Annotated in this window: 47 protein-coding genes and 1 tRNA gene; 27 read left to right on the top strand and 21 right to left on the bottom strand. The window is 67.0% G+C overall.

The features are described 5' to 3' along the window. On the top strand, positions 1-374 hold a 374-nt coding region (locus ACRDTL_RS21800; RefSeq protein ID WP_431508772.1), incomplete at its 5' end, for a 2OG-Fe(II) oxygenase. On the opposite strand, the gene ACRDTL_RS21795 is transcribed toward ACRDTL_RS21800, so the two are convergent. Genes ACRDTL_RS21795 through cobC form a run of 5 tightly spaced genes read right to left on the bottom strand, consistent with a single transcriptional unit; the run spans position 359 to position 5022 of the window. After that, entirely contained in the window at positions 359-1003 is a 645-nt protein-coding gene (locus ACRDTL_RS21795; protein WP_431508771.1) for a class I SAM-dependent methyltransferase, read from the bottom strand. The two genes, ACRDTL_RS21800 and ACRDTL_RS21795, sit on opposite strands and share 16 nt — an antisense overlap. 10 nt (positions 1004-1013) lie before the next feature. Beyond that, positions 1014-2096, bottom strand: coding sequence for a bifunctional RNase H/acid phosphatase (locus ACRDTL_RS21790; RefSeq protein ID WP_431508770.1), 1083 nt, complete (start codon positions 2094-2096; stop codon positions 1014-1016). Continuing rightward, entirely contained in the window at positions 2093-2827 is a 735-nt protein-coding gene (locus ACRDTL_RS21785; protein WP_431508769.1) for a zinc ribbon domain-containing protein, read from the bottom strand. Before ACRDTL_RS21785 ends, ACRDTL_RS21790 begins: the two co-directional genes overlap by 4 nt. After that, a complete protein-coding gene (locus ACRDTL_RS21780) occupies positions 2817-3947 on the bottom strand; it encodes a Nif3-like dinuclear metal center hexameric protein (protein ID WP_431508776.1) in 1131 nt (376 codons plus the stop codon). Before ACRDTL_RS21780 ends, ACRDTL_RS21785 begins: the two co-directional genes overlap by 11 nt. A gap of 46 nt (positions 3948-3993) precedes the next feature. Continuing rightward, on the bottom strand, positions 3994-5022 hold the full coding sequence (gene cobC / locus ACRDTL_RS21775) for an Rv2231c family pyridoxal phosphate-dependent protein CobC (RefSeq protein ID WP_431508768.1): 1029 nt from the start codon (positions 5020-5022) through the stop codon (positions 3994-3996). A gap of 139 nt (positions 5023-5161) precedes the next feature. Here cobC and ACRDTL_RS21770 point away from each other — a divergent pair, with 139 nt between their 5' ends. The 4 genes from ACRDTL_RS21770 (at position 5162) to ACRDTL_RS21755 (ending at position 7814) form a co-directional block, all read left to right on the top strand. Then, the gene (locus ACRDTL_RS21770; protein WP_431508775.1) at positions 5162-5662 is read left to right on the top strand and encodes a nitroreductase family deazaflavin-dependent oxidoreductase; all 501 of its coding nucleotides are present in this window, start codon (positions 5162-5164) and stop codon (positions 5660-5662) included. A 139-nt stretch (positions 5663-5801) separates the two neighbouring features. Continuing rightward, positions 5802-6494 carry an HAD-IA family hydrolase gene (locus ACRDTL_RS21765; RefSeq protein ID WP_431508767.1) on the top strand — a complete coding sequence of 231 codons (693 nt, stop codon included), beginning with the start codon at positions 5802-5804 and terminating at the stop codon, positions 6492-6494. 4 nt (positions 6495-6498) lie between these two features. Further along, the gene (locus ACRDTL_RS21760) at positions 6499-6993 is read left to right on the top strand and encodes a low molecular weight protein-tyrosine-phosphatase (RefSeq protein ID WP_431508774.1); all 495 of its coding nucleotides are present in this window, start codon (positions 6499-6501) and stop codon (positions 6991-6993) included. Then, the gene (locus ACRDTL_RS21755; protein ID WP_431508766.1) at positions 6993-7814 is read left to right on the top strand and encodes an SURF1 family cytochrome oxidase biogenesis protein; all 822 of its coding nucleotides are present in this window, start codon (positions 6993-6995) and stop codon (positions 7812-7814) included. Before ACRDTL_RS21760 ends, ACRDTL_RS21755 begins: the two co-directional genes overlap by 1 nt. On the opposite strand, the gene ACRDTL_RS21750 is transcribed toward ACRDTL_RS21755, so the two are convergent. Next, on the bottom strand, positions 7786-8733 hold the full coding sequence (locus ACRDTL_RS21750) for a cobalamin biosynthesis protein (protein ID WP_431508765.1): 948 nt from the start codon (positions 8731-8733) through the stop codon (positions 7786-7788). The two genes, ACRDTL_RS21755 and ACRDTL_RS21750, sit on opposite strands and share 29 nt — an antisense overlap. A gap of 52 nt (positions 8734-8785) precedes the next feature. On the opposite strand from ACRDTL_RS21750, the gene ACRDTL_RS21745 reads away from it, so the two are divergent. Further along, positions 8786-9601, top strand: coding sequence for an oxygenase MpaB family protein (locus ACRDTL_RS21745; protein WP_431508764.1), 816 nt, complete (start codon positions 8786-8788; stop codon positions 9599-9601). Positions 9602-9608: 7 nt separating this feature from the next. Here ACRDTL_RS21745 and ACRDTL_RS21740 read toward each other — a convergent pair whose 3' ends face one another. After that, positions 9609-11558, bottom strand: coding sequence for a SpoIIE family protein phosphatase (locus ACRDTL_RS21740; protein WP_431508763.1), 1950 nt, complete (start codon positions 11556-11558; stop codon positions 9609-9611). A gap of 295 nt (positions 11559-11853) precedes the next feature. Here ACRDTL_RS21740 and ACRDTL_RS21735 point away from each other — a divergent pair, with 295 nt between their 5' ends. After that, positions 11854-12249, top strand: a complete 396-nt coding sequence (locus ACRDTL_RS21735) for a VOC family protein (RefSeq protein ID WP_431508762.1) — start codon at positions 11854-11856, stop codon at positions 12247-12249. Between the two features lie 26 nt (positions 12250-12275). Here ACRDTL_RS21735 and ACRDTL_RS21730 read toward each other — a convergent pair whose 3' ends face one another. The 5 genes from ACRDTL_RS21730 to ACRDTL_RS21710 form a co-directional block, all read right to left on the bottom strand. After that, positions 12276-12431 carry a hypothetical protein gene (locus ACRDTL_RS21730; protein ID WP_431508761.1) on the bottom strand — a complete coding sequence of 52 codons (156 nt, stop codon included), beginning with the start codon at positions 12429-12431 and terminating at the stop codon, positions 12276-12278. Positions 12432-12627: 196 nt separating this feature from the next. Beyond that, positions 12628-12702 (bottom strand) — tRNA-Val (locus ACRDTL_RS21725). Between the two features lie 56 nt (positions 12703-12758). Continuing rightward, complete coding sequence (locus ACRDTL_RS21720) at positions 12759-13220, bottom strand: peroxiredoxin (protein ID WP_431508760.1); 462 nt, start codon at positions 13218-13220, stop codon at positions 12759-12761. Then, positions 13220-13642: a DUF3052 domain-containing protein gene (locus ACRDTL_RS21715; RefSeq protein ID WP_431508759.1), complete on the bottom strand. Its 423-nt coding sequence runs from the start codon at positions 13640-13642 to the stop codon at positions 13220-13222. The genes ACRDTL_RS21720 and ACRDTL_RS21715 overlap by 1 nt, the downstream gene beginning before the upstream one ends. Before the next feature lie 98 nt (positions 13643-13740). Further along, the gene (locus ACRDTL_RS21710; RefSeq protein WP_431508758.1) at positions 13741-14319 is read right to left on the bottom strand and encodes a hypothetical protein; all 579 of its coding nucleotides are present in this window, start codon (positions 14317-14319) and stop codon (positions 13741-13743) included. Positions 14320-14490: 171 nt separating this feature from the next. On the opposite strand from ACRDTL_RS21710, the gene aceE reads away from it, so the two are divergent. The 7 genes from aceE to ACRDTL_RS21675 all read left to right on the top strand — a co-directional run bounded on the left by aceE (position 14491) and on the right by ACRDTL_RS21675 (position 24178). Beyond that, positions 14491-17304 carry a pyruvate dehydrogenase (acetyl-transferring), homodimeric type gene (aceE, locus tag ACRDTL_RS21705; RefSeq protein ID WP_431508757.1) on the top strand — a complete coding sequence of 938 codons (2814 nt, stop codon included), beginning with the start codon at positions 14491-14493 and terminating at the stop codon, positions 17302-17304. Positions 17305-17367: 63 nt separating this feature from the next. Then, a complete protein-coding gene (locus ACRDTL_RS21700; RefSeq protein WP_431508756.1) occupies positions 17368-18687 on the top strand; it encodes a PucR family transcriptional regulator in 1320 nt (439 codons plus the stop codon). Positions 18688-18816: 129 nt separating this feature from the next. Further along, on the top strand, positions 18817-19725 hold the full coding sequence (locus ACRDTL_RS21695; RefSeq protein ID WP_431508755.1) for an ACP S-malonyltransferase: 909 nt from the start codon (positions 18817-18819) through the stop codon (positions 19723-19725). Between the two features lie 106 nt (positions 19726-19831). After that, entirely contained in the window at positions 19832-20179 is a 348-nt protein-coding gene (acpM, locus tag ACRDTL_RS21690) for a meromycolate extension acyl carrier protein AcpM (RefSeq protein ID WP_431508754.1), read from the top strand. Beyond that, positions 20176-21426 carry a 3-oxoacyl-ACP synthase KasA gene (gene kasA, locus ACRDTL_RS21685; RefSeq protein WP_431508753.1) on the top strand — a complete coding sequence of 417 codons (1251 nt, stop codon included), beginning with the start codon at positions 20176-20178 and terminating at the stop codon, positions 21424-21426. The genes acpM and kasA overlap by 4 nt, the downstream gene beginning before the upstream one ends. 36 nt (positions 21427-21462) lie before the next feature. Next, the gene (gene kasB / locus ACRDTL_RS21680; RefSeq protein ID WP_431508752.1) at positions 21463-22725 is read left to right on the top strand and encodes a 3-oxoacyl-ACP synthase KasB; all 1263 of its coding nucleotides are present in this window, start codon (positions 21463-21465) and stop codon (positions 22723-22725) included. 31 nt (positions 22726-22756) lie between these two features. Beyond that, positions 22757-24178 carry an acyl-CoA carboxylase subunit beta gene (locus ACRDTL_RS21675; protein WP_431508751.1) on the top strand — a complete coding sequence of 474 codons (1422 nt, stop codon included), beginning with the start codon at positions 22757-22759 and terminating at the stop codon, positions 24176-24178. Between the two features lie 45 nt (positions 24179-24223). Here ACRDTL_RS21675 and ACRDTL_RS21670 read toward each other — a convergent pair whose 3' ends face one another. The 4 genes from ACRDTL_RS21670 to ACRDTL_RS21655 all read right to left on the bottom strand — a co-directional run bounded on the left by ACRDTL_RS21670 (position 24224) and on the right by ACRDTL_RS21655 (position 28720). After that, positions 24224-25870: an FAD-dependent monooxygenase gene (locus tag ACRDTL_RS21670; protein ID WP_431508750.1), complete on the bottom strand. Its 1647-nt coding sequence runs from the start codon at positions 25868-25870 to the stop codon at positions 24224-24226. 77 nt (positions 25871-25947) lie between these two features. Beyond that, a complete protein-coding gene (locus ACRDTL_RS21665; protein WP_431508749.1) occupies positions 25948-26580 on the bottom strand; it encodes a TetR/AcrR family transcriptional regulator in 633 nt (210 codons plus the stop codon). A 44-nt stretch (positions 26581-26624) separates the two neighbouring features. After that, entirely contained in the window at positions 26625-28160 is a 1536-nt protein-coding gene (locus tag ACRDTL_RS21660) for a glycerol-3-phosphate dehydrogenase/oxidase (RefSeq protein WP_431508748.1), read from the bottom strand. Beyond that, the gene (locus tag ACRDTL_RS21655) at positions 28157-28720 is read right to left on the bottom strand and encodes a TetR/AcrR family transcriptional regulator (protein ID WP_431508747.1); all 564 of its coding nucleotides are present in this window, start codon (positions 28718-28720) and stop codon (positions 28157-28159) included. Before ACRDTL_RS21655 ends, ACRDTL_RS21660 begins: the two co-directional genes overlap by 4 nt. Before the next feature lie 41 nt (positions 28721-28761). Here ACRDTL_RS21655 and ACRDTL_RS21650 point away from each other — a divergent pair, with 41 nt between their 5' ends. Next, on the top strand, positions 28762-30342 hold the full coding sequence (locus ACRDTL_RS21650; protein ID WP_431508773.1) for an FAD-binding oxidoreductase: 1581 nt from the start codon (positions 28762-28764) through the stop codon (positions 30340-30342). Continuing rightward, entirely contained in the window at positions 30342-31256 is a 915-nt protein-coding gene (locus ACRDTL_RS21645; RefSeq protein WP_431508746.1) for a diacylglycerol kinase, read from the top strand. Before ACRDTL_RS21650 ends, ACRDTL_RS21645 begins: the two co-directional genes overlap by 1 nt. On the opposite strand, the gene ACRDTL_RS21640 is transcribed toward ACRDTL_RS21645, so the two are convergent. After that, positions 31253-31765, bottom strand: a complete 513-nt coding sequence (locus ACRDTL_RS21640; protein WP_431508745.1) for a DUF3145 domain-containing protein — start codon at positions 31763-31765, stop codon at positions 31253-31255. The two genes, ACRDTL_RS21645 and ACRDTL_RS21640, sit on opposite strands and share 4 nt — an antisense overlap. Before the next feature lie 124 nt (positions 31766-31889). After that, positions 31890-32714, bottom strand: coding sequence for a serine hydrolase domain-containing protein (locus ACRDTL_RS21635; protein WP_431508744.1), 825 nt, complete (start codon positions 32712-32714; stop codon positions 31890-31892). 105 nt (positions 32715-32819) lie between these two features. Here ACRDTL_RS21635 and ACRDTL_RS21630 point away from each other — a divergent pair, with 105 nt between their 5' ends. From ACRDTL_RS21630 to ACRDTL_RS21620, 3 genes are read left to right on the top strand one after another with little or no spacing between them, the layout of a single operon-like run. After that, a complete protein-coding gene (locus ACRDTL_RS21630) occupies positions 32820-33905 on the top strand; it encodes an S-(hydroxymethyl)mycothiol dehydrogenase (protein WP_431508743.1) in 1086 nt (361 codons plus the stop codon). Further along, a complete protein-coding gene (locus ACRDTL_RS21625) occupies positions 33902-34525 on the top strand; it encodes an MBL fold metallo-hydrolase (protein WP_431508742.1) in 624 nt (207 codons plus the stop codon). Before ACRDTL_RS21630 ends, ACRDTL_RS21625 begins: the two co-directional genes overlap by 4 nt. A 48-nt stretch (positions 34526-34573) precedes the next feature. After that, positions 34574-35536 carry an SDR family oxidoreductase gene (locus ACRDTL_RS21620; protein WP_431508741.1) on the top strand — a complete coding sequence of 321 codons (963 nt, stop codon included), beginning with the start codon at positions 34574-34576 and terminating at the stop codon, positions 35534-35536. 6 nt (positions 35537-35542) lie between these two features. Here the strand turns inward: ACRDTL_RS21620 and ACRDTL_RS21615 are convergent, their stop codons facing one another. Next, the gene (locus ACRDTL_RS21615) at positions 35543-37264 is read right to left on the bottom strand and encodes an Hsp70 family protein (RefSeq protein WP_431508740.1); all 1722 of its coding nucleotides are present in this window, start codon (positions 37262-37264) and stop codon (positions 35543-35545) included. Between the two features lie 67 nt (positions 37265-37331). Continuing rightward, complete coding sequence (locus tag ACRDTL_RS21610; RefSeq protein WP_431508739.1) at positions 37332-38417, bottom strand: NAD(P)H-dependent amine dehydrogenase family protein; 1086 nt, start codon at positions 38415-38417, stop codon at positions 37332-37334. A 128-nt stretch (positions 38418-38545) separates the two neighbouring features. On the opposite strand from ACRDTL_RS21610, the gene ACRDTL_RS21605 reads away from it, so the two are divergent. The 5 genes from ACRDTL_RS21605 (at position 38546) to ACRDTL_RS21585 (ending at position 43677) form a co-directional block, all read left to right on the top strand. Next, positions 38546-38899 carry an MmpS family transport accessory protein gene (locus ACRDTL_RS21605; RefSeq protein WP_431508738.1) on the top strand — a complete coding sequence of 118 codons (354 nt, stop codon included), beginning with the start codon at positions 38546-38548 and terminating at the stop codon, positions 38897-38899. Between the two features lie 170 nt (positions 38900-39069). Continuing rightward, positions 39070-40353 (top strand): cytochrome P450, encoded by a 1284-nt coding sequence (locus tag ACRDTL_RS21600; protein WP_431508737.1) that lies wholly within the window; start codon positions 39070-39072, stop codon positions 40351-40353. A 109-nt stretch (positions 40354-40462) separates the two neighbouring features. Next, the gene (locus tag ACRDTL_RS21595; protein ID WP_431508736.1) at positions 40463-41203 is read left to right on the top strand and encodes a cutinase family protein; all 741 of its coding nucleotides are present in this window, start codon (positions 40463-40465) and stop codon (positions 41201-41203) included. A 41-nt stretch (positions 41204-41244) separates the two neighbouring features. Next, positions 41245-41736, top strand: a complete 492-nt coding sequence (locus ACRDTL_RS21590; protein ID WP_431508735.1) for a hypothetical protein — start codon at positions 41245-41247, stop codon at positions 41734-41736. A 114-nt stretch (positions 41737-41850) separates the two neighbouring features. Then, entirely contained in the window at positions 41851-43677 is a 1827-nt protein-coding gene (locus tag ACRDTL_RS21585) for a protein kinase domain-containing protein (protein WP_431508734.1), read from the top strand. 24 nt (positions 43678-43701) lie between these two features. On the opposite strand, the gene ACRDTL_RS21580 is transcribed toward ACRDTL_RS21585, so the two are convergent. Then, a complete protein-coding gene (locus tag ACRDTL_RS21580) occupies positions 43702-44154 on the bottom strand; it encodes a VOC family protein (protein ID WP_431508733.1) in 453 nt (150 codons plus the stop codon). A 168-nt stretch (positions 44155-44322) separates the two neighbouring features. Here ACRDTL_RS21580 and ACRDTL_RS21575 point away from each other — a divergent pair, with 168 nt between their 5' ends. The 3 genes from ACRDTL_RS21575 to ACRDTL_RS21565 are packed head-to-tail and all read left to right on the top strand — an operon-like array spanning position 44323 to position 47868. Then, on the top strand, positions 44323-44919 hold the full coding sequence (locus ACRDTL_RS21575) for a hypothetical protein (RefSeq protein WP_431508732.1): 597 nt from the start codon (positions 44323-44325) through the stop codon (positions 44917-44919). A gap of 36 nt (positions 44920-44955) precedes the next feature. Further along, positions 44956-46233 carry a cytochrome P450 gene (locus ACRDTL_RS21570; protein ID WP_431508731.1) on the top strand — a complete coding sequence of 426 codons (1278 nt, stop codon included), beginning with the start codon at positions 44956-44958 and terminating at the stop codon, positions 46231-46233. Between the two features lie 42 nt (positions 46234-46275). Next, on the top strand, positions 46276-47868 hold the full coding sequence (locus ACRDTL_RS21565; protein ID WP_431508730.1) for a Na+/H+ antiporter: 1593 nt from the start codon (positions 46276-46278) through the stop codon (positions 47866-47868). Positions 47869-47991: the final 123 nt, after the last annotated feature.

Here is a 47991-nt window from a genome sequence, read left to right as displayed (position 1 = left end):
TGGCGATGTGTCACGCCGCCGGCCAGGTCAGGTCTACTGCGCTCATGCTGAAGTACGGCACCGACGATTGGAACGCACTGCATCGAGACCTTTACGGCGAACTGGTGTTTCCGCTTCAAGTTGTGATCAACCTCAGCGACCCGGACACCGAGTACACCGGTGGTGAGTTTCTACTCGTCGAACAACGGCCGCGCGCGCAGTCCCGCGGCACCGCTACACAATTACCGCAGGGCCACGGCTATCTGTTCACCACTCGCGACCGGCCGGTGCGGTCAACCCGTGGCTGGTCGACATCGCCGGTGCGCCATGGTCTTTCCGTTGTCCGCTCCGGCGAGCGCTACGCGCTGGGGCTGATTTTTCACGACGCTGTCTGACTGTCCATCCGTCGGAGCACAATGATGTTGTCGATCAGGGTCGCAGGCCTACCGTCGGGCCCGATCGTCTCCCGTTCGGCCTTCTCCATCCGCAGGCGATGCCAGCGGTGCTCGTCCAGCTGCAACGAGGCGACCACCTCATCGGCGGAAGGAAAGTCGTGGTGGTGGTCATTACTCATCCACGGCGGAGCCGATCCATGGTCGACGATCAACAACACGCCGCCGGGCTTCACGCTTGCGGAGGCCCGGCGCAGGACCGTCTCACGTTCCAGCCGCACCGGTGAATGCAGGTACTGCGCCGACACCAGGTCGAAGTTCTCGTCCGGGAAGCTTTCGGACAGGTCGTAGCGCTGGAAACTAATGCGGTCCAGCACGTTCCGCGCACGTGCCTCGGCGGCTCCGCGCTGTAGCGCGGTCTCCGCAACATCGACAGCCACCACCTGCCAGCCATGCTCGGCCAGCCAGATGGCGTCGGCGCCCTCACCGCAGCCCAGATCGAGCGCCCGACCGGGGGTCAACTGTGCGGCAACCTCGGCCAGCCGAGCATTGACCCGACCACTCCATACCCGATCCGCGCCGGCGTAGCGCTGTTCCCAGAACTCCTGCGCCTCATTTGATTCCGATTGCATAGCACGACTTCTACAGATAGCCGGTCTGGTTCACCAGCCGCACCGAAGATGCCCCGTCGGAATAGAACTCGGCGATGCTCAGCGACGCCAGGTCCAGGTGCAACCGGTACAGCAGGCCGGGCCCGGCGTCCAGCGCCAGCCGCAGCAGCATCTTGATCGGCGTCACGTGCGACACCACCAAGACTGTCGTGCCACCGTGCTCGTCGACGATCCGGTCCCGCGCCCCCAGCACCCGCCGGTGCACCTGATCGAAGCTCTCTCCGTCCGGCGGCGCGGTGCTGGTGTCGCGCAGCCAGCGCCGGTGCAGTTCGGGATCGCGTTCGGCGGCCTCGGTGAAGGTCAGTCCCTCCCATGCGCCGAAATCGGTTTCGATCAGATCGTCGTCGACGGTGACGTCCAGGCCCAGCGCCTTGCCTGCCGTGGTCGCGGTGTCGTAGCAGCGCTGCAGCGGCGAGCTGAGCACCGCCGCTATTCCGCCCCGTTGCGCGAGATAGCGGGCCGCCGCGTCGGCCTGCTCTCGCCCCAGTTCGGTCAGCGCCGGGTTGCCGCGCCCGGAGTAGCGTCGTTGCACCGACAGCTCGGTCTGCCCGTGGCGCAACAGCAGTAGCCGGGTGGCTGCACCGCGCGCACCGGTCCAGCCGGGCGCCGCGGGCTCGGCTTCCTTTGTGCCCGTAACGGGGTCCTCGGCCTCGGCGGCGGCGTTCATCGCCTCATTGGCCAACCGGTCGGCGTAGGAGTTCTGCGCCCGCGGCACCCAGGTGTAGCCGATCCGGTCAAACCGCGACGCCAGCACGCGCGCCTCGGCATAAAGTTCAGCCAGGTCAGGGTGTCTGACCCGCCAGCGCCCCGACATCTGCTCCACCACCAGCTTGGAGTCCACCCTCACCGCGACCTCGGAGGCGCCCAGTCTCGCCGCTTCCGCCAAGCCCGCGATCAGACCGCGATATTCGGCGACGTTGTTGGTGGCCCGGCCGATCGCCTGCTTGCTTTCGGCCAGCACGGTTGCGCGGTCCGCCGTCCACACCACCGACCCGTATCCGGCGGGTCCGGGGTTGCCGCGAGATCCACCGTCGGCCTCGACAATAACCTTCACTGGCTGAAATCCTTGACTCGCAACATGATTGCGCCGCACTCGGGGCAGCGCAACACGTCGTCGTCGTCGGCCGCGGCGATTCGCGCCAGCTCGCCCTTGTCGATTTCGATGCGGCAGGCGCCGCAGCGGCGTCCCAGCAGTGGTCCGGCGCCCGGGCCGCCGCCGGCGCGTTGGCGTTCGTAGAGCGCGGCCAGTTCGGGATTCAGCGCCGCGGTCAGTTCATCGCGACGCGACGAACGCTGCCGACGAGTCTCGTCGATCTCGGCCAGTACGGCGTCTCGGGCCTGCTGCGCGCTGGTCAACCCGGCATGCAGCTCGTCGAGCGTCACCGTTGCCGTATTTTGCTGACTCTGCAGTTCCTCGCGGCGCTCCATCACCTCCAGCAGCGAATCCTCCAGGCTGGATTGGCGCCGCTGCAGAGTTTCCAGCTCGTGCTCCAGGTCGGCCAATTGCTTGGCGTCTGCCACCGAACCCAGCAGCGAGCGGTCGCGGCCTTCGCGTTGGCGGACCGCGTCGATTTCGGACTCGTATCGCGATACCTGAGTGTCCAAGTCCTCCAACGCGATTTGCATAGGCGCCAGCCGATCGGCGGCGGCAACGTGATCTGCTTGCACCCGCTCGTAGTCCTGCTGTTCGGGTAAATGACTCGCCCGATGTGCCATCCGGGCCAGCTCGGCGTCCAACTCCGCCAATTCGAGCAGCGAACGCTGTTGGGTTACATCAGCTTTCATTCCTGACTTTCTCGACGTTCCAGGGATCGGTGCGGATTGAACATATTCGCACCGGCAGGGCACTGCCGAAGGCCGACCGCAACACCTCGGCCGCCTGTTCGCACCACGGGTATTCGCTGGCCCAATGGGCGACATCGATCAGGGCCACCTCGGAAGTGCGACGGTGCTCGTCGGCCGGATGGTGGCGCAAATCGGCCGTGACGTACGCCTGAACTCCGGCGCCTGCGACCGCGTCCAGCAACGAGTCACCGGCACCGCCGCATACCGCCACCCGAGACACCGGCATCTGCGGGTCGCCCGCGGCACGCACCCCCCACGACGTCTGTGGCAGCCCGTCATGGACTCGGGATACAAAGGTCCGCAACGGCTCTGGGTTTTCCAACCCGCAGATGCGACCCAAGCCCACGTCGGCCGGCGGCGCCAGCGCCACGATGTCGAACGCCGGCTCTTCGTACGGATGCGCGGTGCGCAGTGCGGAGAGCACCTGGCGCCGCGCGTGTGCCGGTGCGACGGCCTCCACCCGATCCTCCACCACCTTCTCGACGGAGCCGACGCTGCCGATCGTGGGTGACGCCCCATCTTGTGGCAGAAACTGGCCGGTGCCGGTGACGCTCCAGCTGCACTGCGAATAGTCGCCGATCTCCCCCGCGCCGGCCGTGAAAATCGCTGCCCGCACCGCATCCGCGTGCTCGGGCGGCACGAAGATCACCCACTTTTCCAGGTCGGCCGCCGCCGGTCGCGGCTCCAGCACCGACTCGACGGTCAGTCCGAGCGCCTGTGCCAACGCGTCGGAAACCCCCGGCAACGCCGCGTCGGCGTTGGTGTGCGCGGTGAACAGCGAACGGCCGGAGCGGATCAGGCGGTGCACCAGCGCGCCCTTGGCTGTGCTGGCCGCCACCGTGTCCACCCCGTGCAGCAACAGCGGATGATGGGCCAGCAACAGGCCGTGGTCGGGAACCTCGTCGACGACCGCGGCGGTGGCGTCGACCGCGACCGTCACCGAATCGAGCACATCGTCGGGATCGCCGCAGACCAAGCCGACCGAATCCCACGACTGCGCCAGCCGGGGCGGGTAGGCCGCATCCAGCACCCCGACGACGTCGGCCAGCCGCACCGTCACAAGCGCCACTCCTCCTCATCGCTTCGCTCTGCATCGTCGTCGGCGGTCACAAAACCTCCCGCAACGCTTCGACAAGCACCGGCCACTCCGGGCGCACCGCTGCCCGCAGATAGCTCCCGTCCAGGCCGACGAACGTGTCACACCGACGCACCGCAATCCCCTTGGCATGCAACCGCTTGCGAACCAGCTCGGCATCGCCGACGGTGAACAGCACAAACGGTGCCCGGCCGTCGACAACATCGACACCCACCGATCGCAGCCCGGCCACCAACTCGGCGCGCAACACCGCCAGCCGCTCGGCACCGGCAGCGGCTTCGGCCACCGCCCCGGGTGCACAACAGGCCGCGATCGCCGCCAACTGCAGCGTGCCCACCGGCCAATGCGCCCGCCGTGTCGTAAACCGCGCCAACAGCCCCGGCGCGCCCAACCCATAGCCCACCCGCAGCCCGGCCAGCGACCAGATCTTGGTCAGGCTGCGCAGCACCAGCACATCGGGCAGCACGTCGGCGGCCAACGACTCGGGCTCCCCGGGCAGCGAATCGACGAACGCCTCGTCGACCACCACGACCCGGCCGGGCCGGCGCAGCGCGAGGATCTGTTCGCGAGCGTGCAGCACCGAGGTCGGGTTGGTCGGGTTGCCCACCACGACGAGGTCGGCTTCGTCGGACAGCTGCACACCGGCCAGACCGAACGGCGGTTCCAACACGACATGATGCACCGGGACGCCGGCCATCCTCAGCGCCACGTGCGGTTCGGTGAACGAGGGCGCGATCAGCGCCGCGAGCTTCGGGCGGAGGTTGGCCAGCAGCGCGAACCCTTCGGTCGCGCCGGCCAGCGGCGTCACCTCGTCGTCGGCCCGGCCGTGGCGGGCTGCGACAGCCCGGACCGCGGCGGACTCGTCGTCGCCACCCGGGTAGCGGGCCAGATCCGGCAGCCGTGCGGCGAGCCGCTGTAGCAGCCACGCCGGCGGTTGGGCATCGCGGACATTGACGGCGAAATCCAGCATGCCCGGCTCGGCTGCCTGATCTCCGTGGTAGCGCGCCGCCGTAAGCACGCTCGAATCCGGACTCGCCACGGTTCAAACAGTAACGGCCTCGTGCGCGGGCCAGACAGTCGGAGCATGTGCGACAACGCCGGCCGTGGACCGCTCGGTGGGCATTTAGAGTAGGCGACTACCCTATTTTGGGCCCGTGGATTTCGGCGAGAATGCCGTTATGCCAGTCCACCCCTTCAACGACGTCAACGCATTCCATCGAACGATGCGGGCAGTCGCCGCCACGAAGGCGGGAAGCGTGCTCTTCCGCCCAACGGCACACCATCTCGACCAGCTGGTCAGCAAGCTCACCGGCGGCAAGCGCAGCTTTGCCGGGATCGCGGCCGGCCTTCCTACCGTCATGCTCACCACTACGGGCGCGAAGTCGGGAAAGCCTCGCACCGTAGCGCTTCTCGGCATCCCCCACCCCGACAGCGTGGCGGTCGTCGCGGCCAACTATGGCGGCGCCAAGCACCCGGCGTGGTACCACAATCTCAAGGCCGACCGGGCGGCCACCGTGACCCTCGAGGGCGAAACCTGGCGTGCCATTGCCCGCCCTGCGACACCTCGCGTGCGCGACGAGATCTGGGCGGACGGCGTCGAGATGTACCCCGGCCTTGCCAAGGAGGAAGCGTGGGCGGGCGATCGCCAGATCGAGGCGTTCGTCCTCGATCGGATCTGAGAAGCATGCGAATCATCGTGACCGGCGGCAGCTGCGGGTCGGCTGCGACTGGCGGGTGCGAAGCCCGCACCAGCTGACATAAGAGGCCGTTCAGACCGTCGACCGTTTGTCCAATCGCTCCATCACCGACAATGGGATCGTGACAGGCACGATGTCATCGAGGATCAATTGGCCGGCCGCCGCGCACGCCGCGCGACCGCAGCTGGTGATTTTCGACCTCGACGGAACGCTCACCGATTCCGCCGCGGGAATCGTGTCGAGCTTCCGGCACGCGCTGCGCCAGGTGGGGGCGGTGGTGCCCGACGGTGACCTGGCCGCCCGCGTCGTCGGCCCACCGATGCGTCACACGCTGGCCGGGATGGGACTCGGGGAGCACATCGAGGCCGTGATGGCCGCATATCGCGCCGACTACAGCTCCCGCGGCTGGGCGATGAACGGCCTTTTCGACGGGATCGGCCGGTTGCTGACGGATCTGCGCGCCGCCGGTGTCCGGCTGGCGGTGGCCACCTCCAAGGCGGAGCCGACCGCGCGGCGCGTCCTGGCCCATTTCGGGATCGACGAGCACTTCGAGGTGGTCGCGGGCGCCAGCGTCGACGCCACGCGCAGCAGCAAAATCGACGTGCTGGCGCACGCGTTGGCGCAGTTGCACCCGCTGCCACAACGGGTGCTGATGGTCGGCGACCGCATCCACGACGTCGAAGCCGCGGCCGCGCACGGCATCGACGCGATCGTGGTGGGCTGGGGGTACGGTCGCGCCGACTTCGCCGCAACCACCACATGGGCCCGGCACGTAGCGACGGTCGCCGAGTTGCGGAGGGCCTTGGGTGTCTGACGAGGTGTTTGACGCACGGCTACACGTCACGTTCATCTGCACCGGCAACATCTGCCGGTCACCGATGGCGGCGAAGATGTTCGCCCACCAGATCGCCCAGCGCGGTCTGCACGACACGGTGCGGGTGAGCAGCGCGGGAACCACCGGCTGGCATATCGGCAAGTGCGCCGACGAGCGGGCCAACCGGGTGCTGCGCGCCCACGGCTACCCCACCGACCACCGCGCCACGCAGATAAGCAGCGACCACCTGGCGGCCGACCTGGTGGTGGCGCTGGCCCGCAACCATGTCTGGCTAGTCCACGAGTTGGGCGTCGACACCGACCGGATCCGGATGCTGCGATCATTCGACCCGCGCTCGGGCGCGTACGTCCTCGATGTCGACGACCCCTACTACGGCGACCATGCCGATTTCGAGGCGGTGTTCGCCACCATCGAGGCCGCACTGCCCGGTCTGCACAACTGGGTCGACGACCAGCTCGCGCAGAACGGACACCGCTGATGCGGCGTCTGGCGTTCCTGCTGCGCCCGGGCTGGCTGGCACTGGCCGTGGTGGTGATCGCGTTCACCTACCTGTGTTTTTCCGTGCTGGCGCCGTGGCAACTCGGGAAGAACACCAAGACGTCGCAGGAGAACAAGCAGATCGAGCAGGCCCTGAACACCGCCGCTGTTCCGTTGAAAACACTGTTACCGCAGCAGGACTCGTCGGCACCCGACGCGCAGTGGCACCAGGTCACCGCCACCGGGCATTATCTGCCGAAAGTGCAGGTGCTGGCCCGGTTGCGGGTGGTCGGCGGGCAGCCGGCATTCGAGGTGCTGGTGCCGTTTGCCGTCGACGGCGGTCCGACGGTGCTGGTCGACCGCGGCTATGTGCGGCCCGAGCAGGGTTCGCGCGTGCCTGCGATCCCCCCGCCACCCAACGAGATGGTGACCATCACCGCGCGGCTGCGCGACTCCGAGCCGCCGGTCCCGGGCAAGGACCCGATCACCAAAGACAATGTGCACCAAGTGTATTCGATCAACATCGACCAGGTGGCGACGCTGACCGGGGTGCCGCTGGCCGGGTCATACCTGCAACTGGCCGACAACCAGCCCGGCGGTCTTGGCGTGATCGAGATGCCGCATCTGGATGCCGGGCCATTCTTGTCGTATGGCATCCAGTGGATCTCGTTCGGCATAATCGCGCCGATCCTGTTGGGCTATTTCGTGTACGCCGAGATCCGCGCCCGCCGCGCCGAGAAGAGCCAAACCGCGCGGACCGAACCCGCCGCCCCCCGGACCGTCGACGAGAAGCTCACCGACCGATACGGCCGGCGACGCTAGCAACCGCGCACAGCATCGCGGCCGCCACCTGCACCACCCGGGAGAGCAGCACGGCACGACGCAGGTCGGACACCGACGGCGGCGGCCCCTCGCCCAGGGTGGGCCGGATCTGCAGTTCGTAGTGGTACTGAGTCGGCCCGCCCAGTCGCACGCCCAGCGCTCCGGCGAACGCTGCCTCGACGACTCCGGCGTTAGGGCTCGGATGCCGGGCCGCTTCCCGGCGCCATGCCCGCAGCGCACCCGACGGCGACCCGCCGACGACCGGCGCACACGCCTCCACCAGCACCGCGGTCAGCCGCGCGGCGAACCAGTTGGCCGCGTCATCCAACCGCGCTGCGGCCCAACCGAATCGGTTGTAACGCGGTGAGCGGTGTCCGATCATCGAGTCCAATGTGTTGACGGCGCGATAGGCCAGTACCGCAGGCGGTCCAGCCACGCCCGCCCACAGCAGCGGCGCCACGTGCGCATCGGAGGTGTTCTCGGCGACCGATTCGACCGCCGCGCGCGCCAGGCCGTCGGCGTCCAGCAACGCGGGGTCGCGGCCGCACAGCGACGGCAGCAGCCGTCGGGCGGTGTCGAGGTCGTCGCGGTCCAGCAGCTGCGCCATCGCCAGGCCGGTGCGGGTCAGTGAGGTCCCGCCCAGCGATACCCAGGTGGCCGCCGCGGTAGCCGCCATCGAGCAGAGTGGACCACGCCGGTCGGCGTACCGTTGCAGCGCGGCCCCGAGCAGGCCTGCGGTGCCGACCAGCACACCGACGTGCAAGGCGCCGGCGATCCGGCTGTCGCGGTAGGTGATCTGCTCTGCGGCGGCCGCCGCCGCACCGAACCCGGCGACCGGATGTCCGGCGCGCGGGTCGCCCAGCAACAAGTCGGCCAGGTAGCCGGCCAGCGCACCGAGCACTCGGGTCACCGCAAACACCCCGGCAGCGTCTCACACGTGGTCTACTCGGTGACATGGAGCAGCGGCCAGCATGAAGCGCCCCGCAACCCGACTCGCCGATCTACTGAATCCCGCCGCAGCGCTGTTGCCGGCCGCGAACGTGATCATGCAGCTGTCGTTGCCCGGTGTCGGCTACGGCGTGCAGGAGAGCCGGGTCGACAGCGGCAACGTCTACAAGCATCCGTTCAAGCGGGCCCGCACCACCGGCACTTATCTGGCCGTCGCGACGATCGGCACCCGGTCCGACCGCGACCTGATGAGGGCCGCAGTGGACGGCGCACACCGCCAGGTGCGATCGACGCCGTCCAGCCCGGTGTCCTACAACGCCTTCGATCCCCGGCTGCAGCTCTGGGTGGCCGCCTGCCTGTATCGCTACTACGTCGACCAGTACGAGTTCTTGCACGGCGCGCTCGACGAGGCCAGCGCCGACGCGGTGTACCGCGACGCCAAGCGGCTGGGCAGCACGCTGCAGGTGCGCGAAGCGATGTGGCCGCCGGACCGGGTGGCGTTCGACGAGTATTGGAAGCGCTCGCTCGATGACCTGCACATCGATCCCCCGGTGCGTGAGCATCTGCGCGGGGTGGCGTCGATGGCGTTCCTGCCGTGGCCGGTCCGCGCGACCGCCGGGCGGTTCAACCTGTTCGCGACGACAGGGTTCTTGGCGCCCGAGTTCCGGGCGATGATGGGACTGGACTGGTCGGAGTCCCAGCAGGGCCTGTTCGAGCGGTTGCTGACCGCGCTGCGGTTGGCCGATCGGCTCATCCCGCACCAGGCCTGGATCCTCGGTTATCGAGCGTATTTGTGGGACATGCGTTTGCGGGCCCGACGTGGCGGGCGGATCGTGTAGCTAATCTCTAGCCTTCCGGCAGCAGGTCCCCGGCAATCGGCAACTGGACGAGCGACAACACGCGGTGCGCCGGGGTGCCGGGCGGAGCGATCAGCACATAGTCGCTGCCGTGCCGACGTGCCCGGTCGCGTGCTTCGACCAGGACGCTGACACCCGCCGATCCGAGGTGGGTGACCGCACTCAGGTCGATCGTCAAAGGTGCTGTGCCGGCGCGACTTTCGACAGCGATCTCGGGTTCGAGGATCTTGGCGGTGTTCGAGTCGACGTCGCCTCTAACAATGATGTGGCTGACGTCGTCGACCGCGGCGACGAATTCGTAGTCGACTGCCCGGTGGTCGGCTGCGGGTCTGACCTGGGTGTCGGCAACGAACTTTGCGGGTCGAGAGAGCCGGTGCACAACTGCGGCGGTCGTCCCATCGGGTCCGTGCGTGACATGCGCTTCAGACACCAGGCCTTCGGCCATCGCAAGTCCGCGCCCGCCGCCCTGCTCGCCGCCGCGGTAGTCCTTCCATCGGCCGTAGTCGATCACGGAAGCCCGCAGATTGCCATCGCCGCCCAGTGTCGCCTCGACGAGGATGCCGTCGGGAACGTCAGTGGCGTATCCATGCTGGGCAGCGTTCTCGACGAACTCAGAGATCGCGTGCAGGACGTCGCAGGTGTCCTCGGAATCGGCGCCGATATCCGACAGCCAGTCGCGAAGCCGGGCACGAACCACACCTGCGGCGTAGATCGTCGCGTCTACCGTCATGTTCAGCGGCGGCGTCGGCGTCCGTCGTTGGGCCGCAAGCAGTGTGACGTCGTCGCTGTAACCGGTGGGCCGCAACAGCAGTTCCAGGGTCTGCGAGCAGAGGCGGTCGATGGGCCGCGCCGAGGGATCGATGATAAAGCCACCGCCGCCGACGATGCTGGCGGCCAACTCGGCGAATTCCTCGGTGCTTGCCTCCAGGGACCTGCCCGGGCGTTCGATCAGGCCGTCGGAGTAGAGCAGGACGGCCTCGCCCATGTCGAGCATCTCGGTGCGCACCGGAAAGCCGGTGCCGCTTCCCAGCGGCCCGGCGCCCGACGGTTCCAGATACCGGGGGCTCGCCTCGGCGCTCACCACCAACGGCGGCGGATGCCCGGCGGTGCAGTACCGAAATTCACCGGTGGCGACGTCAAGCGAGCCGACACACACGGTGGCCGACTTCGACCCGGGCACCTGCTCCCGGAAGCGGTCGACCGCCTCGAGCGCACCGGAGACGGTGTGCCCCGCCGAGATCTGCATCCGCAACGCGGTTCGCAATTGCGACATCACCGCCGCGGCTTGGACGCCGTGGCCGACGACATCACCGATGATGAGCACCACGTGATCACCGCCCACGGCGATCGCGTCGAACCAGTCGCCGCCCGCCGCGGTGTCCGCGGCGGCGACAAGGTACTCCGCGGCGATGTCAACACCCGGTATGACCGGGACGGAGGGCGCCAATAACGCCTGCTGCATCACGATTGCCGACTCGCGGACATGACGGTACCGCTCGGAGAGCTCCTGCACCTGCGCCTCGGCGGCCATCCGCTCCCGCGCCCGAGTTGTGACGTCGCTGAAGAACACCAGCACACCCTCGATAGACCCGTCCTCCCCGCGGCGCGGCGAGACAACAAAGTCGAAGAACCGCTCCTGGACCCCGGAACCATCGTAGTTGGCGTGCACTCGCCATTCCGTCCCGGATTGTGGCTCGCCGGTTTGATACACCTGGTCGAACATCGCGAAGATTTTTTGGCGCTCCAGCTCCGGAAACACCTCCCGCACGGGCGGCCCCACGGTGGTGAAGGCGGGAAACACGAGGCGAAACGCCTCGTTCACGGCGATGAACCGATGCTCAGGTCCGGCCAGTCCGGCCAGCAAGGCGGGGACGCTCTCGTAGACGCGTCGCACGTCTTCGGCCTTGCCTATCGTTTTGTCCCAATCCCGGGTCGCCATCGGCGCTCCCTTCATACCGACCTGCGCCCCCGGGGCCTCGGCTGTGTGTCTTCGTCAACCACCACCGACAGCCACCGCCGACGCTATCAATAGCGGCTGGTTGGTGCCAGATCCGGGTGCACTATCGACACGTCAGCACCCTGTTCGCGACCACGGGGTTCTTGGCGCCGAGTTTCGGGCGATGATAGGACTGGACTCGTCGGAGCCCGAGCAGCACCTGTTCGAGTGTATTTGTGGGACATGCGTTTCAGGGCCCGACACGGTTGGCAGATCGTCCAGGAAGAGAGGAAAGTCAATGGTTTTCCCGGCACTCAACCACGTTGCGATCACGGTGCGTGACATCAACGTCAGCGGTCCCTGGTACCGCAGACTGTTCGACGCCGGCCCGGTGCTCGACGAGAATACCGACGCAGGGTTCCACCATCTGGTGTGGATGCTCGACGGCGGCACCGTGTTCGGCATCCACCAACATGAGCTCCCGGCTCGCGACGAACGATTCAGCGAGTTCCGCGTCGGCCTTGACCATGTGGGCTTCGGCTGCGCCAACCGTGCCGAGCTGCAGGAGTGGATGACACGTCTGGGCGAGCTCGGCATCCAGCACGGCGGGATCGTCGATGCCCGCTACGGCTCGGGATTGAGCTTTCGCGACCCGGATGGCATCGCACTCGAGTTCTTCGCGCCACCGGGATGAGGGACCAACACCGCCAGCGGGGGTTCTTAGTTGAACACAACCATCAGCACCCCGGCGATCACGCACAGCACCGCCAGCCAAAACCACGGCTGCAAATAGATGCGCTCGGGGGTTTCAGCCTGTCGGTGCTGGGAAGCTGCCGGTCGCGTCGTCGAGTGTTCGCGCGTCAGTTGTGAGGTCATATATCTAGCATTACTAAATTTACCTGCGGCCGTAAATGTGTTCCTAGCCTCATCGATCCCGGTTTGCGTCGCAGATCACATTCGGCGTGCTCAGAGTCGGTTGATCGGCGTGGGTCTAGTCCTCGCGCTTTCGCCGCATTTCTGCCTGGCCATCATCGCCTGACCAGCCGAATCAGGCCGATTCCTCGATCAACACTGGTGGGCGCGGACGGTATCGAACCGCCGACCGCTGGTGTGTAAAACCAGAGCTCTACCACTGAGCTACGCGCCCGTGCCGCGCACGCTACCCGCCCGGCCGTCCGGCGCCCAAAACACCAACGGCGCAAGTCAGACCATCAGCGCCGTCAGGGCATCGGTCCACAGCCGCTGATCGCGAGCTTCGCCGGGCTGTTTCATCTCGGCGAACTGAATGACTCCGGACCGGTCGATCACGAAGGTGCCGCGATTGGAGAACCCGGCGTCGGCGTTGAACACGCCGTAGGCCTGGCTGACCGCGCCATGCGGCCAGAAATCGGACAGCACCGGGAACAAAAACCCGCTTTCGGTCGCCCACACCTTGTGCGTGGGTGGCGGACCCACCGAAATGGCCAGCGCCACGCTGTCGTCGTTCTCGTAGTCGGGCAGGTGATCCCGCAGTTGGTCGAGTTCGCCCTGACAGATCCCGGTAAACGCCAGCGGAAAGAACACCAGCAGCACGTTTTTGGTTGTGCGGTAGTCGTGCAGCGTCACCGGCTGCTGGTTCTGGTCGCGCAGCGTGAAGTCCGGCGCGATCGTACCGACGGTCAGCATCAACGCCGCCCCGCCCGCGACTTCGGCTGCACCAGCCGGCTGGCGCTCCAATCACCGAGGCTCACCGACGAGGTCGGCATCAGGCCGGCGGTGGGCGCCGATTCCGCGATCTCGGCCGGCAGCACGTGGCCCGGCCTGCCGGTCTTGGGCGTCAGCACCCAAATCACGCCGTCCTCGGCCAGCGCGGTGATCGCGTCCATCAACGTATCCACCAAATCGCCATCGCCGTCACGCCACCACAACAGCACGGCGTCGATAACCTCGTCGGTGTCCTCGTCGAGCAACTCGCCGCCGCACGCTTCCTCTACGTCGGCGCGGACGTCGTCGTCGGTGTCCTCGTCCCAGCCCCACTCCTGGACAACTTGGCCTTTCTGAATGCCCAGTTTGCGGGCGTAGCTCGGGGCGTCATCCGCCGCCACCACCGTGCGACCTCCTTTTCCAGCCTCAGCGCGCCGTGCGATGCGCATTATCGTTGCACAACCGGGTCCACCTCACATGATTGCCGCCGCGGGTGGCCGGATCACAGCGACGCGCGGCACGACTGCTTCGCTTTGGTCATGGTGTCGTTGAACTGATCGATCGCGCGGTTCAGCACCGACGGCGCAGGACTGGGCCTGACGGTCCTCGCCAGGGTGCGGGTCGCGTCGACATACGCGTTGAGCGCCTCACGCAATTGCGACGACAGCGCGTCGCTGATGCTGCCTGCCACCAGATCGGCACTGTGATTCAGCGAATCTTTGGCCGGGCCTTCGGTGGGTGCGGTGCTGGCGTCGCGATTGAGGGTGTCGACATAGGCATTCAGCTTGTCAACCGCTTCCTTGGCGCTGGCGGCGAACGACAGGCACGCATCGTGTATCGCGCGCTTGGTCAGTGTCTCCTGCCGCTGGGACTCCCGGATACTCGATGTCACCGACGACGCCGAGACCGATACCGAGACCGATACCCGGTAGGCCTGGGCCATCGCGGTGTCGACTGTCGAGGTGCCCTCGGTGACCGTGGTGCACCCGACGATAGCCATCAACGCCGCCGCGATGCAGCCGAACACCAGCGCGGACACCCGCAATCGCTGGCGCAGCACGGCACGCCATCCGGTCGGCACAGTCCGTGACGTTACCGGTTCACCGTCTGAGGCCGCCGACACGCCGAGTTCGCCGCAGGCCGACGATGTCGTCGACCGGCCCTACGGGCGGCGACCGCGTGCGGCACGATAGAGAGACCACAACAAGCGGCGACGGCGGGGTCGGCCACCCGCCCATCAAGGAGCAGTGAGTTGACTACCGAGTTCGTGCGCCACGATCTGGCGAAAAGCTCAAGCAGCGCAACCGAACCCGACCGGGTGCGGGTGATCCGCGAAGGCGTGGCGTCCTATCTTCCCGACATCGACCCGGAGGAGACGTCGGAATGGCTGGAGTCCTTCGACGATCTGCTGGCGAGGTCGGGGCCGTCGCGGGCGCGCTATTTGATGTTGCGGCTGCTGGAACGCGCCAGCGAGCAGCGGGTGTCGATCCCCGCGCTGACGTCGACCGACTACGTCAACACCATTCCGACCGAGTTGGAGCCGTGGTTCCCCGGCGACGAGGACGTCGAGCGCCGCTACCGGGCTTGGATCCGGTGGAACGCGGCAATCATGGTGCATCGCGCGCAGCGCCCGGGGGTCTCGGTGGGCGGCCACATTTCGACGTATGCCTCTTCGGCCGCGCTCTACGAGGTCGGCTTCAACCACTTCTTCCGCGGCAAGTCGCATCCCGGCGGCGGCGACCATATTTTCATCCAGGGCCACGCCTCCCCCGGCATCTACGCGCGCGCCTTCTTGGAAGGACGACTGTCCGCAGACCGACTTGACGGCTTCCGCCAGGAGCACAGCCACCCCGGCGGCGGACTCCCGTCGTACCCGCACCCGCGGCTGATGCCCGACTTCTGGGAGTTCCCCACGGTGTCGATGGGGCTGGGTCCGATGGCGGCCATCTACCAGGCCCGGGTCAACCACTACCTGCACGACCGGGGCATCAAAGACACCTCCGACGCGCATGTGTGGTGTTTTTTGGGCGACGGCGAAATGGACGAACCCGAAAGCCGCGGCCTGCTGCACATCGGCGCACTGGACGCTCTGGACAACCTGACCTTCGTGATCAACTGCAACCTGCAGCGCCTCGACGGCCCGGTGCGCGGCAACGGCAAGATCATCCAGGAACTGGAGTCGTTCTTCCGGGGAGCGGGCTGGAACGTCATCAAGGTGATCTGGGGGCGTGAATGGGACGCCCTGCTGCAGGCCGACCGCGACGGCGCCCTGGTCAACCTGATGAACGTCACGCCCGACGGTGACTACCAGACGTATCGGGCCAATGACGGCGGCTACATCCGGGAGCACTTCTTCGGCCGCGACCCCCGCACCAAGGAGTTAGCGAAACACCTTTCAGACCAAGACATTTGGAATCTCAAACGCGGCGGACACGACTACCGCAAGGTCTATGCGGCCTACCGGGCCGCGATGGAACACAAGGGCCAGCCCACGGTGATCCTGGCCAAGACGATCAAGGGGTACTTGCTGGGTAAGCATTTCGCCGGCCGCAACGCCACGCACCAGATGAAAAAGCTTACCCTGGAAGACCTTAAGGAGTTCCGCGATACCCAGCGCATCCCGATCTCAGACGCTCAGCTGGAAGAGAACCCCTACCTGCCGCCCTATTACCACCCCGGCCCGGAAGCACCCGAAGTCCGTTACATGCTCGACCGGCGTCGCGCCCTGGGCGGCTTCTTACCGGATCGCCGGACCAAGTCCAAAGCGCTGACGCTGCCCGGTCGCGACACCTACCGGGCGCTGAAGGCCGGCTCGGGAAACCAAGAGGTCGCCACCACCATGGCGACCGTGCGCACCTTCCGGGAAATTCTGCGCGACGGCGGCAACACCGGAATCGCTTCCCGCATAGTCCCGATCATTCCCGACGAGGCGCGCACCTTCGGGATGGACTCGTGGTTCCCGTCGCTGAAGATCTACAACCGCAACGGACAGCTGTACACCTCGGTGGACGCCGACCTGATGCTGGCCTACAAGGAAAGCGCCGACGGGCACATGCTGCACGAAGGCATCAACGAAGCGGGGTCGGTCGCCTGCTTCACCGCCGTCGGCACGTCATACGCGACGCACGGCGAGCCGATGATCCCGATCTACATCTTCTATTCGATGTTCGGATTCCAACGCACCGGCGACGGTTTGTGGGCGGCCGGCGACCAGATGGCCCGCGGGTTCCTGCTCGGGGCCACGGCGGGGCGCACCACACTGACCGGCGAGGGGCTGCAACACGCCGACGGCCACTCCTTGCTGCTGGCCAGCGCCCACCCCGCGGTGGTCGCCTACGACCCCGCTTTCGCCTATGAGATCGCCTACATCGTGGAAAGCGGGCTGGCTCGCATGTTCGGGGAGAACCCGGAGAACGTGATGTTCTACCTCACCATCTACAACGAGCCGTATGTGCAGCCCCCGGAACCGGAGAACTTCGACCCGGACGGCCTGCTGCGCGGCATCTACCGCTACCGGAAAGCCGCAGCCCCCCGGACTAATACCGCCCACATCCTGGCCTCCGGGGTGGCGATGCCCTCGGCACTGAAGGCCGCCGACATGCTGGCGGCCGAGTGGGATGTCGCGGCCGATGTGTGGTCAGTGACCAGTTGGACCGAGCTGAGCCGCGATGGAATAGCCATCGACAAGGAGAGGCTGCGTCACCCGGACCGCCCCGCCGGAACTCCCTACGTGACACGGGTCCTATCCGAGGCGCGCCCGGGTAAGGCCGGCCCGATCGTCGCGGTGTCGGACTGGATGCGCGCGGTTTCCGAGCAGATCCGGCCCTGGGTGCCCGGCACCTACGTCACCTTGGGCACCGATGGGTTCGGCTTCTCCGACACCCGGCCCGCCGCGCGCCGCTATTTCAACACCGACGCCGAATCCCAGGTGGTCGCCGTGCTGGAAGCACTGGCGCGCGACGGCGAAATCGATCCGTCGGTGCCGGTCGCGGCGGCGGGTCAATACCGGATCGCCGAGGTGCAGCCCACCCCGATGCAGACCTCCGACCCGGGCCCGGAGGCATAACCGTTACGCGGCGTACAGGTGCGTTTGGAGGAAACTGCCAGGAGATCGGCGTAGCTTTTAGACGTGACCGACAAGCAAGTTGGGCAGTCGGTGCTGCCGCGCACGACGCTCGAGCTGCTGGACACCGTGCCGGAGTCGCTGCTGCGGCGACTGAAGCATCATTCCGGTCGGCTGGCCACCCAGGCGGTCACGGCGATGGGCGAGCGGTTGCCGTTCTTCGGCGACCTGGAGGCCTCCCAGCGCGCCAGTGTCGCCCTGGTGGTGCAGGCCGCGGTGGTGAACTTTGCCGAGTGGATGCAGGACCCGCGCAGCAACGTCGGCTACACCGCGCAGGCGTTCGAGCTGGTGCCCCAGGAGCTGACGCGACGGATCGCGCTGCGCCACACGGTCGAGATGGTGCGGGTCACGATGGAGTTCTTCGAGGAAGTCGTCCCGATGTTGGCCCCCTCCGAAGAGCAGGTCACCGCGCTCACCGTGGGCATTTTGAAGTACAGCCGCGATCTGGCGTTCACCGCCGCCTCAGCGTATGCCGACGCCGCCGAGTCACGCGGCCGGTGGGACAGCCGGATGGAGGCCAGCGTCGTGGACGCCGTGGTGCGTGGCGACACCGGTCCTGAGCTGCTATCCCGGGCGGCGGCGCTGAACTGGGACACCACCGCACCGGCGACGGTGGTGGTGGGCACCCCGGCGCCGGGCCGCGAAAGCGTCCCCGGTGAAGCTGCCAGCCAGGACGTCCGCGATATCGCCGCCCGGCACGGCCGCGCGGCGCTGACCGACGTGCACGGCACCTGGCTGGTGGCCATCGTGTCCGGCCAGCTCACCCCCACCGACAAATTCTTCGGTGAACTGTTGGACGCGTTCGCCGACGGCCCGGTGGTGATCGGCCCGACCGCACCTACGCTGACCGCGGCCTACCACAGTGCCAGCGAAGCCATCTCCGGGATGAACGCGGTCGCCGGCTGGAGCGGGGCGCCGCGGCCGGTGCTGGCGCGGGAACTATTGCCGGAACGCGCACTGATGGGTGATACATCGGCCATCGCGGCCCTGCACACCGACGTGATGCGGCCGCTGGCCGACGCCGGGCCCACGCTGACCGAGACATTGGACGCATACCTGGACTGCGGCGGCGCGATCGAAGCCTGTGCCCGCAAGTTGTTCGTTCATCCAAACACCGTGCGCTACCGGCTGCGCCGCGTCTTCGACTTCACCGGCCGCGATCCAACCCAGCCGCGTGATGCGTACATGCTTCGGGTAGCCGCCACCGTCGGCCACCTTGCCTACCAGGCAGAGCACACCAGCGGCGCGAGCAACGCTGTGACACCCGTCACCCGCCCGGTGGTAAAGGACCTGGTCGAGCCCTCCGCCGGACACCGGGCTGAGTGATTAAGTCGCGGCACGATATCAAACACGTCGCATCCAAGGGTGTTTTGTAGGATCTCTACAAGAACATAAGACAAGGTTCATAATTTAGTACACCCCGCAAAACCGCCTTCACAGTGTTCTCTTAAATACATGATTGCGTTACTTGCCCCCGGACAGGGATCGCAGACTCCCGGAATGCTGTCGCCGTGGCTGGAACTGCCCGGCGCGGCGGATCAGCTCGTGTCCTGGTCGGCCGCCAGTGGTCTGGACCTCGCGCGACTGGGCACCACCGCAACCGCCGAGGAAATCACCGATACCGCGGTCACCCAACCACTGGTCGTCGCGGCCACGCTGCTCGCCCATCAGGAACTGACCCGGCGCGAGGTGTTGGCGGAAGCCGAGTTGATCGTGGCCGGTCACTCGGTCGGCGAAATCGCGGCCTACGCGATCGCCGGTGTGATCTGTCCCGATGACGCCGTGACGCTGGCCGCCACCCGCGGTGCCGAGATGGCCAAGGCGTGCGCGCTGGAGCCGACGGGCATGTCCGCGGTGCTCGGCGGTGACGAAGCCGAGGTGCTGGGCCGGCTCGAGCAACTCGATCTGGTCGCCGCCAACCGGAACGCCGCCGGCCAGGTCGTCGCCGCGGGCCGGCTGACCGCGTTGGACAAACTCGCCGAAGACCCGCCGGCCAAGGCCAGGGTGCGCGCGCTGGGTGTGGCCGGCGCCTTCCACACCGAGTTCATGGCCTCCGCCCTGGAACGCTATGCGGCGGCGGCGGCCTCGACTACGACGGCCGAGCCCACGGCCACACTGCTGTCCAACCGCGACGGGCAGCCGGTATCGTCGGCAACCGACGCGATGGAGAAGCTGGTCGCACAGCTGACCCGCCCGGTGCGCTGGGATTTGTGCACCGCGACCCTGCGGCAGCACACTGTCACGGCGATCGTCGAGTTCCCGCCCGCGGGTACTTTGGCCGGTATCGCCAAACGTGAACTTCGGGGGGTCGCGACGTACGCCGTCAAGTCCCCCGCAGACCTGGAGGGCTTGGCCGAGCTGTAACGCCCAAGCTGCAAAGCCAAGCTTTAAAGCCAGTCTTGCCGCCAGTACAACCGCATATCGCCCGTTTAACCACAAGTAGCACAACACATTACGAAGGGAAGCCACCGTGCCTGTCAGCCAGCAAGAAATCATCGCCGGTATCGCCGAGATCATCGAAGAGGTCACCGGTATCGAGCCGTCCGAGATCACGCCGGAGAAGTCGTTCGTCGACGACCTGGACATCGACTCGCTGTCGATGGTCGAGATCGCGGTGCAGACCGAGGACAAATATGGCGTCAAGATCCCCGACGAGGACCTCGCCGGGCTCCGTACCGTCGGTGACGTCGTCGACTACATCCAGAAGCTCGAGGAAGAGAACCCCGAGGCCGCCGAGGCCATCCGCGCCAAGATCCAGGCGGATAACCCCGAGGCCGTCGAGGCCGTCCGCGCCAGGATGGAAGCCGATAGCAAGTGACCAAGCCTTCCACTGCTAACGGCGGCTACCCCAGCGTTGTGGTAACCGCCGTCACGGCGACGACGTCGATCGCGCCGGACATCGAGAGCACGTGGAAGGGTTTGTTGGCCGGTGAGAGCGGCATCCGCGTCCTCGAAGACGAGTTCGTGACCAAGTGGGACCTGCCCGTCAAGATCGGTGGACACCTCAAGGAATCCATCGATGACCACATGGGCCGGCTGGAGTTGCGGCGCATGTCGTATGTCCAGCGGCTGGCCAAGCTGCTCAGCGGCCAACTCTGGGAGTCCGCGGGCAGCCCCGAGGTCGATCCCGACCGGTTCACGGTCGTGGTGGGCACCGGTCTGGGCGGCGCCGAGCGGATCGTCGAAAGCTACGACCTGATGAACGAGGGCGGCCCCCGCAAGGTGTCGCCGCTGGCCGTGCAGATGATCATGCCCAACGGCGCTGCCGCAGTGGTCGGTCTGGAGCGCGGCGCCCGCGCCGGGGTGATGACCCCGGTGTCGGCCTGCTCGTCGGGTTCGGAGGCCATCGCGCACGCGTGGCGCCAGATCGTCATGGGCGACGCCGACTTTGCGATCTGCGGCGGTGTCGAAGGCCACATCGAGGCGCTGCCCATCGCGGCGTTCTCGATGATGCGCGCCATGTCGACCCGCAACGACGACCCGGAAGGCGCGTCGCGGCCCTTCGACAAGGACCGCGACGGCTTTGTGTTCGGAGAGGCCGGCGCGCTGATGGTCATCGAGACCGAGGACCACGCCAAGGCCCGCGGCGCCAAACCGCTGGCCCGGCTCATGGGTGCCGGCATCACCTCCGACGCTTACCACATGGTGGCCCCGGCCCCCGACGGCGTCCGCGCCGGGGGGGCGATGATGCGCTCGATGGAGCTGGCGGGCCTGTCCGCCAAGGACATCGACCACGTCAACGCCCACGGCACGGCCACCCCGATCGGGGACACCGCCGAGGCCAACGCCATCCGGGTTGCCGGCTGCGAGAACGCCGCGGTCTATGCACCCAAGTCGGCGCTGGGCCACTCCATCGGCGCGGTCGGCGCGCTGGAGTCGGTGCTCACCGTGCTGACGCTGCGCGACGGCGTCATCCCGCCCACGCTGAATTACCACACACCGGACCCCGAGATCGATCTCGACGTGGTCGCCGGCGAGCCCCGCTATGGCGACTACAAGTATGCGATCAACAACTCGTTCGGGTTCGGCGGGCACAATGTCGCCCTCGCCTTCGGGCGTTACTGAGCCGGACAAGTAGGAAAGGAACGTTGGCCGAGAGCCATGACAGCATCTCCATCGCTGGCTACGGGGAAAGGGTTCCCCAACGTGGTCGTCACGGGCATTGCCATGACGACCGCCATTGCAACCGACGCCGAGACAACCTGGAAGTTGCTGCTCGACAGCCAAAGCGGGATCCGCAAGCTCGACGATGCGTTCGTGGAGGATTTCGACCTGCCGGTCCGCATCGGCGGGCATCTGCTCGAGGAGTTCGACAGTCAGCTGACGCGCGTCGAGCAGCGCCGGCTGTCCTACCTGGGCAAGATGTCCACAGTGCTGAGCCGGCGGGTGTGGGACGACGCCGGCTCACCCGAGGTCGATCCCAACCGATTGATGGTGTCCGTCGGCACCGGGCTGGGCCCGGCCGAGGAACTGATCTTCGCCTACGACGGCATGCGTGAACGCGGCATGAAAGCGGTCTCCCCGCTGGTGGTGCAGATGTACATGCCCAACGCAGCGGCCGCGGCGGTCGGGCTGGACCGGCACGCCAGGGCCGGGGTGTTCACCTCGATATCGGCGTGCGCGTCCGGCTCCGAGGCCATCGCGCGCGCGTGGCAGCAGATCGTGCTCGGTGAGGCCGACATGGCGATCTGCGGTGGCGTCGAGACCAGGATCGAGGCGGTACCGATCGCGGGGTTCGCCCAGATGCGAATCGTGTTGTCGACCAACAACGATGACCCGGCCGGCGCCTGCCGCCCGTTCGACAAAGACCGCGACGGCTTCGTATTTGGTGAAGCCGGAGCGCTGATGGTCATCGAGACCGAGGAGCACGCGAAAGCCCGCGGCGCCAACATCCTGGCTCAGCTGATGGGTGCCAGCATTACCTCCGACGGTTTCCACATCGTGGCACCGGATCCCAACGGCGAACGCGCCGGCTACGCGATGACGCGGTCGATCCAGCTCGCGGGCCTCACGCCCGGTGACATCGACCACGTCAACGCCCACGCCACCGGAACCTCGGTCGGCGACCTCGCCGAGGGCAAGGCCATCAACAACGCCCTGGGCAGCCACAAGCCGGCGGTGTACGCGCCCAAGTCCGCACTCGGCCATTCGGTCGGCGCGGTCGGCGCGGTGGAATCGATTCTGACCGTGCTGGCGCTGCGCGACCAGATCGTCCCGCCGACGTTGAACCTGGTCAATCTCGACCCGGAGATCGATCTGGACGTGGTGGCCGGCGAGCCGCGGCCCGGCAACTACCAGTATGCGATCAACAACTCGTTCGGATTCGGCGGGCACAACGTAGCCCTGACATTCGGCCGGTACTGATACCGAGCACCCATTGAGGAGGAGACCTGCGATGACGACCATGGCGCCGGAGGCGGTTGGCGAGTCGCTCGATCCGCGAGATCCACTGCTGCGGCTGACCACATTCTTCGACGACGACAGCGTCGAGCTGTTGCACGAACGCGATCGCTCCGGGGTGCTGGCCGCCGCGGGCACCGTCAACGGTTTGCGTACCATCGCGTTCTGCACCGACGGCACGGTGATGGGCGGTGCCATGGGCATCGAGGGCTGCACCCACATCGTCAACGCCTACGACACCGCCATCGAGGAGCAGAGCCCGATCGTGGGCATCTGGCACTCCGGCGGCGCGCGGTTGGCCGAGGGTGTGCGAGCGCTGCACGCGGTAGGCCTGGTGTTCGAGGCGATGATTCGGGCTTCCGGCTACGTCCCGCAGATCTCGGTGGTGGTCGGCTTCGCGGCCGGCGGCGCCGCCTACGGGCCGGCATTGACCGACGTCGTCGTGATGGCGCCGGACAGCCGGGTGTTCGTCACCGGTCCGGACGTGGTGCGCAGCGTCACCGGCGAGGACGTCGACATGGCCGCCCTCGGCGGCCCGGACACCCATCACAAGAAGTCCGGGGTGTGCCACATCGTCGCTGAGGACGAGCTCGACGCTTACGAGCGCGGCCGCCGGTTGGTCGGATTATTCTGCCAGCAGGGCCATTTCGACCGCGGCAAGGCCGAGGCCCATGACACCGACCTGCACGCGCTGCTGCCCGATTCGCCACGGCGCGCCTACGATGTACACCCGATCGTTACTGCGCTGCTCGACGACGACGAGCCGTTCGAGGAGTTCCAGGCCAAGTGGGCACCGTCGATGGTGGTCGGGCTGGGCCGATTGTCGGGCCGCACCGTCGGGGTGCTGGCCAACAACCCGTTGCGGCTGGGCGGCTGCCTGAACTCCGAGAGCGCCGAGAAGGCAGCACGTTTCGTGCGGCTGTGCGACGCGTTCGGTATCCCGCTGGTCGTGATCGTCGACGTGCCCGGCTACCTGCCGGGCGTCGACCAGGAGTGGGGCGGCGTGGTGCGCCGCGGCGCCAAGCTGCTGCACGCGTTCGGCGAGGCCACCGTTCCGCGGGTCACGCTGATCACCCGGAAGATCTACGGCGGCGCCTACATCGCGATGAACTCGCGTTCGTTGAATGCCACCAAGGTATTCGCCTGGCCGGACGCCGAGGTCGCGGTGATGGGTGCCAAGGCCGCGGTGGGCATCCTGCACAAGAAGAAGCTGGCCGCGGCGCCCGACCACGAGCGCGAGGCGCTGCACGACGAGCTGGCCGAGGAGCACGAGCGGCTCGCCGGCGGTGTGGACAGTGCGATCGACATCGGTGTGGTCGACGAGAAGATCGACCCGGCGCATACCCGCAGCAAGCTCACCCAGGCGCTGGCCGAGGGGCCAGTCCGCCGCGGCCGGCACAAGAACATCCCGTTATAAGGGCTCCTTCCTTCCCGCGAGCGTGCGTGTCCCCGGCCGCCGAGTTCAAACCCGGGTTTGCGCACGCTCGCGCCACAAAGAATTGCCGTCGCCGCCGAGGATCTGAGACAGCACCGTGCCCAGCTGGTTTTCCGGTGATTGCGGAAGAGTATCCGCGCGCCAGGCGACGAAGTCGTCGGGACGCACCAGCAACGCCGCGTCGGGCGATAGGTCGGTGACGCCGGCCCATGCGCCGTCGACGTCGGCCGCAGTTCCGATGCGCTGCACGCTGATTGGTACGCCGATGGCCTTCGACGCGGAGGCTGCGGCGTCGGACCATGCGGCGCCGTCGTCTCCCGTGAGCAGTGTGAATCCGGGACCGAGCAGGTCGAGGGTCGAGACGCGCTTCCGGCCGTCGACGACCCAGACGTGTGGGACGCGGGTACCGCGTTGCCCGCGCAATTCCTCCACCAGCTGCACGGTGTCGGGATCCGCTGGTGCGGGGCCCTCGGTCACGACCGCCGCTGAGCGGTACTGGTACCCGACCAGGAGGGCGCACATCGGCGCCTCCTCGTCCGGCGGCAACTGCGGCCGGTCGTCGTCCAGCCGCAGTAAGTGCAGCGACGGCCCGGTAAGCGATTGGCGAGCAGCAAAACGCCCGACCGGGTGCCGCTCGGCGTGATAGGTGTCCAGTAACGAGGGATCGGCCATGCCGTTCAGGACCGCCCCCAGCTTCCAGGCGAGGTTGTGCGCGCTCTGGATCGCGCAGTTGGCTCCCCCCGCCTTGAATGGAGGCATGGCATGAGCCGAGTCGCCGACAAGAAACGTTCGGCCGCTTTGGAATTGGTCGGCCACCCGCTCGTAGGGCTGCCACGGCGCGACATCGACGACTTCCACGTCGATCCGCTCGCCGACAGCTTTCAGGATCAGCTCACGACACCGCTGCGGGGTGAACTGATCGGCAGTCTCACCGCTGCCGGGAAAGTAGGTGGTGGCGAACATGCCGAAGTCATCGCGCACCGGCAGGAAGATGCCGTCCACCTCGTCATTCTTGACTTGCACGGCGGCGCCGTCGCCGAGCTGTGGGACGAATTTCCGCCAAGGTCCCCGGAAGTAGATGAAGACGACGTAGATCGGCAGTGCGCCGTAACCCGACGTGGTCACCTCAAGCGCGTCACGGACCGGGCTGTGCACGCCGTCGGCGGCGACGAGATAGTCGGCGCGCATTGTTTCCGACGCTCCCGAATCCCGTTCGCGCACTAGGGCTGTGACACCCGTGTCGTCCTGGTCAAACGAGCACAACTCGGTCCCATAGCGCGCCTGGCCGCCGTACCGACGGATGTAGGTGAGCAGCATCGGCTCGAATGCGCTCTGCGGACAGTACTGCCCGGAAGGCTCGGGGCTCAGCCCGTCGAAGGGCGAGAAGATCGCGTCGACGTCGAAGGCCTGGCTTTCTTCGGTGCTGTTCAACGTCGGCTTGGTGAGCATGCCCGAAACACCTTCGGCGATCGCGTGGACCTCGTCGGCGAGACCCAGCCCGCGCAGGATTTCCAGGCTGCGGAAGCTCAGGTTGCGGGCTTTCGGGTAGATGAAGACCTCGCGGCGCTTTTCGACCAGCAAGGACCGGACACCATGCTTGGCGAGCAGGGCCGAGGTGGTCAGCCCGGCCGCGCCTGCGCCGACGATGAGCACGGGGACGCGACTGGCGTTCATCGCTGCCTCCCTTCACATACGGAACTAGATAGTTCCGTTAAAGTCAGGGTGGCACGACCCGGTGGAACGCGCAACTGCTACGGCGCCGGTGCGCCGGCAAGCGGCAAGATCACGTCTTCGAATACGCGGCGGACATAGACCCGGTCGATCGGCCGTCTGGTCATCACCCGCAGCACGTTGAGGCCCAGGGCCACGTCGGGGATCAGACTCATATCGCGGCCGGCCGGGATTTCCCCGCGATCCACCGCGCGGTCCAGCATCGCCCTGACCGCATGCCGCGGAGTGGATAGCACCAGGTCATCCACGGCAGCTGCCAGGACGGGATTGTGCATCGCCGCCGTCGCCACCCCGACAACCACCTGAATAGTGCTGGTATCAGCGTCATCGAAATCGGGTACCGCTGCGATCAGTGCCTCTATGTCCTCGCGAAGGCTGCCGGTGTTGGGCGGTTCGATGGGTCCCAGCCGTCGTCTCCAGTGCGCGATCGCATCGGCCACCACCACCGCCTTCGATGGCCAGCGACGATATATCGCGGCCTTACCGACGCCGGCACGGGACGCGATGTCGTCCATGCTCAACCGGTCATAACCCAGTTCGGCCACACCCGCCAGCGTGGCGTCGAGGATGGCTGCGTCCAGGGAGCGATCGAGACGTCCCCGGCTTCGGGCCGGGCGCGGTGCGCGCGCCGCCTGGCGGCTCTCGTGTTTCATGGTTCGTCCTAGCCGATACGGGTCAGTTCCGCTCCATCGTAGCTTCAGCCCGCCCCGGCCACGAATTCCTCGGCCACATCGGCCACTCGCTCGCGATCGGTGGATACCAGACCTATGCGGGTCCGACGATCGAGGATGTCGTCGATGTACAGCGCACCCTCGTGGGTGATTGCGTATTCGAACTCGGCACGGACCACGTCGATGCCCTCGGCGACCGGCTCGGCGGGCCGCTCGCAGGTGGCGGCGGCAATGACGTTGGCCGCTTCGGCTCCGTAGCGCGCCACCAGCGACTCCGGCAGCCCGGCCATCGGCGGAATGGCTGACCCGGGGTTGGCGGGCGCGCCGACCAGTGACAGATTGCGGGTCCGGCAGTTGCCGGCGGTCAAGCCCCGCAAGGCCATGCTGCGATCGAGCACGTCTTGGGCCATGTGCCGGTATTCGGTGAGCTTGCCGCCGATCACGCTGATGACCCCGGACGCCGACTCGACGACGGCATGCTCGCGCGAGACGTCGGCGGTCCGGCCCGCGCCGGCGTCAATCAACGGCCGCAGGCCGGCGTAGGCGCCCAGGACATCGCCGGCATCCAGCGTGGTGTCCAATGCGGTGTTGACGGTGTCCAGCAGAAACGCCGTTTCGGCCGGGGTCGGTTGCGGCACATCGGGAATCTGCCCCGGTGCTTCTTCGTCGGTCAACCCGAGGTACACCCGCCCCAGCTGTTCGGGCATGGCGAAGATGAATCGGTTGAGCTCTCCGGGTATCGGAATCGTCAGCGCCGCGGTCGGATTCCCGAAAACTCCTGCGTCGAAGACCAGGTGCGTCCCACGGCTGGGCCGCAGCCGCAGCGACGGATCGAGGTCGCCGGCCCACACCCCGGTCGCGTTGATGACGGCGCGGGCGGACACCTCGAACGATTCGCCGTCGCGCTGGTCGGTCAGCCGCACCGAGGTGCCGGTGGCTTCGGATGCGGCGACGTAGGTCAGGATTCGCGCACCGTGCTGCGCTGCGGTGCGCGCGACCGCGGTAACCAGCCGAGCGTCGTCGATCAGTTGACCGTCGTAGGCAAGCAGGCCACCGCCCAGGCCGCCACGCCGCACGGCGGGCACCATGTCGACGACGCGGTCCGCCGGGATGCGCTGCGAGCGGGGTAGCACCGACGCCGGCGTACCCGCCAGTTTGCGCAGCACATCGCCGGCGAGAAAACCGGTGCGCACCAACGCACGCGCGGTGCGGCCCATCGACGGCAGCAGCGGGACCAGCTGCGGCATCGCGCGAACCAGGTGAGGAGCGTTGCGGGTCATCAGGATTCCGCGTTCGATGGCACTGCGCCGCGCGATGCCCACATTCCCGGTGGCCAGGTACCGCAGACCGCCGTGCACGAGCTTCGAACTCCACCGGCTGGTGCCGAACGCGAGGTCGTGCTTTTCCACCAACGCCACCCGCAGGCCGCGGGAGGCGGCGTCGAGCGCGATGCCGGTGCCGGTGATGCCGCCGCCGATCACGACGACATCCAGTGGCGTGCCGTCGGCCAACGCCTCGAGGTCTGCGCTGCGGCGCGCCGCGGTGAGTGCCGTCGACGTCATGACAGGTATCCGTTCAGCGAGTAGCGAAGTTCGGCGGCCAGCGCGTCGCCGTCCAGGATCGGCCGGACAATCTTGCCGGACTGGATCGTCGATTGGGTGATCAGCAACACCATCGCGGCGAGCCGGTGCGGGTTGCCGGGGCGCACACGGCCATCGCGCTGCGCCGCGCGCAGGTTCTCGGCGAGCGCGTCGATCAGCATCTGCTGGCTGGTGCCGAGGCGTTCGGTGATGTAAACCATGGCCAGTTCGGACCGCAATACCGCCATGACCAGATCGTCGCCACGCAGGCGTTCGGCCACCGCGACGATCCGGTCCACCAGCGCCACCCGGCCCTGCCCGTGCAGCGGCACCTCGCGCAGCGTGGCGGTGATGTGGTCGGTCAGCAGGGCCGCCAGCACCGACCGGGTGTCTGGCCAGCGGCGGTAGACGGTCGGGCGGCTCACCCCCGCCCGTCGGGCGATCTCGGCGAGTGTCACCCGCTCCGCCCCGAAATCGACCACGCAGCTGGCGGCGGCGGCCAGTATCCGGTCGGCCACCGAAACGTTACTGATTGACAACATATGTAATACTGTAACGCATGTCTGACGAGTTGCTCCCGCCGATGAAGTGGAATGCCTGGGGGGATGCCGCCGAGGCCAAAACGCTCTCCGCGGGAATCCGGTCGCTCCTCGAGCAGGCTCTGGGCGTAACAGACGCCGGGACCGCCAACCTCGAAGCCGACCGGGTGCGGCTGCGCCCGTCGACACTCACCGAGACCGACCGCGACGCGCTGGCCGCCATCGTCGGCGCCGACTACTGTCGCGTCGACGACCGCAACCTGCTGTTGCACACCGGCGGCAAATCAACGCTGGATCTGTTGCGCCGCAAGGGTTCCGGTGTGCAAGATGCACCCGACGCCGTGCTGCTGCCCGGGTCCGACGACGACGTCGCGGCGATTCTGCGGTACTGCTCGCAGCACGGCATCGCCGTCGTCCCGTTCGGCGGCGGCACCAGCGTGGTCGGTGGACTCGACCCGATCCGCGGCACATTCGGCGCCGTGGTGTCGCTGGATCTGCGGCGCTTCGACCAACTGCTCTCCCTCGACGAGGTGTCTGGCGAGGCGGAGTTCGGCGCCGGCGTCACCGGCCCCCGGGCCGAGCGGTTGCTCGCTGAACACGGCTTCTCGCTCGGGCATTTCCCGCAAAGCTTCGAGTTCGCCAGCCTCGGCGGCTTCGCCGCCACCCGCTCGTCGGGCCAGGACTCGGCCGGCTACGGGCGGTTCGACGACATGATCTGCGCATTGCGCGCGATCACCCCCGCGGGTGTGCTGGATCTGGGCCGGGCACCGGCGTCGGCGGCCGGCCCGGATCTGCGCCAGCTGCTGATCGGGTCGGAGGGCGTGTTCGGCGTCATCACCCGGGTGCGGTTGCGGGTCCATCGGGCGCCGGAAGCCACCCGCTACGAGGCGTGGTCGTTCCCGGACTTCGTCACCGGCACGGCCGCTCTGCGCGCGGTCGCCCAAACCGGCGCCGGCCCGACCGTGATCCGGCTTTCCGACGAAGCCGAGACCGGGGTCAATCTCGCCACCACCGAGGCCATCGGTGATACCCAGATCACCGGCGGCTGCTTGGCAATCACCGTGTTCGAGGGCACGTCAGCGCATGCCGAGAGTCGACACGCCGAAACTCACGCGGTCTTGGAAGCCCACGGCGGCACGTCGCTGGGGGCAGCCCCGGCGCAGGCATGGGAACGCGGCCGGTTCGGCGCCCCGTACCTGCGCGACTCACTGCTGGCCGCGGGCGCGCTGTGCGAGACCCTGGAGACCGCAACCAGCTGGTCGAACATCCCGACGGTGAAGGTCGCCATCACCGACGCGCTGACCGGCGCGCTGGCCGAATCGGGCACGCAGGCGCTGGTGCTGTGCCACATTTCGCATGTGTACGCCACCGGTGCCTCGCTATACTTCACCGTCGTTGCCGGACAACGGGGTAATCCAATCGAGCAATGGCGGGCTGCCAAGGCAACGGCGTCGGAGGCGATCATGGCCGCCGGTGCGACGATCACCCACCACCACGCGGTCGGCGCCGATCACCGGCCGTGGATGCGCGACGAAGTTGGCGAGTTGGGTGTGCGGCTGTTGCAGGCGGTCAAGTCGACACTGGATCCCGCCGGAATCCTCAACCCCGGCAAGCTGATTCCGTGATGACACGCGAGATCGGGCGGGTGACGATGCTCACCAACCCGGCGTCGGGGCACGGTAACGCACCGCACGCCGCGGAAAGGGCGGCCGCCCGGCTGCAGCAGCGCGGCATCGACGTCGTCGAAATCGTCGGCACCGACGCGCAGCACGCGCGTCGCCTGACCGGCGCTGCGCTGGACCGCGGGACCGACGCACTGGTGGTCGCCGGCGGGGACGGGGTGATCGCCGATGCGTTACAAGCCCTGGCCGGCACCGACATTCCGCTGGGCATCATTCCGGCGGGCACCGGCAACGATCACGCCCGGGAATACCGGATCCCGACCAGAGATCCCGCCGCCGCCGCAGACGTCATCGCCGACGGCTGGACCGAAACCGTTGACCTGGGCCGGATTCGTGACCACGCGGGTGTCACCAAGTGGTTCGGCACCGTCGCGGCCGCGGGATTCGATTCGCTGGTGACCGACAGAGCCAATCGGATGCGTTGGCCCCGTGGCCGGATGCGCTACAACCTGGCGATGCTGGCCGAGCTCTCGCAGTTGCGGCTGCTGCCGTTCCGGCTTACGCTCGACGGCCGCGACGAGATCGTCACCGACCTCACCCTTGCCGCCTTCGGCAACACTCGCAGCTATGGCGGCGGAATGCTGATCTGCCCCAACGCCGATCACGCCGACGGCCGGCTCGACGTCACGATGGTGCATTCGGCGTCACGGATGCGCCTGATCCGGTTGTTCCCGACCGTGTACAACGGCACCCATATCGATCTCGACGACGTGACCACTGCTCGTGCGACGTCGGTCGAGGTCGACTCGCCGGGGATCAACGTTTACGCCGACGGCGACTACACCTGCCCGTTGCCGGCCGAGATCTCGGTGGTCCCCGGCGCGCTGCAGATCCTGCGGCCCCGGGGCGGAACCTAACCCACTCCCCGGCTGAGCCAGGAAACCTCTGCGGCATCGCCGCCGTCGCGATACGCCTCGAGCGCCTCGTCCCACGCGGTGCCCAGTGCCGAGTCCAGTTCGGCGGCCAGCGCCTCGGCGCCGGACGCCATCATCGCCCGCAGCCGCATCTCCCCGACCATGATGTCGCCGTTGGCGCTGATGGCCCCGCTCCACAGTCCCAGTTGCGGGGTGTGACTGAACCGCTGTCCGTCCACCCCCGGGCTGGGATCCTCGGTGACCTCGAACCGCAGCACCGACCAGGAGCGCAGCGCGTTGGCCAGTCGCGCCCCGGTGCCGACCGGGCCGACCCAGTTGGTCAGCGCGCGCAATTGCCCGGGCATTGCCGGCTGTGGGGTCCACCTGAGATTCGCCTCGGCTTCCAAAGTCGAGGTCAGCGCCCACTCGACATGCGGGCACACCGCGGCGGGCGAGGCGTGGATGTACACCACACCGGTCGTCACGTCGGCGAACTGGTTCGACGCACGCATCTGCTGCTCCTTCGGCTCCACGAGGACGTCTTCCCCAACGGCCTGGTGAACCCGTTTTGAGCAGGATGCTCCTGATGTTCTAGTGTCTTGCGTGTCTATTGTGCCTCGTGAGACCCCTGTTGCGCTAGTCCGCGCGATATTCGGCAATCACGGTGTCGGAAATCGCCGGCCACACCGGCCTCGCCCAGTCCCCGAAATCGCGGTCGGTGAGGACGACCAGGGCCAACTCGACCGCGGGATCTGCCCAGATGAACGTGCCCGATTGGCCGAAATGACCGTAGGTCCGCGGCGAGTTTGTCGCCCCGGTCCAGTGCGGTGACTTGGCATCCTTGATCTCGAATCCCAGGCCCCAGTCGTTGGGCCGCTGTACGCCATATCCGGGCAGCACCCCGTCCAGGCCGGGGAACTGCACCGCGATCGCCTCGACGTGCATCGGCGCCGACACCGTCGCCGGGCGCAGCAGGTCGACGGCGAACGCGGCCAGGTCCGCGGCCGTCGACGTCGCGCCGAAGCCGGCAGCGGGGGCGCCCCCGTCCAGGCGGGTCGCGGCCATTGCCAGCGGCTCGAACACCGCTTCGGTGAGGTACTGGCCGAACTCGATGCCCGACGCCTGCTGCACCGTTTCGGCCAGCACGGCGAACCCGTAGTTGGAATACACCCGCCGGGTCCCGGGCGCAGCGAGCGTCTGGCCGGAGTGCATGGCGAGCCCGGAAGCATGCGCCAGCAGATGGCGGACGGTCGACCCCGGCGGGCCGGCGGCGGTGTCGAGGTCGACGACCCCCTCCTCGATCGCGATCTGCACGGCCCGCGCCACCACCAGCTTGGTCACCGACGCCAGCGGGAATTCCCGGGAGCTGTCGCCGTGGCCGGCCAGAACGCCCGACGGCCCGACGACCGCGGCGACAGCGTTGGATACCGGCCAGTCGTCGAGTGCGTCGAGTGCAGACATCGCGGCCGAGCCTATCGATCGCGGCTGTTCCCCCCGCGTTAGGTTGGCGGCGACCCGCTGCGCCCGGCTTCGCCGCGCTTGCGATCACCGCTTAGGTTGGACTCCATGACTCAGACAGTGCGCGGTGTGATTTCACGCAAGAAGGGCGAGCCAGTCGAGTTGGTGGACATCGTCATCCCCGATCCCGGCCCCGGCGAGGTGGTCGTCGATGTGACCGCGTGTGGGGTGTGCCACACAGATCTGACCTACCGCGAGGGTGGCATCAACGACGAGTACCCGTTCCTGCTCGGCCACGAGGCCGCCGGCACCGTCGAATCCGTCGGCCCGGGCGTGACCGCCGTGCAACCGGGCGACTTCGTGATTCTCAACTGGCGCGCGGTGTGCGGGCAGTGCCGCGCCTGCAAACGCGGCAGACCGCACCTGTGTTTCGACACGTTCAACGCCGACCAGAAGATGACGCTTGTCGACGGCACCGAACTGACTGCGGCGCTGGGCATCGGGGCGTTCGCCGACAAAACCCTGGTACACCAAGGCCAAGCCACCTTGGTCGATCCGGCGGCCGACCCGGCGGTGGCCGGTCTGCTGGGCTGCGGCGTGATGGCCGGGCTGGGCGCGGCGATCAACACCGGCGCCATCACCCGCGACGACACCGTCGCGGTGATCGGCTGTGGCGGTGTGGGCGACGCCGCGATCGCCGGGGCGGCGCTGGTCGGCGCTCGGCGGATCATCGCCGTCGACAACGACAACACCAAACTGGACTGGGCCCGCGGCGTCGGCGCCACCCACACCGTCAACGCGCGCGAACTCGACGTCGTCAAGACCATCCAGGACCTCACCGACGGGTTCGGCGCCAACGTGGTGATCGACGCGGTTGGGCGACCGGAAACCTGGGAGCAGGCTTTCTATGCCCGCGATCTCGGGGGAACCGTTGTGCTGGTGGGGGTTCCGACACCGGAGATGCGCATCGACATGCCGTTGCTGGACTTCTTCTCGCACGGTGGCGCGTTGAAGTCGTCGTGGTACGGCGACTGCCTGCCCGAACGCGACTTTCCCACCCTGATCGACCTGTATCTGCAGGGCCGGTTACCGCTGGAGAAGTTCGTCTCCGAACGCATCGCCCTCGGTGACGTCGAAGAGGCCTTTCACAAGATGCATTCCGGCAAGGTGCTGCGCTCGGTAGTGATCCTGTGAACGCCATCGACCGCGTAGTCACCCACGGTGTCTTCGAACTCGACGGCGGCAGTTGGGAAGTCGACAACAACATCTGGATCGTCGGCGACGATTCCGACGTGGTGGTGTTCGATGCCGCCCACACCGCGGCGCCGATCGTGGCGGCCGTCGGCGGGCGCAACGTGGCCGCCGTGGTCTGCACACACGGCCACAACGATCATGTGACGGTGGCTCCCGCATTGGGCAAGGCGCTCGACGCGCCGGTGCTGCTCCACCCCGCCGATGATGTGTTGTGGCGGATGACCCACCCGGACCAGGATTTTCGTGCGGTGTCTGACGGGGACACGCTGCGCGTCGCCGGCATCGAGATACGGGCACTGCACACCCCGGGCCACTCCCCCGGCTCGGTGTGCTGGTATGCACCCGACCTGCGTGCGGTATTCAGCGGAGACACACTGTTCCAGGGCGGGCCGGGTGCGACCGGGCGCTCGTTCTCCGACTTCCCGACGATCCTGGAGTCGATCAAGGATCGGTTGGGCCCATTGCCCGGCGACACCGTCGTATACACCGGCCACGGCGACACCACCACCGTCGGCGACGAGATCGTCCACTACGACAAATGGGTGGCCAGAGGCCACTGACTCACCCTTTTCGCGAGTGTGCCCGACACGACCACAAGGAGTGCAACCATGACCGCCGATCTCGTCGTCACCGTGCCCGACCTGTCCGGAAAACTCGCGGTTGTCACCGGGGCCAACAGCGGCCTGGGTTTCGGGCTGGCCCGCCGGCTGTCCGAAGCCGGTGCCGATGTCGTTATGGCGATCCGCAACCGCGCCAAGGGCGAGGCCGCCATCGATGCGATCCGCTCGAAGGTGCCCGCGGCCAAGCTGGCCATCAAGCCGCTCGATCTCTCGTCGCTGTCCAGCGTCGCCGTCCTGGGCGAACAGCTCAACACCGAGGGCCGCCCAATAGACATCCTGATCAACAACGCCGGCGTCATGACGCCACCGAACCGCGACACCACCGCCGACGGGTTCGAATTGCAGTTCGGCAGCAACCATCTCGGGCACTTCGCGCTCACCGCCCATCTGCTGCCGCTGTTACGCGCCGCCGAGCGGGCGCGGGTCGTCTCGCTGAGCAGCCTGGCCGCCCGCCGCGGCCGCATCCACTTCGACGATTTGCAATTCGAGAAGTCCTACACACCGATGGCGGCCTACGGGCAATCAAAGCTGGCGGTGCTGATGTTCGCCCGCGAGTTGGACCGCCGCAGCCACGAAGCCGGCTGGGGCATCGTCTCCAATGCCGCCCACCCCGGGTTGACCAAGACCAACCTGCAGATCAGCGGCCCGTCGCACGGCCGCGAAAACCCGTCGATGATGGAACAGCTCTACAAGCTGTCCTGGCGACTGACGCCGTTCCTCTGGCAGGAGATCGACGAGGGCATCCTGCCCGCGCTGTACGCGGCGGCCACTCCGCAGGCCGAAGGCGGTGCGTTCTACGGGCCGCGCGGCATTTACGAGGCCGCGGGCGGCGGCGTGACCAATGCCAAGGTGCCCGCCCGCGCCGGCGATGACGCCGACTGCCGGCGCTTGTGGGAGGTGTCCGAACGACTCACCGGAGTCAGCTATCCGAAACCTGTCAGCTCGCCATGACCGTGGCTAGCCTCCTGGCGGTATAAGCCGGGGCAGCAGCCCGGGAATCTTCGGGACGGGTGGCGCCTGAGATGACGTCGGCGATTGCGTCGTGGTCGGCGCCTGCGTGGTGGTGGATGCCTGAGTCGTTGTCGTCGGTGCTTGCGTCGTTGTTGTCGGCGCCTGGGTGGTCGTCGACGGTGTCGACGACGGCGGTGTCGAGGTTTCCGATGCTGTCGACGATGGCGACGTGCTGCCCGGCGCCTGACTGGCCGTAGTGGCCGACGACCCGGAACTTTCGGTGCCGGGCGCAGATGTCCCCGGCCCGGGTGTGGTGCTCACGCCCGGTGCGGTTGGTGCGCCGCCGGGGGTATGCCGCAGCGCGATCAGAACTGCGGCGCCGATGGCCAGCACCGCCAGCGCGGTGCCGACGATCACCACCGCCGGCCGGCGATACCACGGCACCGCGACCGGGCCGGCCTCGCGGGGCCGCGCCGGCTGCGGGCGGGCGGACCCGGCCGCGCCGTCACTGCGTGGTGTCGGGTACTCGCCGGTGCGGATCGGCATGATGGCGGAGGCGTCGTCGGATTCCGACCAGGCCAGCGCGGGTTCCTCGCTGGGTCCGGGCACGACGTCGGTCATCGAAGTGGCGTCGGTGAACGATCCGGGCCCGGCGGTCGGCGCCAGCGCCGTCGCGCCGTCGTCCGCGGGGCCGCGCGCCGCCGTCAGAGCCGCACCGATCGCAGCCGTCAGGTGCGGCCGCGGTGCCGCGATCACCGGTACCCCCAGTTGCCCAGACAGCGTCGTGGTGACCGCCGGGATGCTCGCACCACCGCCCAGCGACGCCACCGCAGCCAGATCGCCGGCGTTGATCGCGTTGCGCTGCAAAGTCTCCCGAATGACGCTGACGAAGCCGTCCAACGGCTGACGGATCACGTTGTCCAGCTCGGCGCGGGTTATTTCGATTTCGCCGCGGCTTCCGGGCGCGTCGGCGGTCAGGGTGGTCGAGGTGGTCGACGAGAGCTCTTCTTTGGCGTGTCGGCAGTCGGCACGCAGCCGAGTCAGCGAACCGATCGTCGAGGTGGCCGACGTGTCGAGCGCACCCGCCGATGACAAATCGGCCACGACATGGTTCAGCAGCGCCTGGTCGATCAGGTCACCGGACAAATCGCGGTGCCGCACCGCCGGCGCAACCGGCTGGTAGCCGTTGCCGGCGTCGACCAGGGTGAGGCTGGTTCCGCTGCCACCGAAATCGCACACAGCGATGATCCCGCGGGTCGGCAGGCCCGGGTTGGTCTGCAGGGCCCTCAGCGCTGCCGCAAAGTCCGGCAGCACCGACAACTGGTCGCCGGACCATTCGCGCACCCGACTCAACGCCGCCCGTAACGTGTCCACCGCCGGGCGCCCCCAGTGCGCCGGATACGTGACCGCGGCGCCGGGCAGCGCCCGCCCGTCGGTCGCGGTGTAGGCCAGCGCCCGCAACCCGTCGGCCAGCAGCGTCTCGGCGCGGTGCGTCGAGCCGTCGGCCGCCACGATCCCGGCCGGATCGCCCACCTTGTCGACGAAATCGGTGATCACCAGGCCAGGCTCGGCCAACTTCGGGTTCTCCGACGGCACACCGACTTCCGGCGGATGCTGTCCGTAGAGGGTCAGTACCGGCTTGCGGGTCACTGCCCGGTCGGCGGTTACGGCTGCCAGGTTGGTCGCCCCTATTGACAGGCCTACCGCCGCCTGTTGTTCGTCTGGCATCTCGTTGGCAACCCCGCTGTTCAAGCGTCCTCACATCATGCATTAATTTAGCGCGAGTCTCGGCCCCTCACCGAATCGTGCCGGCGCCGGCGATCAGCGGCAGGTCGAGCGCGGTGACCCACCCCGGCGAGAGGTCGTTGACGGCCGGCACCGCGTTCAGCGCCCGCATCCCGGTAGCCAGGCACCCCGCGGTGGCCGCGTCGCGTCCGGAGCCGTCGGTGAACCGAAATGCGGTCTCCTGGAAGATACTTGGCGTGCCCTCGATATCCACCCGATAGACGTCGTCCCGGGTGCCGGACGGCCAGTCCGGGGCGGCGTCATGGCCGATGCGGTTGACGTGCTCGAGTTGAATGCGCGTCTTGCCCAGGTAGATCCCGTTAATGGTGAACCGCACAGCGGCGACCTGCCCGGGCCGGATGATGGCTTTGGCGGTCTTGCGCTCGGTGGGCGTGACCCATTTGTCCCAGGTAGTAGTGATCTCGTCGAGCATGATCCCGGCGGCGTGCGCGATCATCGGCACGGTGGCGCCCCACGCGAAGACCAGCACGTCACGGTTTTCCAGCACCGGACGGAATTCCGGCTCGCGGCCGATGCCCATTTCGTTCTCGTAGTCACCGGTGTAGTTGGTGTAGTCGAGCAGCTCGGAGGCCCGCACCGTGTGTACTTCCGAACACAGACCCATCAGCGTCATCGGGAACAGGTCGTTGGCGAAGCCGGGGTCGATGCCGGTGGTAAAGCACGACGACTCTCCCAGCTCGCACGCCTCGGTAATCGGCTGAATCCAGTTGGGCGGGTTCAGGTGCATACTCGGCCAGACCCACGGCGTCATCGCGGTGGAGCAGACGTCGATGCCGGCACGCAGAAACCGCGTCATCAATGCGATGTTGTGCTCGGCGTGCGCGGCTGTCGGACCATAGTGCACCAGGGCATCGGGTTGCAGCGCGATCAGCGCGTCGACGTCGTCGGTGGCGGTGATGCCGACCCGTTCGGGTAGCCCGCAGATGTCGCCGACGTCGTGGCCTACCTTCTGCGGGTTGCTGACGCCGACCCCGACCATCTCGAACAGCGGGTGTTTGACGATCTCGGTGATCACCATCCTGCCGACGAAGCCGGTACCCCAGACCACGACGCGTTTTGAACTGCGTTCCGACATCAGCCACCTTCCGTTTCGTTCGCCCCCGAACACCCTAAGCGCACGGCCGGACCTCCTAATCAACAAAAAGAACGCGAAAACGCACCCGTGTGGGTCGTCGTGGTGACACCATGTCGCGCAGGATGACCATGACCAGCACCAAGCGCCGCACCGGAACATCGATCCTCGGCGTGCTCGTCGCGTCCACCGTCGCCTTCGCGGGGGTGGCAAACGCAGAACCTCAGCCGCCAAAGGTTCGCTACGAAGTGAGCGGCACCTCCCCGGTGGCCGAATACCTGTCGTACCAGACCGACACCGGTCAGCAGCACGAGGCCAATGTGAACCTGCCCTGGTCGACGCAGTTCAACGCGTGGCAGGGTCAAGTGTTCCTGCTCAGCGCTCAGGGGCCCGGCTCGATCACCTGCCGGATCCTGGTCAACGGCAACGTGGTGAACCAGGCAACCGCAAACGGGCAGCCGGCACGGACCGTCTGCTCCCACTGACGCCGTCAGGCTTGCCTGCCACCCGGTCTCTCGTCGAGTGTGTGGATTGTGGCCGCTGCAGACGTGAGATCGCGTCCATAACCCACACGCTCGACGCAGGTAAGGCACCGATTCGACCGTCAAAGGTCTAGGCTCGCGGCTGTAACCGCTCGACGGCAAGGACGATCGATATGGGCATTGCGACGAGGGTCAACGGCACGGCACCGCCCGAGGTTGCGCTTGCCGATATCGACCTCGGCTCACTGGAGTTCTGGGCACTGGACGACGACCTGCGCGACGGGGCTTTCGCCACTTTGCGACGAGAGGCGCCGATCTCCCTCTGGCCCGAGATCGACCTACCCGGGCTCGTGGAAGGCAACGGGCATTGGGCGCTGACCAAGTTCGACGACGTCTTCTACGCCAGCCGGCATTCGGAGATCTTCAGCTCCAGCCCCAGCATCACGGTAAACGATCAGACACCCGAGGTCGCCGAGTTCTTCGGGTCGATGATCGTGCTCGACGATCCGCGACACCAGCGGTTGCGTTCGATCGTCAGCAGGGCGTTCACCCCGAAAGTGGTGGCCCGCATTGAGGCGGCGGTGCGGGACCGGGCGCACCGGCTGGTCACGTCGATGATCGCCCATCATCCCGACGGCAACGGCGAGGCCGTCAGCGAGCTGGCCGGACCGCTGCCGTTGCAGGTTATCTGCGACATGATGGGGATTCCCGAGGAAGACCATCATCGGGTATTCCACTGGACCAATGTGATTCTCGGGTTCGGCGACCCCGATCTGACAACCGATTTCGATGAGTTCGTTCAGGTTTCGATGGAGATCGGGGCGTACGCTACCGCGCTGGCCGAGGACCGCCGCGTCAATCACCACGACGATCTGACGACGAGCCTGGTGGAGGCCGAGGTTGACGGAGAGCGGCTGTCATCGTCCGAGATCGCGTCGTTCTTCATCCTGCTGGTGGTGGCCGGCAACGAGACGACGCGCAATGCGATCAGCCACGGCCTGTTGGCGCTCACCCGCTACCCGGAGCAGCGTGAAAAATGGTGGGCCGACTTCGACGGCTTGACCCACTCGGCGGTCGAAGAGATTGTGCGGTGGGCCTCGCCGGTGGTCTACATGCGGCGCACGCTCACCGAGGACATCGAGCTGGGTGGTGTCAAGTTGGCGGCCGGTGACAAGGCCACCATGTGGTACTGCTCGGCGAATCGCGACGAGTCCACGTTCGCTGACCCATGGATGTTCGACGTGGCGCGCGACCCCAATCCGCATGTCGGCTTCGGCGGCGGTGGTGCCCATTTCTGCCTGGGCGCGAACCTGGCGCGCCGGGAGATCCGCGTCATATTTGAAGAGTTACGCCGCGAGATACCCGACATCGTCGCCACCGAGGAGCCCGCACGACTGCTGTCGCAGTTCATTCACGGCATCAAGACGCTGCCGATCGCGTGGACGCCGCCGAGCTGACCACGATCGATACTATAGTCCACCGCGATACGAACTCTTTGTTTATCGGCGCCGTTAATCGGTGTTTTCCTTCTGCGCTTTCCCACGATGGTGTGGCAGCATATGAGTCATGTGCCTACGCAATATCGCTCGATTCCTTTGTCTTGCAGTCGCATCGACTTGGGCGCTGGTAGTCGCCGTCGTCCCCACCGCATCTGCTCAGCCGTGTCCAGACGTCGAGGTGGTGTTTGCCCGCGGTACTAGCGAGCCACCCGGTCTTGGCGAGACCGGTCAGGCATTCGTCGACTCCCTCGGTTCGCGTATCGGCGCCAAATCACTCGGGGCGTATCCGGTCGACTACCCTGCCAGCACCGACTTCGCCACCGGCCTCGACGGTATTCGCGACGCGGGCAGCCATATCGAATCCACCGCGGCCAACTGCCCCAAGACCAAGATGGTGCTGGGCGGGTTCTCCCAAGGCGCGGCCGTGATGGGTTTCGTCACATCGGCTGCAGTGCCGGATGGCGTCAATCCCGCCGACGTTCCCAAGCCGATGCCGCCCGACGTGGCCGACCACGTCGCCGCGGTCACCCTCCTCGGAATGCCTTCGAGCCGCTTTATGAACTCGATCGGCCAACCACCGATCGTGGTCGGCCCGCTGTATGCGGCGAAGACCCTCAAGTTGTGCGCCCCTGCCGACCCGGTCTGCTCCGACGGAGGAGACTGGGCCGCGCATACCCAATACGCGGATGACGGAATGGTGGATCAGGCGGCGGATTTCGCCGCTAGTCACCTGGGCGCGGCTCCTGCCGAAAACGTGGCACCCCCGCCACCGCCCCCCGGCGCCGAAGACCAACAGCCTGGTCCGTGACGTGCCGGATCAGGTGCCGTGAGTGGTGGGGTGTCTGCGCCTTGCTCACCGCAATCGCGGTGCTGCCGGCCTGTGCCGCACACAATTCCCAGCAGGACCCGGGGTCTACGAGTCGACCGCCGACGACGGCCGCCCCTGCAGTGTCGACGACGACGGCTGTTGCCACGACGCCAACGAAGCGGACCGAGAAATGGATCGATCTGGCAGTCGGTGACTGCCTGGCCGACCCGCCGCCCACCGACCCCGGCGTGCTCACCGTCACGATCGTCGACTGCGCGACAGTGCACAATGCGGAGGTCTATTCTCGCGCGCCGGTGGCGGTCAACGCCGCTATCGCCGACACCGCCAATCAGCAATGCACCTCGAGGTTGCCTCAGTACACCGGGCAGTCGCTCAACGGCAGTCCCTACACGATCACGTACCTCATCGACTCCAATCAGGATCGAACCTCGGCCAACCCCACGCCGAGTACCGTCATCTGTCTGCTGCAAGGTGCCAACGGTCAGGCGCTGACCGGATCCGCGCGTCGCTGATGCCGACACCATTGACGGGATCAGGCGCGCAGCGCATCCAAACGCCTGCGACTGTCATTGGTGACACGTTATGGTGCTGGCAAGTTGCTGGCACGTTGCTGCGGGAGGGCCTGTTTGCAAGGAACTTCGTTCGGGAAGTACCGGCTGATCGAGTTGCTGGGCCGCGGCGGCATGGGTGAGGTGTGGCGCGCCTACGACACTGTCATCGACCGGATCGTCGCGATCAAGATTCTGCCCGCTGAGATCTCCCGAGACGAGGTCTTCCAGCAGCGGTTCCGTCGCGAAGCCCATGCGGCCGCACGTTTGAGCAGCCCACATGTCATACCGATCCACACCCACGGAGAAATCGACGGGCGGCTGTTCGTGGACATGCGGCTGATCGAGGGACACGATCTCCAGTCCGTGCTGGGCGCCGGTCCGCTGCCACCGAACCGAGCGGCGCACATCGTCGGCCAGATCGCCAGGGCGTTGCACACCGCGCACAAAGCCGGCCTGTTGCACCGGGATATCAAACCGTCCAACATTTTGCTCGACGACGACGATTTTGCCTATCTGATCGATTTCGGAATCGCTCGTGTGGCAGGCGAACTTGGCTTGACGTCGGCCGGCGACGTGATCGGAACCTTTCATTACATGGCCCCGGAACGGTTCAATTCCGGACACCGCGACAACCGTGTCGTCGACGCCCGCTCGGACATCTACTCGTTGACCTGCGTGCTGTATGAGTGCTTGACCGCACAGCACCCTTTCCCCGGTGACAGCCTGGAGCAACAGCTCACCAGCCACCTCACCAGTCCGCCGCCCCGGCCGTCGAGCGTCATTTCCCGACTGCCGGGCGGCTTCGACACGGTCATCGCCAAGGGCATGGCCAAAAACCCCGGCGAGCGCTACGCCACCGCCGTGGAATTGGCGCGGGCCGCCCACGACGCCCTCGGCACACCCACTCGCCCGGCGCGACCGCGCCTTCCGACCCAGCCGACCATCCGGACACCGCCCCCGGCCGCGGTCTCGACTTCGCAGCCACCGCCTTCGGCCCACGGACCAACTCCGGCGCCGCGAATACCGTCGCAGCCGTGGTGGCGGCGCAAAGCCGCCCTGATCTCGGCGGCCGCCGTGTTCACCGTCATTGCGGCGGTGAGCGCTGCGGTCGTCCTGACCTTGGCTCATCAACGTGCGCAACTCGGAGATTCCCGCCAAACGAGTCTGCCGTTCACCGGCCTCCGTGGACCACAAGGTGTGTCGGTGGGTTACGGCGGCACGGTTTATGTCGCCGATACCCTGCACAACCGGGTGCTGGCATTGCCGGCGGGCTCGTCGGCACCGGGTGTGCTGTCGTTCGAGGGCCTGAACTACCCAACCGGTGTGACGGCGGACAACACCGGCACCGTCTACGTCACCGATGCCGGCAACAAGCGAGTGGTGGTCCTTCCCGCCGGCTCGACAACCCAAGTCCAACTGCCCTTCACCGACCTCGGCAATCCGACCGGTATCACGGTGGACAGCAGCCGCACCGTCTACGTCACCGACACCGCCAAAAATCGGGTGGTGGTGCTTCCCGCCAGCTCGAACAGACAAACCGAGCTGCCGTTCGCCGGTCTCAGCGCCCCGACCGGTGTGGTGGTGAATAGCGGCGGAACCGTCTACGTGGCCGATGGCGGCAACAACCGGGTCCTGGCGTTGCCGGCCGGCTCGAGCACGCAATCCGTGTTGCCGTTCACCGGCCTCAGCGAACCCGGCGGTGTGACGGTGGACAAGGAGGGCGCCGTGTACGTCACCGACAGCCGAAACAATCGGACACTGAAGCTTCCGGTTGGCGCGACCGCACAAATGCAATTGCCGTTCACCGGCCTGGCCTATCCGTGGGGTTTGGCGGTCGACAACCTGGGCACGGTCTACGTGGCCGGCAACAACAACCACGTGGTGGCACTGCGGCCCAAGTAACCAACGCCGCGCTTGCGATCGCCGCTAAAGCCTCGGCGGCAGGGCCGCGAGCCAGGAGTCCGCAAGCAGTTCGATCAGCTGGCCGTCCGGGTCGCGGATCATCGCCGATTGCTCGGTCACCGTCGCTTCGACCACCGATCCCCCGAGGTCGTCGACCATCTCCAACACGGCGCCGAGGTCGGACACCGACAGCGAAAGATGGGTTAGGCCCACTTGGTCCATGGCGCGGTCCGGCCCGCTGTGGACTTCGCGTTTCGAGTAGTCGATGAGTTCGAGCACAAAACCGTCGCGAACAAGATAGGTGGCATGCACCCCGAGCGGCTTGGGCAGCTGCAGAAGCTGGCTGGTGCCGTCGTCGGGCGGATCTATCTCCCACCAGAACTGGAAGTCGAGCAGGCGCTCGTAGAAGCTGCGCGACCGCTCGCGATCTGCGACGCATAATCCGACGTGGTTGAATACCGTTCGATGACTGGCCATTTCAGCATTCCGTGTCTGGTGTCTGCCGTACAACGCAAAGGTTAGCGACCGACGAGCCACTTGCCCCGAAAAAGCGTGCAATCGCCCGGATTCAGCTATAGTTGCCCGGCGCCGACGTGTGGGCTATGCCGGTTCGGTGCCAACTCTGCTGCAAAGGAGCACCGGGCAATGAGGACTTCACTGGTGGCAGCCACCGCATTCTCGGTGGCGACCGCACTGGTGGCGGTGTCGGTGGCCGGCTGTGGCAACCATTCGAAGTCGTCGACCGCGACGTCGGGGTCAGCCGCTTCGACCAGCGCCGGCCACAGCGCGACGCCGACCGACTACGCCAGGCTGCTGATCAAGGCGGAAGACATCAACGCGCCGGAACCCTTCACAGCAAGCCCACCGACGCAAAACCCGGATGGCAAAGAGGGCGTAACCACGACGTTCAGGAACGACGACGGAAGCCACGTCATCATCGACACCATCCTGATATTGCCGGATCCCGCCGCCGCGACGGCCGCGCTTGACGCGGCGAAAGCCACGCTGCCCGGTTCGGCTGCCGGAAAAACCAACTCGGTGAAGGTCGGCAGCGGCGGTACGACGGTCTTCGGGGACACACCGGACGGGTCCAAGGGAATCACCATGCTCCGGTTCACCCAGGGCAGGGCATTCGTCACACTCGAATTCGACGGCCCGACCGGCATACCGGCGCCGCCGGATTTCGTCACCGACGTGGGGCAAAAGCAAGACGCGGCCATCAAGAGCGGACTCCCCGGCTAGGCCGTCTACCGAAACTCCTGTGCCGGAACCTCTTTGATGACTAAAAGCACTGAGCGGACCGACGTCGACGCCGGCGTCGTTGTTGACTTTGATCATCACTGCGACGAGTTCAACCTCAACGAACTGGCGGTCAACGCCGGGCTACGCCGACGCTGCCCGGTGGCGTGGAACGAGAACTACGGCGGATTCTGGTTCATCACCGGCTACGACGCGGTGGCGCACATCGCCCGCGACGGCGACACCTTCGCCCACAAATACGAACCGGACGCGGCAGACGGTGTGGATTACCAGGGCGAGATGGGTGTGCCGCGTCCCGCGGGCCAGCCGGCTCTGGGCATCGGTGAAGTCGACGGCCCGTATCACCAAACGTTGCGACGGGCACTTGCCCCGGTCTTCTCACCGGGTGCGGTCGACAAGATGCGGCCATTCATGGCGCAATCGGCGCAGTGGTTTCTCGATCAACGCATCGCCGACGGGCCGATGGACCTCGTGCTCGACTACGCCAGTCCGGTTCCCGCCATCCTGACCATGAAGTTGATGGGTCTGCCCTACGACAACTGGCAGCGCTACGCCCACCTCTTCCATTCCGTCATGGCCGCCGGCCAGGACAGCGACGAGTACGCCAAAGCCATCGCCGGCGTCCCAGCCGTGATGGACGGTCTGCTGGAGTTCGCCGCCGCCCGCCGGCTCGAGCCCCGCGACGATCTGACGAGCCTTCTCGTTCAGCTCGAATTCGACGGCAGGCGCCTCGACGACGCGCAGGTTCTCAACATTCTCTGGAACCTGATCGGTGGCGGCGTCGACACCACCACATCACAGACGGCGTTGAGCCTGCTCCACCTGGGCACCCATCAGGATCTGCGCCGACGACTGCGCAACCACCCGGATCTCTACCACACCGCCACGGACGAGTTCTTGCGCTACTTCTCGGTCAATCAGCAACTGAGCCGGACCGTCACGCGCGACGTCATCCTGGGCGGCCAAAGACTGCGGCGCAACGATCGGGTCGTGATCAGTTGGCTGGCCGCCAACCACGACGAACACGAGTTCGAGCAACCCGGCGAAATCGTTCTGGATCGGGCGCGCAACCGCCACCTCGCCTTCGGGCTCGGCCCGCATCGTTGCATCGGATCGCATTTGGCGCGGGTCATGTTCGAGGTGATGGTGAAGGCGGTACTCGACCGGATCCCCGACTACCTGGTCGACGCCGACGGTGTTCATGAGTACCTCGGCAACCCCAGCATGACCGGCCTCGGCAGGCTCCCGGTCACCTTCCCCGCTGCCGCGCCCCGGGGGACGCCGCGCCCCTGGTGACCGCCGCCGCCGGGCGCCCGGTTCATGCGGGAGGATGTGCTGGTGTTTGGGCTTGTGGTAATCGTCACGGTCGTCGCCACTGTCGTCTTGGGGACGATCGTGGGCAATCGCCGTCGCGTAGGTCCGCCGGTTTTGCTGATCCTGCTCGGCGCCCTGCTGGGTCTGATCCCGCGGTTCGGCCAGATCCGGCTCGACGGGGAGATCGTGCTGGTGCTGTTCTTACCGGCGATCCTCTATTGGGAAAGCATGAACACCAGCTTCCGCGAGATCCGGGCCAATCTGCGCGTCATCGTGTTGTTCAGTGTCGGGCTGGTGATCGCCACCGCTGTTGCGGTGTCGTGGACGGCGCGAACGTTGGGGATGGAGTCACACGCGGCAGCGGTCCTGGGCGCAGTGCTCTCGCCCACCGATGCTGCCGCGGTGGCCGGACTGGCAAAACATCTGCCCCGCCGGCCGCTCACCGTGCTGCGCGCCGAAAGCATCATCAACGACGGCACCGCGCTGGTCCTGTTCGCCGTGACCGTGGCCGTGGCGACCGGCAGCCCGGCGATCAGCCCGCCTGCCCTGTTCGGCCGCTTTGTCGGCTCTTACCTCGGCGGTATCGCCGCCGGGTTGCTGGTCGGCGCACTGGTGACGCTGGCGCGCCGCCGACTCGACGCGCCGCTGGAGGAAGGCGCGCTGAGTGTGCTGACGCCGTTCGCGGCGTACCTGCTCGCCGACACGATTCACTGCAGCGGCGTGGTCGCGGTGCTGGTTGCCGCCCTCGTGCTCAGCTACGTCGGGCCGCGGGTGATCCGGGCTCGTTCCCGCTTGCAGTCGTTTGCCTTCTGGGATATGTCGACGTTCCTGCTCAACGGCTCGCTCTGGGTGTTCGTCGGAGTCCAGATCCCGGGTGCGATGCGGGGGATATCCAACTACGGCGGCGGACTTCGCCACGCCGCACTGCTGGCTCTGGCCGTGACCGGTGTCATCATCGTGAGCCGGATCGCCTGGGTGGAGATCACCACCGTGCTGCTTCGTGTCGTGGACCGGCGCGCGGTGCAGCGCGCCCGTCGCGCCAACTGGCGTCAGCGCGCGGTGTCCAGCTGGGCGGGATTCCGCGGTGCGGTCTCGCTGGCCGCCGCGCTGGCGGTACCGCTGACCACGCGTGGCGGCGCCGCATTCCCGGACCGCTACCTGATCATCTTCGTGGTGTCCGTGGTGATTCTGGTGACCGTACTCGTCCAGGGCAGCACACTGCCGTTGGTCGTGCGCTGGGCGCGGATGCCCGAGGACGTCGCACGCGCAGACGAGTTGCAACTGGCCCGCCGGCGCAGCGTCGCCGCGGCCCTCGACGCGTTGCCAAGGGTCGGCCGTGAACTGGGTGTCGACCCGGAGCTGCTGAGCCGTCTGCAAAAGGAATATGAAGACCAGGCCACGCTCGTCACTACCGGCGCCGACGCCTCGGACACGAAGGACGCCGCCGAGCGCAACGATCTGGTTCGGCGGGTGCGTCTTGGCGTGCTCGAATACAAACGCCGCGCCGTCACCGAGCTGCGCGACCAAAACCGCATCGACGACATCGTCTTGCGCGAGTTGCAGTCCGTCATGGACCTCGAAGAAGTACAGCTCCTCGACCCTGCCGACGGCGGCTAGCCCGAAGTTCCCCCCGTTTTAGGTCGTCTATCAATGCAGGGCTTTGTGAGCTGCTGGTATGCATCCACGGACTCGAAATGTGTAATCATGTATTAGCTAGATCTGTACGGCGTGTCATCCGCT

This window comes from Mycobacterium sp. (assembly GCF_050700595.1).
Lineage (GTDB): Bacteria > Actinomycetota > Actinomycetes > Mycobacteriales > Mycobacteriaceae > Mycobacterium.
Note: the sequence above shows the minus strand (reverse complement) of the source record. Positions and strands in the feature narration are given on the sequence as shown.

Coding starts and splice junctions, on each gene's coding strand:
- ACRDTL_RS21795 (WP_431508771.1), bottom strand. CDS start 1,003: ATGCAATCGGAATCAAATGAGGCGCAGGAGTTCTGGGAACAGCGCTAC.
- ACRDTL_RS21785 (WP_431508769.1), bottom strand. CDS start 2,827: ATGAAAGCTGATGTAACCCAACAGCGTTCGCTGCTCGAATTGGCGGAG.
- ACRDTL_RS21770 (WP_431508775.1), top strand. CDS start 5,162: ATGCCAGTCCACCCCTTCAACGACGTCAACGCATTCCATCGAACGATG.
- ACRDTL_RS21755 (WP_431508766.1), top strand. CDS start 6,993: ATGCGGCGTCTGGCGTTCCTGCTGCGCCCGGGCTGGCTGGCACTGGCC.
- ACRDTL_RS21745 (WP_431508764.1), top strand. CDS start 8,786: ATGAAGCGCCCCGCAACCCGACTCGCCGATCTACTGAATCCCGCCGCA.
- ACRDTL_RS21740 (WP_431508763.1), bottom strand. CDS start 11,558: ATGGCGACCCGGGATTGGGACAAAACGATAGGCAAGGCCGAAGACGTG.
- ACRDTL_RS21735 (WP_431508762.1), top strand. CDS start 11,854: ATGGTTTTCCCGGCACTCAACCACGTTGCGATCACGGTGCGTGACATC.
- ACRDTL_RS21730 (WP_431508761.1), bottom strand. CDS start 12,431: ATGACCTCACAACTGACGCGCGAACACTCGACGACGCGACCGGCAGCT.
- ACRDTL_RS21720 (WP_431508760.1), bottom strand. CDS start 13,220: ATGCTGACCGTCGGTACGATCGCGCCGGACTTCACGCTGCGCGACCAG.
- ACRDTL_RS21695 (WP_431508755.1), top strand. CDS start 18,817: ATGATTGCGTTACTTGCCCCCGGACAGGGATCGCAGACTCCCGGAATG.
- kasB (WP_431508752.1), top strand. CDS start 21,463: ATGACAGCATCTCCATCGCTGGCTACGGGGAAAGGGTTCCCCAACGTG.
- ACRDTL_RS21675 (WP_431508751.1), top strand. CDS start 22,757: ATGACGACCATGGCGCCGGAGGCGGTTGGCGAGTCGCTCGATCCGCGA.
- ACRDTL_RS21670 (WP_431508750.1), bottom strand. CDS start 25,870: ATGAACGCCAGTCGCGTCCCCGTGCTCATCGTCGGCGCAGGCGCGGCC.
- ACRDTL_RS21665 (WP_431508749.1), bottom strand. CDS start 26,580: ATGAAACACGAGAGCCGCCAGGCGGCGCGCGCACCGCGCCCGGCCCGA.
- ACRDTL_RS21660 (WP_431508748.1), bottom strand. CDS start 28,160: ATGACGTCGACGGCACTCACCGCGGCGCGCCGCAGCGCAGACCTCGAG.
- ACRDTL_RS21655 (WP_431508747.1), bottom strand. CDS start 28,720: ATGTTGTCAATCAGTAACGTTTCGGTGGCCGACCGGATACTGGCCGCC.
- ACRDTL_RS21650 (WP_431508773.1), top strand. CDS start 28,762: ATGAAGTGGAATGCCTGGGGGGATGCCGCCGAGGCCAAAACGCTCTCC.
- ACRDTL_RS21645 (WP_431508746.1), top strand. CDS start 30,342: ATGACACGCGAGATCGGGCGGGTGACGATGCTCACCAACCCGGCGTCG.
- ACRDTL_RS21640 (WP_431508745.1), bottom strand. CDS start 31,765: ATGCGTGCGTCGAACCAGTTCGCCGACGTGACGACCGGTGTGGTGTAC.
- ACRDTL_RS21635 (WP_431508744.1), bottom strand. CDS start 32,714: ATGTCTGCACTCGACGCACTCGACGACTGGCCGGTATCCAACGCTGTC.
- ACRDTL_RS21630 (WP_431508743.1), top strand. CDS start 32,820: ATGACTCAGACAGTGCGCGGTGTGATTTCACGCAAGAAGGGCGAGCCA.
- ACRDTL_RS21620 (WP_431508741.1), top strand. CDS start 34,574: ATGACCGCCGATCTCGTCGTCACCGTGCCCGACCTGTCCGGAAAACTC.
- ACRDTL_RS21615 (WP_431508740.1), bottom strand. CDS start 37,264: ATGCCAGACGAACAACAGGCGGCGGTAGGCCTGTCAATAGGGGCGACC.
- ACRDTL_RS21610 (WP_431508739.1), bottom strand. CDS start 38,417: ATGTCGGAACGCAGTTCAAAACGCGTCGTGGTCTGGGGTACCGGCTTC.
- ACRDTL_RS21605 (WP_431508738.1), top strand. CDS start 38,546: ATGACCAGCACCAAGCGCCGCACCGGAACATCGATCCTCGGCGTGCTC.
- ACRDTL_RS21600 (WP_431508737.1), top strand. CDS start 39,070: ATGGGCATTGCGACGAGGGTCAACGGCACGGCACCGCCCGAGGTTGCG.
- ACRDTL_RS21595 (WP_431508736.1), top strand. CDS start 40,463: ATGTGCCTACGCAATATCGCTCGATTCCTTTGTCTTGCAGTCGCATCG.
- ACRDTL_RS21580 (WP_431508733.1), bottom strand. CDS start 44,154: ATGGCCAGTCATCGAACGGTATTCAACCACGTCGGATTATGCGTCGCA.
- ACRDTL_RS21575 (WP_431508732.1), top strand. CDS start 44,323: ATGAGGACTTCACTGGTGGCAGCCACCGCATTCTCGGTGGCGACCGCA.
- ACRDTL_RS21570 (WP_431508731.1), top strand. CDS start 44,956: ATGACTAAAAGCACTGAGCGGACCGACGTCGACGCCGGCGTCGTTGTT.